The sequence below is a fragment of the Allobranchiibius sp. CTAmp26 genome (genome assembly GCF_017565405.1).
In the GTDB taxonomy this organism is placed as follows: domain Bacteria; phylum Actinomycetota; class Actinomycetes; order Actinomycetales; family Dermatophilaceae; genus Allobranchiibius.
Window position 1 is genome coordinate 114,893 of sequence record NZ_JAGEKR010000012.1, and the last position, 57,671, is coordinate 172,563.

Genomic DNA, 57,671 nt, shown 5'->3' on the forward strand with positions numbered 1-57,671 from the left:
GGTCTCGTGGGGTCGCAGACGGCGTCGGTTCGCTCGGGCCCGCCACGCGGCGTAGCAACGGCGGGCGGTCGCCCGGCCCGGCCGCGGGCGCCCCTGCCACGGCAGCAGGTGGAATCTGCGGTAGTCGCGATTGTGGCTGGACAGGAGCAGCAGGCCACCGTGGCGCAGCACCCGGCGCATCTCCCGCAGCGCGATCGCGCGGTCCTCGTGACCGATGTAGTCCAGGCCGTTGAAGGAGAAGACGACCGTGTCGAAGGAGCCGTCGTCGAAGCGGCTGAGGTCCCGCACGTCGGCCTCCTCGATCCGGTGGTCGGGGAAGCGGGCAGCCGTCGCGGCGGCCAGCCCGGGGGAGTAGTCGAGCCCGACGTACTCCCGTGCCGGCGGCGCGAGATGACCCGTTGTCCGTCCACCGCCCACGCCGATGTCCAGCACCGCGCGCCCCGCGAGGTCGGCCTCGTACGCGCCGAAGAGCACCTTCTCGGCCGGGTGCAGGTGCCCCAGGCGCGGGTAGTGGCGCACGGCGTCGGCACCGGCGTATGACGCCTGGTTCGCGCGGTCCTGGACGTCCGGGTGGGCGTGCGGCATGGATGGGACCTCTCGTACGGGGGATGAGCGCGACGGAAGTCTAGGTTCATCCTCGGCCGCGGCGGTGTCGGCCGCCCGGCCCATTTCGCCTACGGTGTGCACCGTGTCGACGACGTCCTCCGATACCCCCGGGCAGCCGGATCTGCTCCTCTTCGTCTGCGACGGCAACCTGGCACGATCGCCGGCCGCGGAGCTGATCTCGCGGCACCGGTCCGCCGTCGACGGGCCGTGGCGGTTCGCCAGTTGCGGCATCCGAGCGGTGCGCAGCGACCGGGTGCTGCGCGAGGTGGAGCGACGACTGGCCGTCATGGAGGTGCCGGCGGGGGGCTTCCACTCCCGCCAGGCCACCCCGGCCATCCTCGGTGAGGCCCGCCTGATCCTCACGGCCGGCCGACTGCAGAACGACTGGATCGTGGACGAGACGCCGTTCCTCTATCGCCGGACCTACACGATCCGGCAGGCCGCGCGGCTGTTACGGGACTTGCCGCAGGGCGGCGAGCCCCTCGAGCACCTCGCGCGGACGAAGGACCGGCTCACCGACGACGACGAGGTCGAGGACCCGATCCGCAAGGGCGTGGCAGCGGCGGGGGAGGTCGTGGACCAGATCGACGAGGCCCTGCGCGTCATCCTGCCCGCGCTGGGGGCGATGACCCGCCGCGCGGGCTGAGCCTGCCGACCGGCAGCCGGACACCCGAGGCGGGCTGTCAGCCCGGCCCGGCACAATGGCTGGGTGAAAGCACTGCTGCTGGAGAACATCCACCCCCTCGCCGTCTCGCTGCTGCAGGAATCGGGCATCGAGGTGCAGTCCCACGCGGGCGCGATGGACGAGGAGGAGTTGATCGCCGCTCTCGACGGGGTCGATCTGCTGGGCATCCGGTCCAAGACCGAGGTCACCGAGCGGGTGCTGCAGTCCGCTACCCAGCTGCAGGCGATCGGCGCCTTCTGCATCGGCACCAACCAGGTCGCCCTGAAGGCCGCCGCCGAGCGAGGCGTGGTGGTCTTCAACGCGCCGTTCTCCAACACCCGCAGCGTGGTCGAGCTGGTCATCGGCGAGATCATCGCGATGGCGCGCCGCCTCACCGAGAAGGACGGTGACCTGCACGCGGGCACCTGGAACAAGGACGCCACGGGCAGTCACGAGATCCGCGGCCGCAGCATCGGGATCGTCGGCTACGGCAACATCGGCAGCCAGCTGTCGGTGGTGGCCGAGATGCTGGGTCTGCGGGTGTTCTTCTACGACACCGAGGACAAGTTGGCGCTCGGCAACGCGCACCGCTGCGAGAGCCTGGAGGAGCTGCTCCAGGTCGCCGAGGTGGTGACCCTGCACGTCGACGGACGGTCCGGCAACGCGGGCTTCTTCGGTGCCGAGCAGTTCGGTCGGATGCGACCGCGCGCGCTCTTCCTCAATCTCTCGCGTGGGTTCGTCGTCGACTACGACGCGCTCCGTGACGGCCTGCTGTCAGGGCACATCGCCGGCGCTGCGGTCGACGTCTTCCCGACCGAGCCCAAGGTCAAGGGCGAGCGGTTCGTCTCGCCGCTGCAGGGCATTCCCAACGTCATCCTCACTCCGCACGTCGGTGGCTCCACGCAGGAGGCGCAGGAGGACATCGGGCGTTTCGTAGCGACCAAGCTGCGCGACTTCGTGCAGCGCGGCACCACGACCCTCAACGTGAATCTCCCGACCTTGACCCTGGAGGCCCGCCCGGGCGGTCACCGCGTCACGCACCTGCACGTGAACATGCCGGGGGTCCTCGCCAAGGTCAACAGCATCCTGGCCGCGCACGGGGTCAACATCGAGGGCCAGATGCTGAGCACGCTCGGCGACAACGGCTACGTGGTCACCGACGTCAACGACATCCCGCACGCCGTCGTCGAGGAGTTGGCGGGCCTGCCGGAGACCATCCGGCTGCGCGTCATCTGAGCCTCGCCGCCGCAGCGGCGACGCTGACACAGTTCCGGTCAAGGGACACAGGTCGGCCTGTGTCCCTCGGACCTACCTGCGTCACGGTCTTCAGCGAGCTCAGCGAGCTCAGCGAGTTCAGTGAACGACCGGGCATCCCGTGGGCGCGGCGTCCTCGGGGTCCAAGGCTGCGGCTGCACCGCGCTTGTCCGCGCCGGCGCGCGGCGTACGCCGGGTGACGCCCAACCGGAAACCCCGCGGCATCAGGGTCAGCCGCTCGGCGATCTCCAGGTCGTACGACGGGTCCGGCGCGAGGTCGTAGCGGTGCACCAGCCGTGCCAGCGCCAGCACCGATTCGTGCAGCGCGAACTGCCGCCCGATGCACGCTCGGTCGCCCACGCCGAACGGCAGGTAGGAGTGGGCGGGACGTTCGCGCACCTTCGCCGGCAGGAAGTGATCCGGGTCGTAGGAATCGGCGTCCGCACCCCAGACGTTCGGGTCGCGGTGCACGGCTGTGAGCATGACCAGCACCCAGTCGTCCTGCTGCATCGTCCACCGGCCCCCGACGGTCTCGGTGCCGTGCCGCGGCCCGCGCGCGAAGCCCGGCGCGGTCGGCCACAGCCGCAGCGCCTCGTCCAGGCAGCGGCGGATGTAGCGGAACTTCGGCACCTGCTCGAAGGTGGGCACGGCATCGGGATCGGCGCTGAGGATCGTGTCGGCCTCCTCCTGCGCTCGCCGCATCACCTCGCGGTCGCGGCTCATGTAGTAGAGCGCGAACGACAAGGCGCCCGACGTGGTCTCGTGGCCCGCGACCAGGAAGGTGTTGATCTGGTAGCGCACGTTGGTCAGGTTGAGCGCCTCACCGGTATCCGGGTGGCGCGAGTTGAGCATCAGCCCCAGCAGGTCGCCGGTGCTGCGGTCGCCGCTCGCCCGGCGGGCGGTGATGATGTCGTCGAGCACGCTGTCGACGTACGCGCGCCGCTCGTCGTACACCTTGCGGCCGCGCCGCATCAGCAACCGGCCCCCGGGCACCGCCGTGAGGAACGCGCGCCGTTGACCTCCGGCCAGCGCGGTGATCATGGCGGTGACGAACGGGTGCTGCTCGGTGCTGGTGAACGACCCGAAGTCGGTGCTGAACGACGTCCGGCCGATGGTCTCCAGCGTCATCTTCGTCAGGGCCGGCGACACATCGACGGGCGTCGTCTCCTCGTCCCAGGCCGAGATCAGTTCCGAGCACACGGCATTCATCGTGTCGTGGTAGCCGCGCATCGAGGCGCGGGTGAACGCCGGCAGCAGCAGATCATGGGCCAGCGCCCAGTTCGGCTCCTCGGTGTACGCGGTGAACAGCCCGTCGCCCGCTACTTCGCGCAGCGCCTTGACGCCAGGTGCCAGGGTCTTCTGGAAGCGGCGCTCGTCGCTCAGTTCGGCGGCCAGCGCGGCGTCGGTGGTGAGCACGAACTTCATCCCGAAGGTGCGCAGCTCGAAGAGGGGCCCCATGCCCTTCGACAGGTGCAGCATCTTCTGCACGGGTCCGCCACCCGGAGCGCGCATCACGGTGGCGACATCGCCGAGGACGCGGTGGCGGCCGGGAGGATGCGGTAGCTCGGTATGGGCGAAATTCGCGGTCATCCTGGTCTCTTCCGGACGCTCGGGTGAATGCCGCCACTGTAAGGCACATCACACGACAGGTGTAGTGCTCGGGGCCCTCACCTGGCCCCGTCCGACGCCACCGTGCCCGGTTAAAGTGGGCGGCAGGCTCAGCCCGCATCCGTCCACGCACCGATCCCTGGGAGTCCAGCCTCACGTGGCACAACCAGACAGCGCGCACGACCAGCCGTCGCCGGAGCACCAGCGCGACCTCGAACGGTGGCGCACGACGTACGACCTGCTCGTGGCCGCCGCCGAGCGGGACGTCACAGCGCAGGCTCGCTGGGCCGCCGAGGACCGGCACCGCGGCGACCGGTGCGCCGAACTGCGGCAGATACTCCAGGAGTTGACGCTCGGACGCGACGTGCGTGCCTTCGCTGCGGCCGTCGCCGCATGGAGTGTCCGTCCGGGGCCCTTCGCGCCGTTCGTGCCCTCCGGGCCGGCATGGCTGCAGCAGGTGGTGGACGGCTGCGCGGGGCGGGAGCGCGACCTGGCCGACCTGCTCGTGGCGGTGTGCCGTACCCCGCACAGCGACGACGAGGCCGCGGCACGGATTCGGGCGCTGGAGGACCTCGCCCGTGCGGACGGTCACGCCACCGCACCCGTCCTCTCCACGCTCTCGCTCTTCTGGACGACCGACCACGATGCTCACTGGCCGGTGGCCTGGCCGCCCGCGGTGGGGTCGTTCCTCACCCTCGGCTGGATGGGCCGGCACATGACCCATGCCGAACGCTATGTCGCGTTCGCGCAGCTGTGCCGCGGCTTCGCGCCGGGCGACCCGCGAGAGGCCGAGCGGCTGATGGGCTATCTGGAGGTCGCCGGCCCGTTCGTCGGCCTGGGCAGCGGCCTGCCGCGGGCCTGCGAGGAGGCCGCCGGCCTGATGGCCGGACACCAGCCGGTGCACGGCTACCCGCAGCCCGACTCCGAGGCCCGTGCGGCAGGTCTCGCGGGCCAGTTGCGAGGTGCTGCAACGTTGCTCACCCGTTCCTTGCATCGACCCCTGGAGCAGGCCACCGGTCTGCGACTGCGCGAGACCAACCTGCAGACCCGGGTCGGCGCCACTCGCGATGCTCCCTTCCGGGCCGACCTGCACGCCACCTGGTCACTGCCCGGTGACGCGGGGGCACCGGCCCTGCGACTGTGGCTGACTCGCTCGGGGGTCGCGGTGGGGCTGCACGCGGGCTGGGGCGGGGCCGGGCACGTCGGTGTCGGCGCCGAGGACCGCCAGGCCCGGATCGCCGCTGCGGTGCAGCGCCATCTGCCATCGGGGGTCCACTTCCTCGCCGTCGATCCGACGGGCATGGCCGACCGAGTGACTCCCGCGGGCCGGGTCTACCCCGGCGGCGAGATCTTCGTGGGCCGCTGGTGGCCCCACCCGGATGCTCTCGACCGGGCGGACGTGGCGACGGAGATCGAGACGACCGCCCGCGCGGTCATCCCTCTCGTGGAGGTACTGGCCGGTCACGATCCCGCGCCGACGGGCCCGGCCGATCTGGAGCTGCTGGCCCGCCTCGAGGAGTTCCGCGCGCGCCGGCCCTACCCCACCGACCGGGACGGCTGGCACCAGGAGCAGCGCCGGTCGCTCGCCGCCCATCTGGATCCCGACGGCCTCGACGCCTTCGATCTCGCGTCCTTCCGGCGGCTGGTGACCGGTCGCGCGTACGGCTCGGTCGGGAGTCACTCCGTTCTGCAGGCAGCTCTCGCTGCTCTGGACGCACCCGGACTGGACCGGCTCGCGGGTGCGCTCAAGACCCTGCTCTGGGGCAGCGGCAGCGATGCCGAGCGGATCGACAGCGTGCTCGCCGACCCGCCGGTGCCGGGTCTCGGTGAGACGGTCGTGATGAAGCTGATGGCGGTGGCGCACCCGCGGCGCTACCTGCCCGTCTACCCGCTCGGAGGAGCCGACGGCAAGGTGGCGCTGGGCCGCGCGCTCGGCGTGGAGTTGCCCGATATCCCTGGTACGACGCGTGCTCGGCTGCACCTGACCGCGTCCGACCGGTTGCGCGCCCGGCTCGAACCCCTGCTCCCCGGCGACCCGTGGGGTCAGGTGCAGTTCGCCCGATGGCTGTTGCACCACGGCGAGGCCGCGGCCGATCCGGAGCGCGACCTCATCGCCGAGGCGGCCGCCGACCTGCTGGTCGACGAGGACTTCCTGCGGGAGGTGCACGGACTGCTGGAGGACAAGAAGCAGGTGGTCTTCTACGGGCCGCCGGGCACCGGCAAGACGTTCCTGGCCCAGCGTCTCGCCGCTGCCCTGCAACCGGATTCGGCCAAGCGGGCGGTCGTGCAATTCCACCCTTCGACGTCCTACGAGGACTTCTTCGAAGGCTTCCGGCCGCGCCTGGATGCGCAGGGCCAGATGGTCTACGAGCTGCGCAAGGGGCCGCTCGCGCTGCTCGCCGAGGCGGCCGAGGCCGATCCGACGAGTCCGCACGTGATGGTCATCGACGAGATCAACCGCGCCAACCTGCCGCGGGTGTTCGGTGAGCTGCTCTACCTGCTGGAGTACCGCTCGAGCAGCGTCCTCACGTCCTACCGTCCCGACGAGGGTTTCGAGCTGCCGCCCAACCTGCTCTTCATCGGCACGATGAACACCGCGGACCGTTCCATCGCGCTCGTCGACGCGGCCCTGCGCCGGCGCTTCCACTTCGTGCCGTTCATGCCGCACGAGGGTCCGATGGAGGGGCTGCTGCTGCGCTGGCTCACCGCGCACGGCGGACCGGTCTGGGTCGCCGAGCTGGTCGACCGGGTGAACGAGGAGCTGCGGCACGCGCTGCGCGGACCGCACCTGCAGATCGGTCACAGCCACTTCATGGTGGATCGGTTGGATGACGCTGCGCTGCAACGGATCTGGAACTACAGCATCTTCCCGTTCATCGAGGACCAGTTCTACGGCCGGGAGGATCTGCTGCGCACGTTCACGTGGGCGGCGGTGCTCGAGCGACACGGTCCGCACGGCACGGGCGCCACCGTCGGTCCCTTCCCGCTGTCGCCCTCCTGAGGACGTACGCCGTGCGCACCGTCACGCTCACCGAGCACTCCACGAGCGATCCGTTGCCGTTGGATCGGCACGCCCGGGCGTGGCTGCTCGAGTTGGCGGCGGGGCGCCTGGAGGTGCTGGCAACCACCGACCCGACGCAGGTGCGGCTGCGCTCCACCTCCTGGGTGGGCGCTGTGCGGGTGCCGGGCCTCACCGTGCGGATCGCCCCGCGGGCCGGGATGGCGAACCTGTTCACGATGTTCTCCGCGGGTATCCCGGGCGGCGCCCTCGGACGGGACGAGGTCGGCTGGGAGGGCGGTGCCGACCTCGTCGACGGCGTGGCGGCCTTCCTGGTGCGGGCGGTCGACGACTGCACCCGACGGGGGCTGCTGCACGGTTACTTGCACCGTGAGGAGCCGCTGACCGTCATCCGCGGCCGGCTGTTGGTCGAGCAGCTGGCCGTCCGCCCGTGGGCCGCGGCCCGACCGCCCTGCGGCTACGACGATTTCACGGTCGACGTCCCGGAGAACAGGATGCTGCGCTGCGCACTGGAGCAGGTGCTGCGCTGGCCCGCCCTGCCGCCGGCGCTGCGCCGCGGGGCCACCGCGCTCGCGGCCCGTTTCGAGGGGGTGTCCGCGAGCGTGCCCGACGACCACCGAGGGGGAGTGGCGATCACCCGTCTCAACGAGCACTACGCCGCGGCGCTCGGCCTCGCCGGGCAGATCCTGGACGGCGTCACGATCTCGCACCGTGAGGGGGAGCACCGGGCGCACGCGTTCCTGATCGACCTGCAGGACCTGTTCCGGCGATGGATCGGCGCCGAGCTCGAGGCCCGGCTCTGGCCGACGCTGCACGTGAGCGAGCAGCCGGCGTACGCGCTGGACGACGGTGACCGGCTGCCGGTCCGCCCTGAGTTGCTGGTGCTGCGCGGCACGACGCCGACGCTGGTGCTGCAGGCTCGCCACCGGTTGACCGGCGCGCCCCGGTCGCTGTCGGAGCAGATCTCCCCGCTCCTGCTGCAGGCGGCGTCGCTGCAGGTGCCGACCGCACTGCTGCTGTACGGCGCCGCCGATCACCCGCCGGACCCGGAGCTGCGCATCCGGGGCACCGGCACCCGGCTGCTGTGCCTGCCCCTGTCGCTCGACACGCCGCCGGACGCTCTCGGTGCCCGACTCGACGAACTCGCCGTCCTGGTGCGTGTGCTGGCGCTCGGTCCGGCACCGCGAGGGAACCCGTCGCGGGGTCGCGCCGTCCTACCCGCGAGCCGGTAACGATCCGGTGCCATTCCGGTGGTGGCTCTCAGCGATTGTTCAGACAGCGGCCGGGTGCTCGGCGACAATGTCGGCACCTCAGACGGGAGACCGAAGATGAAGCACGCGCGCACGACGTCGGCAGTCGCCATCGGCTCGGCAGCCCTCATCCTGCTGCTCGGCGCCTGCGGCTCGAGTGCACCGTCGGTCACCCCACCGACCGGGAACGTCGCCTCGTCGTCCTCGGCGCCGGTCACGCCGACCGCACCTTCCACCCCGACGACGGTCCCGCCCAGCACCGACAGCAGCACGAGCGCCACGAACGCAAGCGGCACCTGCACGACCTCGTCGACGGGAATCGGTCCGACTCCCGGCGCCAGCACGCCGGTGCGGTCCTACGGCGTCACCGCCCCCATCACGACCACGGCCACCCAGGTCGAGGTCGGCATCAAGGTCGAGGCGCCGCGCAAGGTGTCCGCGGGCAGCATCCCCCCGACCGCCGGCACTCAGCTGGTCGCCGTTCAGATCACCGCGACGCTGGAGAAGGGCACCAGCGACTACGTCGGCAGCACGACGTTCAACATGCTCGACACCAGCGGCAACCAGTGCCGCAAGTCCTATCTCAACGGGTTGTCGTCGACCGAGGTGTGGATCGGCGCGTCGCTCAGCGCCACGAAGAAGTCCGCGACCGGCAGCCTCGTCTACGAGGTGCCGGTGTCCCAGGACCTGAGCAAGCTGGTCGTGGCCTACAACGGGCAGTTCAGCACGACGGCGACCGTGCAATGGCGAGGCTGACGCGTCCCCCCGGTCGGGTACCCCGGTTCGTCGTCGTGGCGCTCTGGGTGGGGCTGATCGGCGGACTGGGCGGGTGCGGCACGGGAACCGCGGCGCCGACCGTCGTCACCCCGAGCCGTGACGTCGTCACCAGCGCACCACCGGTGACCGCATTGCCCAGCACGTCGCAGACCGGGGGCGGCAGCTGCGGCTCGTCCCTGGAGTTCGGCCCGACGCCCGTGCCGAGCACCAGGTCGCACCGGTTCGGTGCGACGGCCCAGACCACCGATGCCGATGACGACTCCGTGCGGCTGGCGGTCGTGGTGCAGGCACCGAAGGTCGTGTCCCAGGTGACCGAGGACGCCCCCGACGACGGCAAGCAGTACGTCGCGATCGCGATCTCGGTCACCCTCACCGGCGGGAGCTCGGACTACGTCGGCTCGATCGACTCGTTCAGCGTGCTCGACCCTCAGGGCAACCGGTGCGACTACCGCGAGGACACCGGTGCCATCCCGGCCGCTCAGGAGTGGCAGGGCATCGAGCTGACCACGACGAAGAAATCCGCCAAGGGCTCGATGGTGTTCGAGGTGCCGATCACCCAGGACCTGACGAAGCTGACGGTGGCGTTCGTGAGCGGGCTGGGCGACACCGCGACCGACCGCTGGACCGCCTGACGCGTTGCCTTCTGGCCGACACCCCGGCCGCATAAGATCCCGATCAAGACCCCAAGGAGACTCACATGCGGACATCCGCAGTCCACCATCGAGCAGCAGCCCTCAGTGCCGCGCTCGGTGCGGCGCTGGCGCTCGGCGCGTGCGGGAGCCAGTCCGCGCCCGGTCTGGTCACCCCCAGTGTCGCCGCGACGAGCGCCTCGGCCACGTCCTCCGCCTCGTCCTCATCCTCCGGTTCCTCCAGCTCGTCGAGCACCTCGAGCAGCTCCGGCAGCGCACCCCAGAGCTCGGCGGGCGCGGTCTGCAAGACCGATTCCACCATCGGCCCGACGTACTCCGCGACCGTGGCCACCAAGCCGTTCGGCACCACGGCGCAGGTCACCGACGAGCTGTCCCGCACGGTGCAGGTCAGCCCGGCCAAGCCGCGTCAGTTCGCGGCCGTGGACCCCAGCCTGCTGGACCCGGGGATGCAGTACGTCGCGGTCGACGTGCGTACCCACCTGGTGTCGGGGTACTCCCTCTACATGAGCTACATCGATTTCAACCTCTTCGACGCCGCTCAGCACACCTGCTACCGCACGAGCAGCAGCAGCGCGCTGCCCGAGGCACAGCAGTTGGAGGGGACCACGCTCAACGCGACGACCAAGGACGCCCATGGAGCCGTGGTGTTCGAAGTCCCGGTCGGCACGGACCTCAGCACCCTGACCCTGGGGTTCGCGGGCGGCCTCAGCGAGACCCCGCAGGCCCAGTGGAAGGGCTGACCTGATCTCCTCCGTCCCTCCTCTCGGTCCGTTGCTCGGCGCGGGCGACGCGGCTCGCCGCGCCGGATTGCGCCGGATGCGCACGGTGGCCCTCGGGCTGCTGCTGCTCGCTGCCGTCGTCTTCGTGGTCACGCACGGTCACGGGGGAGTCTGGGGATATGTGAACGCCGCGGCGGAGGCGGCGATGGTGGGTGCCGTCGCAGACTGGTTCGCCGTCACCGCACTGTTCCGGCACCCCATGGGGCTGCCGATCCCGCACACGGCGATCATCCCCGAGCGCAAGGACGCGATCGGGGCGAGCCTCGAGGACTTCGTGGCCGAGAACTTCCTGACGCCCGACACCGTCAAGGAGCGGCTCGCCGCCGCGCAGGTCCCGCTGCGGGTGGGTCGCTGGCTCGCGGTGCGCGACAACAGTGTCCGCGTCGTACGCACGGCCGCACCGTCGCTGGCGCGTGGCCTGGAGTCGATCGACGACCGCGAGGTCCTGGAGCTGCTGGACCGGCTGGTGCTGCCGCGGCTGGCCAGGGAACCGATCGCACCGGTGGCCGGGCACCTGCTCGAGGGCATCCTGCGCGACCGGTCGCACACCTCGCTGGTCGACCTCGGCGTGCGCGAGCTGCACGACTGGGTGGCCGCCAATCCTGAGACGATCCTGGAGATCCTCGGCTCGCGGGCGCCGTGGTGGTCTCCGAAGTGGCTGGACGACACCGTCACCACCCGGATCCACCTGGAGATCGTGCGTTTCCTCGCCGACGTCCGCGACGACCCCGAGCACCAGACACGACAGGCGCTGGACCACCTGCTGAGTCAGCTCGCCCACGACCTGCAGCACGACGAGGCGACGATGGCGCAGGCCGAGTCGCTGAAAGAGCATCTGCTGAAGCACCCGTCGGTGCCGGGCACGGTGCTGGCGCTGTGGGCCTCGGTGCGCACGGCGGTCGTCGACGGCCTGCGCGACGAGGAGAGCGACCTGCACGCCCGGTTGTCGCGGGCGCTCACGGACGCGGGGGAGCGGATCGTTACCGACGAGGAGTTGCGCGACTCCCTCGAACGACGACTCGAGGGCATCGTCGGGCACGTCGTCACGACGTACGGGCGCGAGCTCACCTCGGTCATCACCACCACCATCGAGCGGTGGGACGGCAAGGAGGCGGCGTCCCGGATCGAGCTGCACGTCGGGCGCGACCTGCAGTTCATCCGCATCAACGGCACCATCGTCGGTGGCCTGGTGGGTCTGCTCATCTACACGATCGCCCAGTTGCTCTGACCCGCGCGATTGTCAGCGGATCTCTGGTGTCGGTGCCACGAAAGCGCTGACAACCGCGCGAGACGTCGGCCCTTGTCAGCGGATCTCTGGTGTCGGTGCCACGAAAGCGCTGACAACCGCGCGAGACGGGCGTCCGCATATCGAGATTCACCTGCCGTCGACCTTGGGGTGTCATAACCTCACGTTCTAGGTCATGAGTGCCAGCGTCAGGCCCCGGCGTGCTGGCCGGCAACCCTCCTCCGCGGTGGGGTGCCCCGGGTGAAGACCTGGCCGGTGGATGCCGATCGTCCCCCGGCAAGCGCGGATCGTGGGCCTCCCGCCATCCGCTGCAGCGCCGACGCAGTGCGAGCTCGCCGGCGCCGCACCCCGCGTTACGAAAGGCGACACGATGACCGACAGCCCCGGCTGGTCCTTCGAGACCCGTCAGATCCACGCCGGCCAGGAGCCCGACGCGTCCACCACGGCGCGCGCCCTGCCGATCTACCAGACCACGTCGTACGTCTTCCCCGACACCGACCGGGCCGCCAAGCTCTTCGGCCTGCAGGAGTTCGGCAACATCTACACCCGGCTGATGAACCCGACCACCGACGTGGTCGAGCAGCGTCTTGCCAACCTTGAGGGCGGCGTCGGCGCACTGCTGGTCGCCTCCGGCCAGGCCGCCGAGACGCTGGCCATCCTCAACATCGCCGAGGCCGGCGACCACATCGTGGCCAGCCCGTCGCTCTACGGCGGCACCTTCAACCTGCTGAAGTTCACGCTGCCCAAGTACGGCATCGACGTGACCTTCGTGGAGGACACCAAGGACCCGGAGAGCTGGCGCGCGGCCGCGCAGCCGAACACCAAGCTCTTCTATGGCGAGACCATCTCCAACCCGAAGATCGAGATCCTCGACATCGAGGCCGTCGCGAACGTCGCGCACGAACTCGGCGTACCGCTCGTGGTCGACAACACGGTCGCCACGCCGTTCCTGCTGCGCCCGATCGAGTACGGCGCGGACATCGTCGTGCACTCGGCGACGAAGTACCTGGGCGGGCACGGTACGGCGATCGCCGGCGCGATCATCGACAGCGGCAACTTCGACTTCGGCAAGGACCCGGAGAAGTTCCCGAACTTCAACACCCCCGAGGAGAGCTACCACGGGCTGGTCTACGCCCGCGACCTCGGCGTGGGCAGCCCGCTGGGCGCCAACCTGGCCTTCATCCTCAAGGCACGGGTGCAGGGTCTGCGCGATTTCGGCTCCTCGATCTCGCCGTTCAACGCGTTCCTGATCGCGCAGGGCATCGAGACACTGAGCCTGCGCATCGAGCGGCACGTGCAGAACACCCGCGCGGTGGCCGAGTGGCTGCAGCAGCAGGACCAGGTCGAGTCGGTGCGCTGGGCGTCGTTGCCGGGTGACGAGTACTACGAGCTGGCCCAGAAGTACACGCCGCTCGGCTCGGGTGCCGTGCTGGCGTTCGAGATCACCGGTGGCGCCGAGGCGGGCAAGACGTTCGTGGAGGCACTCACGCTGCACAGCCACGTCGCCAACATCGGTGACGTGCGCTCGCTGGTGATCCACCCCGCGTCGACCACCCACTCCCAGGGCAGTGACGAGGACCGGCTGCTGGCCGGTGTCACCCCGGGTCTGGTGCGCCTCGCGGTCGGGCTGGAGCACATCGACGACATCCTGGCCGACCTCGAGCAGGGGTTCGCCGCCGCAAAGTAGGTATCCGTCGTACGACGAGCCGCCGCCGCCCCGCATCCCGGGACGGCGGCGGTTTCGCGTCCTACCTCGCCGGGGAGGCTGAGACTCTCCGGATCGAACCGGGCCGGGCAGATGGGGGTCCACGCCTAGGGTGGCCGGATGAGGAAGCCCCGCCGGGTCGTCGTCGCGCTGTCGACGCTGGTCTGCGGTTTCACTCTCGCCGGCTGCGCACTGCCCGCGGACGAGGTGCCTCCGAGCTACTCCGCGCGGTCGTGGACCGGCGGCGCGGGCACGTTGAGGACGGTCACCGCCTGCGGCGACGTGGTCCCCGGCGCGACCTACGACGTGACGCAGCTGAACGGATGGATGCAGTCGCTGCAGGGGTTCCCGCTCTGGCGGGCCGCGGACGTGGGGGCCAGCACCCCGCTGCGCGACGGGCGGGTGCTGTGGGCCTTCGGCGACACCCTGCGCGACCCGAGCGCGGCCAGCAGCTTCGCCGCGAACTCGATGCTGGTGACCTCCGGGCTGTGCACCTCCCAGGTGGTACCGGTCGGCCGAGGCCCCGTGATCGCCGACACCCCGCCCACCGTGTGCTGGCCGACATCGGTGACGGCCGTGCCGACCGGCAGTGGCGACGCGGCGTACGTCGCATGCTCGCGCATCCGGCGCGGCGCGTCCCTGCTGGACTTCACCGTCACCGGCACGGCGATCGCGCGGTTCGACGTCCCCCTCGGCGGCACGCCGGTGCCCGGCCCGGTGGTCGCCGTACCCCGGTCCAGCGACATCACCTGGGGATCGGCCCTCGTGCGCGATTGGGACTGGGTCTACGTCTACGGCACCCGCGGCGGTGGGGCACGTGGCGCCGGGCGCACCCTCTACGCCGCGCGGGTGGCCGCCGACCAGGTGCAAGACCCCTCGCGATGGACCTTCTGGAACGGCACCGCGTGGGTGCCGGACGACGCGGCAGCTCAGCCTGTGCTCCGCGGTGACACGGTCAGTCAGGCATTGAGCGTCAGCCACCTCGGCACGTCGTGGGTCGCAGTCTCCATGCGCGGCGGGGACCTCCGGCAGCAGGTGGGGGTGTGGACCGCGCCGCAGCCGCAGGGCCCCTGGACGCTCTCGCGCACCGTGGCCGCACCGGCCCCGGGGTCGGGCACCATCACCTACCAGCCGCTCGCCCACCCCGAGCTGCCCCTACGAGACGGCAACCTGCTCGTCTCGCTGTCCCGCACCGCCACCACCCTCACGGGTATGGCGCGTACGCCGCAGGCGTCGCGACCGGTGTTCATCGAGGTGCCTCGGCCCTAGCACCGCGGAATGCTGTGACGCACAGCGTGGTTGGCATTCTCATGCCCCGCGTGTTCCTGGCCCTGAGGCCGCCGGAGGAGGAGGTCGACCGGCTCGATGAGTTCCTCGACGTACGACGCGACGCCGGAGCGTTCAGCTGGATGGACGCCGAGCAGTTCCATCTGACGCTCGCGTTCCTGCCCGACGTGCCCGAGTACCGGCTGGACGACCTGGTGGAGGCGACAGCGGCAGCTGCCGCGCGCCGGGAGCAGTTCGATCTGTGCCTCGGCGGGGGCGGTGCCTTCCCCGATCCGGCGCGGGCCAAGGTGCTGTGGGTGGGGCTGCGCACCGACGAGCACGCCGACCAGGAGCTGGCGGCGCTTGCGGCAGGCGTCCGAGGGGCGGCCGCCCACAGCGGCGCGCAGGTCGACGGACAGCGCTTCCGGCCGCACGTGACGGTGGCCCGCTGCGGCCGTCCGACCCCTCTCGACCGCTGGGTGCGGCTGCTCGACGGCTTCAGCGGCGCCTTCTGGACCGCGGTCGAGGTCGAGGTCGTCGCCTCTCACCTCGGGGAGGGGCCGCGAGGGCGGGCGCGGCACGAGGTGCTGGCCCGCCTCCCCATCGGCGACCCCGGGCCGTCCCTCTCCCACTGAGATCCGGACTCGCGATGGTGCGGAGTGCGCCACACCCTCTCGAATCCGGATCTCACCGACGTGAGGCCGGCGCCGCCCGTACGCGAGAATGGACCTGATCCCCGATGACCCAGCCCTCCCGCCGCACCCGCCCGCCCCGCCGCCGCCCGCGTACGACGTCCGCGGGCCGTTCGCCGCGCCTGGACGAGGCCGCGCAGCAACGCCGCCGATCGCTGCTGCCGGCAATCGAGTACCCCCCGCAGCTGCCGGTGGTCGCCGAGCGCGAACGCATCCGGGCCGCGATCGAGGCGCACCAGGTCGTGATCGTCGCCGGCGAGACCGGCTCGGGCAAGACCACGCAGCTGCCGAAGATCCTGCTGGAGATGGGTCGCGGCATCGCGGGGATGATCGGACACACCCAGCCGCGCCGGATCGCGGCGCGCTCGGTCGCCGACCGCATCGCCGACGAGCTGCACGTGCCGCTCGGGGGAGTGGTGGGCTACCAGGTGCGCTTCGCCGACCACTCCGGCCCGGACAGCCTCGTGAAGGTGATGACCGACGGCATCCTGCTGTCGGAGCTGCGCCGCGACCGTGACCTGCGGCGCTACGACACGCTCATCATCGACGAGGCCCACGAGCGCTCGCTCAACATCGACTTCATCCTCGGCTACCTCAAGCAGCTGCTGCCGAGGCGACCGGATCTGAAGGTCATCGTCACCTCCGCGACCATCGACCCGGGCCGGTTCGCCGAGCACTTCGCCCAGCATGGCGTACCCGCGCCCGTGATCGAGGTCTCCGGGCGCACCTTCCCGGTGGAGGTCCGCTATCGCCCGCTGATCGAGGAGATCACCGGCCCGACCGGCCCGCAGCTGGTCGACGTGGACCAGGTGACCGGCATCGTGCGCGCCGTCGAGGAGTTGTGGAGCGAGCCGGTCTCCGACGGGGGACCGCAGGACATCCTGGTGTTCTGCTCCGGTGAGCGCGAGATCCGCGACGCGGCCGAGGCGCTCGACGCCCTGGACCTCCCAGGCACCGCGACCCTCCCGCTCTACGCGCGGCTGTCCGCCGCGGAGCAGCACCGGGTCTTCGGCTCGCACGGCGGCCGCCGGATCGTCATCGCCACCAATGTCGCCGAAACCTCCCTGACCGTGCCGGGCATCCGGTACGTCGTCGACAGCGGCACCGCGCGCATCTCCCGGTACAGCCAGCGCACCAAGGTGCAGCGTCTGCCCATCGAGCCCGTGTCGCAGGCCAGCGCCCGTCAGCGGTCGGGCCGGTGCGGTCGGGTGGCCGACGGTGTCTGCATCCGGCTCTACTCCGAAGAGGACTTCCTGGCCCGCCCGGAGTTCACCGACCCCGAGATCCTGCGCACCAACCTTGCCTCGGTCATCCTGCAGATGGCATCCCTCGACCTGGGCGACGTGGCCCGATTCCCCTTCGTGGAGCCGCCGGATTCCCGCCAGATCAGCGACGGGGTGCGCCTGCTCGAGGAGTTGCAGGCCGTCGAGGAGCGCGGTGCCCGCGGCACCCCGCGGCTGACGGCCGCGGGCCGCGCGATCAGCGCGCTGCCCACCGACCCCCGATTGGCCCGGATGCTGCTCGCAGGGGCCGAGAACGGCGCGCTGGCCGAGGTGCTGGTCATCGTGGCCGCGCTGTCGATCCAGGACCCCCGTGAGCGCCCCGCCGAGAAGCGGCCGCAGGCGGATCAGTCGCATGCCCGCTTCCGCCACGAGACCAGTGATTTCCTGTCGCTGCTCAACCTGTGGCGCTACCTCAAGGAACAGCAGAAGGCGTTGTCCAGCAGCGCCTTCCGCCGGATGTGCCAACGCGAGTACCTGCACTATCTGCGGGTGCGCGAATGGCAGGACCTGCACACCCAACTGCGGGAGGCCTGCAAGCAGCAGGGTCTGCGCCGCGCCGACAACCCGGCCGGTGAGGACGCCGTGCACCAGGCCATGCTCACCGGCCTGCTGTCGCACGTGGGTCTGCGTGACAAGGAGCGGCGCGACTTCCTGGGTGCGAGGGGCGTGCGGTTCGCCGTCCAGCCCGGTTCGTCGCTCTTCCGTAAGCCACCGGACTGGGTGATGTCCGCCGAGCTGGTGGAGACCAGCCGGCTGTGGGCGCGGACGAACGCGGCCGTGGACCCCGCGTGGATCGAGCGCGCGGGCGCGCACCTGGTCAAGCGCAGCTATGCCGAACCACACTGGGAACGCCGCCGCGGCAGTGTCGTCGCCGCCGAACGGGTCACCCTCTACGGGCTGCCGCTGGCCGCCGGCCGCAAGGTCGACTACGGGTCGATCGACCCCGTGCTGTCACGCGATCTGTTCATCCGCTCGGCCCTGGTCGAGGGCGACTGGGAGAGCCGGCACGCCTTCACCGAGCGGAACCGTCAGACGCTGGCGCGGTTGCGCGACCTCGAGGCGCGTACCCGGCGCCGTGACGTCGTCGTCGACGACGAGACCGTCTACGCGTTCTACGACGCCAGGGTCCCCGAATCCATCGTCTCCGCAGCGCATTTCGACGCGTGGTGGAAGAAGGAGCAGCGCACCTCTGCAAACCTGCTGACGATGACCGAGGACGACCTGCGCGGCGATGACGCCGCCGACATCGATCTCGACGAGTACCCACGGACCTGGTCCAGCGGGGAACTCGACCTGCGCCTCAGCTACCGCTTCGAGCCGGGCTCGGGTGATGACGGTGTGACAGTGCACGTACCGGTGGAACAGTTGAACCAGGTCGACCAGGACGGGTTCGACTGGCTCGTGCCCGGCGTACGCGGTGAGTTGGTCACCGCCCTCATCCGCTCGCTGCCGAAGGCGACCCGTCGCAACTTCGTCCCCGCACCGGATGTGGCGGCGCGTGCCCTGCCGCTGATGGATCCGGCGCGCGGATCCATCACCACAGAGCTCGCCGGGGCGCTCCAGCAGCTCACCGGGGTGCGGGTGCCGGCGGACCAATGGGACTGGGAGCGGGTCCCGAATCATCTGAAAGCGACGTTCCGCGTGGAGGATTCGCGCCGCCGCGCGCTCTCGCACGGAGAGGACCTCTCGGCTCTGCGCGAGCAGCTGTCCGGTCGGGTGCGGTCGGTGCTCTCGCGGGCCGGCAGCGAGATCGAACGGACGGGACTCACCACCTGGGACGTCGGTGATCTGCCCGCCGAGCTCACCGAGCGCATGGGCAAGAGAACGGTGCAGGGCTATCCGGGGCTCGTCGACGAGGGCGAGAGCGTCGCCCTACGGGTGCTGCCGAGTGCCGCCGAACGCGACGCGGAGCACCCGGCCGGTGTACGCCGCCTGCTGCTCCTGCAACTGGACGTGCCCTGGTCCCGATTGCTGGGAATGCTCGACAACGCCCAGCGGCTCGCGCTCGGCTGGGGTCCGCACGCCGACCAGCAGGCCGTGCTGGCCGACGTCCTGGCGGCGGCCGTGGATGCGGTGATGGCAGCCGACTCCTCACCGGGTCCGGTGCGCACTCGCGAGCAGTTCGACACGGTCCTGCAGCAGGTGCGTCAGCAGGCGTCGGCGCAGGTGTTGACCATCGTCGAGAGCCTCGTGCCGGTGCTGCACCACTCCCGCGAGGTGCAGCTGCAGCTGGACTCGATGACCCGTCCCTCGGTCGCCGAACTCGTCGCCGACGTGCGCGGTCAGCATGCGGGGCTGGTCTATCCCGGGTTCGTGGCGGCCACCGGGGCCGCGCGGCTGCGTGACCTCGACCGATACCTGCGCGGCATGCTCGAACGTCTCGAGCGCGCGCCGGACGACATCGCCCGCGATGCCCAGCGGATGCACGAGGTGCACTCGGTCGAACAGGAGGTCGGCGACCTGATCGAGGGGCTGCCGGCCGCGCGCCGCCGCGAGGACGCCGTACGCCGGCTGCGCTGGCAGGTGCAGGAGCTGCGTATCAGCCTCTTCGCCCAGCGGCTCGGCACCGCGGGTCCCGTGTCGGTGCCGCGGCTGCGCAAGGCCATGGACCGGATCGAGGCGGCACCCACGACGTGAGATACGGGCCGGCGTTTCTGGCCGGCGTGGTTGCCGGACCCGGGACGGTCAGCTCGGGATGTCGGACGGCTTGGACACGACGACGCCGAACAGGTCGGCGACGGCGGCCAGGCTGGCGGCCTGCAGGGCAGCGGCCGATACCGCGGTGCCGCCGTCCGTGCCGGGGAGCTCACGGGTGGCCGTCGCCCCGGCGACCACCGAGGGCGAGTATCCGAGGCTGAACGCACCGCGCGCCGTCGAGTTCACGCACATGTGCGTCATGAACCCGGCGAGGACCAGGTCACGGCCCGGTGCGGCCTGCAGCCGCTGGTGCAGGTCGGTGCCGGCGAACGCGTTCGGGAAGTTCTTGACGATCACCGGCTCGCCGTCGCGAGGGGCCACGCGCGAGACGATCTGGCCGATGTCGTCCTTGAGGTCGTAGGGCGAGCCCGCGCCGGCGTCGTGCATGATGTGCAGGATCGGGATCCCGGCGTCCCGCGCGTTCGACAGCAGCTCCTCGGCCTGATCGAGGGCCGCCTCGACGCCGTCCAACTCCATGACGCCGCGGGTGTAGGTGTTCTGGAGGTCGATCATGATCAACGTCGAGTCGGCCAGTGGGGCCGGCACCTCCGGCATGCCGGTCAACTGACGTAGCGTCGCGTGCTCGGTCATCGCGGTCCCATCCTGTGCTGTCGATGCTCGGAGCTCCCCACGCTAACCGCGAGAAGGTTGCGGCAACGCTGCATGGGGGCAGACGAGGCCCAGGGCGAGACCGGACGGCGGGCCGGCTTCCCGCGAGCAGCGCGCCGCGAGGCGCGGTGGATCGCAAGAGACCTGAGATGCTGGCCGAACCCGATCTCCCTGCGGCTGAGAGGCGCACCGTGAGCACCCTGTTCGAGAAGATCATCGACGGAGAAATCCCCGGCCAGATCGTGTGGCAGGACGACGTGTGCGTGGCCTTCCTGTCGGTCGACCCCCTGACCGACGGGCACGCCCTGGTCGTGCCCCGCGCCCCGGTGGACCAATGGCTCGACGCGGACGACGACCTGATCGCCACCCTCATGTCGGTCGGGAAGGTGATCGGCCGCGCGCAGGTGCAGGAATGGGGAGCGCGCCGGGCCGGTGTCCTCATCGAGGGCTTCCAGGTGCCGCACCTGCACGTGCACGTCTGGCCGGCCAACGGTCATGGTGACTTCGACGTGAACGCCGTGACGCACGGGGAGGACCCGCAGGTGCTCGCCAGGAACGCGGATCGGCTGCGAGCCCGGTTGCGCACCCTCGGGTACGGCGAGAAGGTCCCCGCCTGAGAAGCCCCAGCTCTTCGAACACATCGGGGGGTGGGGAACCCATCGGAGGGTAGGCATATACCCCTCCCCTTCGATGATTTTGCTACCCCTCGACGGAGGGAGCCGGTGTATCCGACGGGGGAGTGCCGCTGCGGGAATCGTGCGCGGGGGTCGGGCGTTGGAACGGTCAGAGGAAGGCGCGAGCAGCGCATCATTCGCGAGCAGGAGAGCCAGGGAGAGCACCGTGCAGGATCCACAGGAGCTGTATCGCTTCGAGAACGACACCCATCCCAGCGAGCTGGGCGCCCACACGATGGTGGTGGCGCTCGGTGGTCTCATCGACGCGGGGAACACCCAGAAGCAGTTGGTGTCACACCTGCTCGGCACGCTCGAACACACCGTCGTGGCGTCGTTCGACCTGGATCAACTGCTGGACTACCGCGGACGTCGCCCGGTCATGACCTTCGACCGCGACCACTTCAGCGACTACGACGATCCGGCGTTGACCCTCTTCCGCATGTCCGACGAGGAGGGCACCCCGTTCCTGCTGCTGGCGGGTCCCGAGCCTGACTACCAGTGGGAGCGCGTCATCGAGGCCGTGCGGATGCTCGTACGCCGCCTCGGCGTGCAGCTCGTGGTGAGCGCGCACGGCATCCCGATGGCCGTCCCGCACACCCGCCCCGTCGGCATGACCCGCTACGCGAGCGACCAGCGCCTGATGCCGGAGAACAACCCGGTGTTCGGAATGGTGCAGATCCCCTCGAGCGTCGAGTCCCTGCTGCACCTGCGGTTGGCCGAGTCCGGCATCGACACCGCCGGATTCGCGATCCACGTGCCGCACTACCTGACCCAGACCGACTTCGGCGACGCGGCCGTGACCGCGCTGCAGGCGGTGTGCGGCCTGACCGGGCTCAGCATCCCGATGCAGGAGCTCACCGCCGTCGCGGGCCTGCACCGTGCGGAGATCGGTCGTCAGGTCGCCGAGAACCCCGACGTCGTCGAGGTGGTGCAGGGTCTGGAGCAGCAGTACGACGCGTTCCAGGAGGGTCTGCAGCGGCAGAACCTGCTCGCCAACGAGATGGCGGAGTTGCCGAGCGCCGACGAGATCGGCGCGGAGCTGGAGAAGTTCCTGCGCGACGAGTCGGACGACAACACGAACTGACCTCACTGATTTCGGACATGCAGGGCGGGGCAGACATGCCCCGCCCTGCATGTCCATTTTCGGAGGGTCAGGGCTTCGCGTCGGCCCAGCTACGGACGATGCCGGTGTCGGACACGAAACGCGCCGCTGATCCGCCGGTCCAGCGTCGCGCGGCGTCCTGCAGGGCCGCGTCGACCGCCGCCGCCGTGGCGGGAGCGTGCTCCTCGGGCACATGCACCAGCAGCTCGTCGTGTAGGCACAGCACGATGTGGGCGTCGTACGCCGCGATGGCGTGTCGGGCAGTGAGCGCCCACGCCTTGAAGAACTCGGCGGCGGCCCCCTGCACCACCGCGTTGCGCGCGAACCGCCCCCTCGCTCGCGACTGCGCCTGCTCGGTGCTGGGCGGCACGGTGATAAGTCGTCCGCCGTACGTCGTGACCGACCCTCCGGTCTCGCCGGTGGCCTGCGCCGCACGCAGGTAGGCCATCGCGGTCGGGTAGGTGCGGTCGAGCCCCTCCAACGCCGCGGCCGCCTGGCCCGCCGCGCCGCCGTACATCGCCGACAGCACCGCGACCTTGGCGATGGGCCGCTCGACCCGCAACTGGTCGGCGACGGTGCGGTAGAGATCCTCCTGAGCGGTCGCCGCGATCAGCGCCGGGTCACCGGACACGACGGCCAGCACCCGCGGCTCGATCTGGCCGAGATCGGCCCGCACGAAGAGGTGCCCGGGTGCGGCGACGACCGCGGGGCGCAGCGCAGCGGGCAGGTTGTGCAGCCCGGCCTCCGCCGTCATCCGTCCGGCGCCGCCGTCGAAGGAGTGCCACCGCCCCCGCAGCCGATCGTCGGGGCCGACATGGTCGCGCAACCATGCCCAGCCGTAGGTCGTGGCGATCCGCTCGTCGGCTCGCCACCGCAGGAGGGCGTCGACGACGGGATGGGTGGTGCGATGCCGCTCCAGCTCCCACTTGCGGGTGTTGTCCACCCGGATCCCCAGCCCGTGCAACATGTTCAACACCTGTTCGGGATTGCGCAGGTCCACGGCACGGCCAGGGGGGATCAGTTGCAGGACGGAGCGGTCGCGGGTCGCGCGCGCGGCGCTCTCCTCCTGGAGCGTGTGCGGACGGGGTCCAGCGGCGGTCTCGATGAGCTGCTCGAGGGTGGGGCGGTGCACGGGCAGGCCGGTGCGTTCCAATTCCAATGCGAGCATCGACGCGCCGGACTCGCTGTACGCCGTGGCCAGCGCCCGGGGACGCTCCCGCAGCTGCGCGCTCTGCCGCTGCGCCACCTCGGCGGCGAGCATTGCCCACTGCGTCGCCGTGTCACCGTCCGCGGCGAGGAAACCGGGTCGCAGGTACCCGCGCTCGTCCAACGGCTGCGGCGCTTCGGCGCCGGCGGGCGGGTCGTCCGGGCTGTCGAACAGATCACCCTGATGACGGGCCGGTACGGCGTCGACCTCGAGGCCGACCGCGCGGGCCCAGACGTGCTCGGGATCGGCGCGGGCGCCGCCCTGCAGCAGCAGGTGGGTCTGCAGCAGGTCCAGTCCGCGCTCGGGCCGGACGCCGTGCGCGAGCAGTGCACGGGGTACCTCGTCGGACCACCACGCCCACCGCACCGGACGAGTTCGATCCGCCTCTCGCGCCCTGATCAGATCGCCCGCACGACCCGGCTCGAGCAGCTGCGACCCCTGATCGGCCGCGATGGCATCGGGAGATGCGCCGCTCGCGGCGATGGCGACGTCACCGGTACGCGGGTCGACGGCAACGCCCAGCAACGGACCCCGCATCCACGAGGGATACGGGGCCCGTGCGGATGCAACCGGCTCGTTCAGCCCTCGCCGCCCTGATCGTTCGTGCCCTGCTGGCCCTGCTCGCCATGACCACCACGGCGATCGCGCGGGTCCTGCTGGGTCTGCTGTTCATCGGTCGGCAGGCCCGAGATGGCGGTGGTCGGCGCGTCCGAGTAGTCGGTCGGAGTCGAACCCTGACCCTGCTGCTGCTCGTATCCGCCTTGCTGGTTCGGCCGCTGGCCGTACCCACCGGGCTGGTTGTACCCACGCTGCTGGTCCGGCTGCTGGCCGTACCCACCGGGCTGGTTGTACCCGCCCTGCTGGTCCGGCTGCTGGCCGTACCCACCGGGCTGGTTGTACCCGCCCTGCTGGTCCGGCTGCTGGCCGTACCCACCGGGCTGGTTGTACCCGCCCTGCTGGTCCGGCTGCTGGCCCTGCTGGCCGTACACACCGGGCTGGCCCGGCTGCTGACCCTGCTGGCCGTAGCCACCCTGCTGGCCCGGCTGGGCGTACCCGCCCTGCTGGCCCGGCTGGGCGTACCCGCCGTGCTGGCCCGGCTGGCCGTACCCACCTTGTTGGGCTGGTTGCTGGCCGTCCGCGCCCTGCGGGCCCGGCTGGCCGTACCCGCCCTGCTGAGCCGGTTGCTGACCGTACGCGCCCTGCTGGCCCGGCTGGCCGTAGCCACCCTGCTGGCTGGGCTGCTGACCGTACCCACCCTGCTGACCCGGCTGTGCATACCCGCCCTGCTGGCTCGGCTGCTGACCGTACCCACCCTGCTGAGCCGGTTGCTGACCGTACCCACCCTGGCGCGCGGGCTGTGCGTACCCGCCCTGCGGACCCGGCTGGCCGGACGACGAACCGTATGCACCGGGAGCGCCGTAGCCCTGCCCGTAAGAGCTGCCCTGCTGGTATCCGGCGTACTGGCCCTGGGGGCCGCCCTGGGCGACCTTCCTGCGGCCCATCAGAGCGAGCAGGACGACGCCGAGCAGGCCGCCGATCAGCAGGATCAGACCGAGGACGATGCCGGGCACCTTGAAACCGCCGCCGACCTTGTCCGCGCGGGTGCCGGCGAACAGGTTGTTGCCGCCCACACAGTTGACGGTGTAGTCGCCTTTGGTCATGGCATCGGTGCTGCGCGCGACCTCCCAGTAGGTGCCACCGCTGCTCGTCACCGAGAAGTCCGAGCTGGGCCGGCCCAATGTGGAGGTCTTGCCGTTGGACACCGCCGTGCAGACCGTCGACACGCGGGTCGCCTTATCCTTGCTGTAGAGCGAGAACCCGGCGTCGGAGGACGTGACGCGTGCACCGTTGGAGAACGAGGTCACCTTCGCGCCGCCACCGGAGGCGAATCCGATGATCAACAGCACCAGGCCGATCACCGCGACGACAGCAGGGAGCGCGATCAATGCCTTCTTGTTCATAGGTGTTCTCGAACCTCAGCGTCGTGGTCGGGTGCGGAAGTCCCCGACGTGCGTTCACGGACCTGTCTCTTGATGCGGGAAAGCATGGCCAGCATCCCACGCATCCGCAACGGGGACACCGCTTCCGCGAGCCCGAACCTCCACGCGGCATCGTCCGGCACCTCGAGCACCGCACGTGCGGGCTGGCCGTCCAACCCGGTGTGCAGGATGCCCGCGAACCCGCGCGTCGTCGGCGCCTCGGGAGGCGCCTGGAAGAACAGGTGGACCCGCTCCTCGTCGTCCACCTCGACCGCGAGGAAGAGCGGCGACTGACATTCGTGCACCTGCTCCAGCCGCCCGGGCTCGTCGGCGTACCGCTGCGGCAGCGCCGGAAGCTCGTCGCTGAGCTCCAGCAGCAGCTGCAGACGGTCCTTGGGTTCGAGCGCCTCGAAGTCGTCGGCGAGCTCCGCCATCGGAGCGGGGAGGTCTTCGTTCACGGCGTGCCGGTCTCGATCGGCACCCGCACCGAGTTGCCCCACTCGGTCCACGATCCGTCGTAGTTGCGCACCGACCCGAAGCCGAGCAGGTGGGTGAGGACGAACCAGGTGTGCGCCGACCGCTCCCCGATGCGGCAGTAGACGACCACGTCGTCGCTCGGCGCGAGGCCCTGCTCGCCCTGGTAGATCGCCTCCAGCTCCGCGCGCCCGCGGAACCGCCCGTCCTCGGCTGCCGCGCGGGCCCACGGCACCGACCGGGCGCCCGGGATGTGGCCGCCGCGCATCGCGCCCTCCTGCGGGTAGTCCGGCATGCTCAGCAGCTCGCCGCTGTACTCGCCGGGGGAGCGCACGTCGACGAGCGGCCCGGGCAGGTGTGCCAGGACGTCGTCGCGGTACGCGCGGATCGGGGGATCCTCGCGGCGTACGACCGGGTACTGGGCCGGGGTCACGGCGGGCACGTCGCGGGTCATCGGGCGGTCCTCACCGGCCCACGCGGCGCGTCCGCCGTCGAGCAGCCGCACGTCCTCGTGGCCGAAGAGCGTCATGACCCACAGCGCGTACGCCGCCCACCAGTTGCTCTTGTCGCCGTAGATCACCACGGTCGTGTCACGGCCGACGCCGCGCTCGCCCATGACCTGCGCGAAGTGCTCGCCGTCGACGAAGTCGCGGGCCACCGGGTCGTTGAGATCCAGGTGCCAGTCGAGCTTGCGCGCACCGGGGATGTGCCCGGCCTCGTAGAGCAGGACGTCCTCGTCGGACTCCAGCACGACCAGATCCTCCCCACGGTCGAGCGCGTCGGCCAACCACTGCGTGGAGACGAGCCGCTCGGGGTGTGCGAAGTGCTGGAACGCCGGATTGTCATCAGTAGGTGCAGCCATGGCGCCACGCTACGCCGGGCGGCTCACCGACCGGCGCGGGTCGTGCCACCACGCGCTCCGCTCGTCACCTGGCACGATGGGCGCGTGGCCCTCCTTCATCGCAATTCCAAGAAATCGACCGAACTCGACCTGAACAAGGGGGCGTTCGCCGGGACTTCGATGAGTCTCGCGAACCGGCTGATGGACGTCGGTATCGACGGGAAGGGACGCTTCGACTCGGCGGCCGACGTGGCGCAGCGGGCACTGCAGGAGAGCGGGGGCGACGTCGACGCGGCCATCGACAAGGTCATCGCCGATCACCGGAGACTGGCTGCTGCCGGCGGATTCGTCACCGGGCTCGGCGGATTCGTGACGATGACGGTGTCGTTGCCCGCCAATATCGCCGGCTTCTACGCGCTCGCGACCCGGATGACGGCGGCGATCGCGCATCTGCGCGGCTACGACCTGCGTAACCGCGATCTGCGGTCGGCCATCCTGCTGGCCCTGGTCGGCGGCGAGGCCGACGCGCTGTTGAAGAAGGCCGGCGTGGTGAGCACCGGTCGGCTCGCCAACCTGGCGACCCGGGGTCTGCCGCCCGCCGCCCGGATGGTCATCGACAAGGCCGTGGGTTTCCGGCTCATCGCACAGGTCAGCGAGAAGCTCCTGCCCCGGCTCGGGAAGTCGATCCCCCTCGCCGGCGGTGTCGTCGGCGCCGGGTTGGACGTCTACCTGCTGAATAAGGTCGCCAAGACGGCCCGCACCCAGTTCCCCGCACCCGAGCCGGGCGCGCCGGGAACTCTGAGCGCGCGCGCATGAGCCCCCGGCCGAGCCGCCGGATGAGTGCCTCCGCCGTCCGGTCGCTGCGCGACTCGATCGCCTCCGTGGCGGACCCGTCCGGGCCGAGCGTCGCCGCGCGCCTGACCGCCCTGCCCCGGATGGTGCGCGCGGTCGCGGCGAAGGAGTACGGCGGGTCCTCGGCGGCCCGGGTCGCCGCGATGGTCGCGGCCGCGGCGTACATCGCCTCGCCCGTCGACCTGATCCCGGAGAAGCTGGCGCCGATCGTGGGACTCGCGGACGACGCAGTGGTGCTCGCCTGGCTCGCGAACGCCCTGGTGCACGACACCGACGACTTCCTGGCCTGGGAGGCCGTCCGCAAGCACACAGTGCGCGGCCGACGCGTGCGCTGACACCCCGCGTCGTCCACATCCCCCCGGTCTGCGCCATACCCCCGGGGCGTCGTCCACACCCTGCGCCGAACTCGTCGCCGCGCGCCCCGCGGCGACGCACGCTCGACGCATGCGCAGCACTCTCCATGGCCTGGGCGATCTCATCGCCTACCTGCCCTACGAGCTCGGCTTCCGGCCCACTGACTCCCTGGTCGTCGTCGGCCTCGACGACGACCGGATCCGGGTCGTCGCCCGCCTCGATCTTGGTGACGCGGACGATCTCGCGCAGGGGATCCACCGGATCGGAAGTGTCTTCGCGCAGGCGGGGGTGCGCGAAGCGCTGTGCTGCGTCTTCGTGGACACCGACCCTGCACCGACGGTCGTGCCGACGCGACTGCTCGACCTCGCCGGTGACCTGCTCCGCGCCCACGACGTCGACGCGGCACACCTGCTGGTGACCCGGAGCGGCAGCTGGTGGGCCCACCGGTGCGGGTGCGGGCACTGCCCACGACGCCCGGCTGCGGTGCCGGATCGCGATCGGGTGGACGCGGTGGTCGAGTCGGTGCTCGACGGGATCGCGCCGCACGCCTCCCGCGCCGAGCTGCGCGCATCGCTGCGCGAATGCCGTACGGAGCTCGCTCAGGTCATCGGCGACGCGCCCGTCACGGATCGGCCGATGCCATCGGCAGCCGTCACTGCGGCGATGTGGGAGATCCTGCACGGGACGCGGCCGATCCACGAGATGCCGGTCCCGGTGCTCGCGTCGTTGAGCCGGGCGATGGCCAACCGGTCGACGCGGGACGAGGTCTTCGGCTGGCTGGCCCCCGGCCTGCCGGGTGTGGGGGTGTCGGGGTCGGACTCGCCTCCCGGCATGCCGGGCGCGTTCGACGCCCGCGCCGTGCGGGCGCGCCTCGTGCAGTGGTTGCACTGCCTGCCCGACCGGTTGCGACCCCCGGTGCTCACCCTCATCGCGGGGTCGGCGTGGAGCAGCGGTTCCGGCGCCCTCGCGGCCGTCGCGGTGGAACAGGCCCTTCAGATCGACCCGGGCTACCGCCTCGCGCGGTTGCTCGGGCACGCTGTGGAGCTCGGCGCCCGCCCTCGCCGGTGTGCCTGAGCGGGTGCGCACGCGCTGCCGGGTGCCACACGTGTGGGGAGTCGGCGCCCCGGTCACTCTGCTGCGACCGACCTCGTCGGTGCGCACGAGTCGGATATCGGCGGGTGGGCCGCTGCTACGGTGGTCGGCGTCAAGAGTCCCAGCGTGAAGCCCCGGCTGACTGGGCGGCAACCCTCCTACCGCGGTGGGGTGCCCCGGGTGAGGACAAGGCCGGTGTCGAGTGGGCACCGGCAAGCGCGGGGTCAGCCATCCCTCCAGGCACCGGCCCCCTGACCGGAAGTCTCCGATGACTGTGACGCAGCAACGCCACCGCCCGAACCCGGAACACGGGCCCGCCGAGCACCCGGCCTCCCCATGGGTGCGTCCGCCCGTCGGCACCAACCCGGGCTCACGCGCGCTCCTGCTCCCCGAGGTCACGCTGGAGAGCGGCGTAGCTCTTCCCGAGGTCACCGTGACGTTCCAGACGTGGGGGACCCTCAATGCGAACGCCGACAACGCCGTTCTGGTCGAGCACGCACTCACCGGCGACTCCCACGTCGTGGGACCCGCCGGGCCCGGACAACCCACCGCCGGCTGGTGGCCCGGGCTGATCGGGTCGGGTGCCCCGCTGGACACCCGGGAGCTCTTCGTGGTCGCCAGCAACGTGCTCGGCGGATGCCGCGGTACGACGGGCCCGGGTTCCTCCGATCCTTCGGGGCACCCCTGGGGGTCGCGGTTCCCGGTCACCACGGTGCGTGACCAGGTCGCCGTGGAAGCCCGGTTGGCCGACGCGCTCGGCATCGACCGCTGGCGACTGGTGCTCGGCGGCTCGATGGGCGGAATGCGAGCGCTGGAATGGGTGGCGGGCCACCCGGAGCGGGTCGACGGTGCGCTGATCATCGCGAGCACGGCCCGGGCCACCGCCGATCAGATCGCCTGGGGCCAGGCACAGGCGCTCGCGATCACCTCCGACCCGCACTACCTCGGCGGTGACTACTACGGGCGCGGACCCGGACCCCGAGAGGGGCTGGGCCTCGCACGCCGGATCGCGCACACGACCTACCGCAGCGCCGCCGAGCTCGATACCAGGTTCGGCCGCAGCCCGCAGGGCGCCGAGGAGCCCCTGACTGGCGGCCGGTTCGCGGTCGAGAGCTACCTGGACCACCAGGCGGCCAAGCTGACCGCGCGGTTCGACGCCGGTTCCTATCTGCAGTTGTCCCGGGCGATGGCGACCCATGACGTGACCCGCGGACGCGGGTCGCTCGCGCAGGTGCTCGGGGCCTACGACGGGATGCTGCGCACCGTCGCCGTCGACTCCGACCGGCTCTTCCCGGTCGAGCTGTCAGAGGAGATCGTGCAGGCCCACGGGCGGGGGACTGTCCACGTCATGTCCTCCTCACACGGGCACGACGGCTTCCTCATCGAGACCGATGCGATCGCAGCAGCAGTGGCCGATGCGGTCGATGCCGTCCGCGAGGTGCAGCCGCGCGAGGTCGGGTAGCGTCGGCCGGGGGCGGGCAGCCCGCCGTCACCGGCCGATGGAGGCAACGATGAGCGTCGTGGTCAGTTACCTGCCGAGCCCGGAGGGGGAGGCGGCGATCAGCCGCGCCGCCGACGAGGCGCGCGACGGCGGTGGCCCGCTCATCGTCGTCCCGTCGCGTGGGCACAGGGACGAGCTCAACGCGGCATTGGAGCGGGTCAGGGCGGCGGGGGTGCAGGCGGAGGTGGCGGAGCCCGATGGCGACGACATCACCGACTTCCTGCTGGACCTGGTGCGCACCCGGTCGGCCCGACTGCTCGTGATCGGACTCCGCCGGCGCAGTGCGGTCGGTAAACTGATCCTGGGTTCGCATGCGCAGCGCATCCTGCTGGACGCCGACTGTCCTGTACTCGCGGTCAAGCCCTGAGCGGCGTACCGATCGGCCGGTGGACGAGGCACGGTCGGAGTCGTTTTATAATGGTAGCTAGAGGCTGTCGCCCACCTGGGCGGACAAGCTTCACGATCCCCAAACTTCGATGCCGCCCTGAGCGGTGTCTGTCGCGCGCTCTCATTGCGCCGATGCTGTTGTTCCGAAAGGTAGTTGGTGACCTCCCGTGGCCAAAGACAACCCTCCGTCCGCTCTGCCGCAGCACATCTCCCATCCCGCCCTGGAGACCTTGGTACGCACTGCGCGGACCCGTGGGGGCGTGAGCGGTGCGGAGCTCACGTCCGCCCTGCGTGACGCCGGACACGGCGCTCGTCGTACCCCGGTCGTCCTACGCGCTCTCGCCGACGCCGGCGTCGTGGTGACCCCCTCCGTCGAGCGCACCCCGGTGCTCGCGGCGACCACCACGAAGAAGGCCGCGGCCACCAAGAAGGTCGCCGCCAAGAAGGCGCCCGCCGCCGAGTCCGCTCAGGACGACGGAGTCACGGTGACGAAGGTGGCCCCCAAGACCACGAAGGCCGCCGCCACGAAGGCGGCCGCGGCGAAGACCGCGACCGCCAAGCGTGCGCGTGCGGCGAAGGCCGCCGACGCCGTGGCCGCGTCGACCGAGGCCGAGCCGGAGGAGACCACCGACGAGAGCAAGGCCAAGCAGGACGGTCAGGCCGCGAAGGAGGCCTCCGAGGCCGCTGGGGGCTTCGTCCTCAGCCAGAACGACGACGACGACGCCCCAGCCCAGCAGGTCGTCACCGCCGGTGCGACCGCCGACCCGGTCAAGGATTACCTGAAGCAGATCGGCAAGGTCGCACTGCTCAACGCCGAGCAGGAGGTCGACCTCGCCAAGCGCATCGAGGCCGGTCTGTTCGCCGAGGAGAAGCTGAACTCCGGCGACAAGATCGACATGAAGCTCAAGCGCGAGCTGTGGTGGATCTCCCAGGACGGCAAGAACGCCAAGAACCACCTGCTCGAGGCCAACCTGCGCCTAGTGGTGTCGCTGGCCAAGCGCTACACAGGTCGCGGCATGCTCTTCCTGGACCTGATCCAGGAAGGCAACCTCGGTCTGATCCGTGCGGTCGAGAAGTTCGACTACACGAAGGGGTACAAGTTCTCCACGTACGCCACCTGGTGGATCCGCCAGGCCATCACCCGCGCGATGGCCGACCAGGCCCGCACCATCCGTATCCCGGTGCACATGGTCGAGGTCATCAACAAGCTGGCCCGGGTGCAGCGTCAGATGCTGCAGGACCTGGGGCGTGAACCCACTCCGGAGGAGCTCGCCAAAGAGCTCGACATGACCCCGGAGAAGGTCGTCGAGGTGCAGAAGTACGGCCGCGAGCCGATCTCCCTGCACACCCCGCTCGGCGAGGACGGCGACTCCGAGTTCGGTGACCTCATCGAGGACTCCGAGGCCGTCGTCCCGGCGGACGCCGTGTCGTTCACCTTGCTGCAGGAGCAGCTGCACTCGGTGCTCGACACCCTGTCCGAGCGTGAGGCGGGCGTCGTCTCGATGCGCTTCGGCCTGACCGACGGTCAGCCCAAGACACTCGACGAGATCGGCAAGGTCTACGGCGTGACGCGCGAGCGCATCCGTCAGATCGAGTCCAAGACGATGAGCAAGCTGCGTCACCCGTCGCGCTCGCAGGTGCTGCGCGACTACCTGGACTGACCTACCTGCTCGACGATTCGCAGAAAGCCGCGCGCTCCTCGGAGCGCGCGGCTTTCGCGTTCCCTGGGCGCTCTCAGCCCTGCGAGTACGTCAGTCCCGGTCGCGGCGGACGAAGAGCGAGCGCACCGCACGCCGGCCGGAGCGGGGGAACAAGGTCGCGGCCACCCGGGTACGGAAGGATCTGCCCCTGCGGATCCGCATCAGCAGATCCTCGGCAGGCGCCGACAGGTCGTCGCTCGGACCCGGTCGTCCGCTGTAGCGGACCCGCTCCAGCACATCGACCGCGCGGTGCAGCGATTCCCGGCCCTCGCGGCCCACCACGAGGTGCAGGCGATAGTGCTCCTCCTGGGATCGTGGCGAGACCTGCGGTGCGGGGTCGATGCCGAGATCCTCCATGCGCGAGACCAGGTCGTCCCATTGCGCCTGCACCCGGGCTGCATCGTCGCCCGCACCGTGGCCGGCGTGCAGTCGGCGCCGGGACCACCGGGCGAGCAGCGGCACGATCGCCAACGCGGCGGCGATGAGCAGCAGGGCCACGAGCACCCACAGCAGCCAGATCAGCTGCGGATGTCCGGCGGTGGAGGTCGTGCCGACGCTGGTGCGGGGCGCGCTGCTCGCGGAGTCGCTGGGTCGCGAGGATCGCGCGCTCGGGACGGAACGTCGCGGTGCCGAGCTCTCCGGGCTGCCGACGGTCGGGCTCGCGTACGGCGGTGCGAGACCCGTGCGCACTCCGGGAGTGGGCTCGAAACGGGTCCACCCCATGCCGGCGAAGTACAACTCGGGCCAGGCGTGCGCGTCGGACTGGTGCACCTGATAGCTACCGGATGTCCCGACCGTGCCCGGGAGGAATCCAACGCCGAGGCGCGCGGGGACGCCGATGGAGCGCGCTGCCATCACCATGGCGGTGGCGAACTGCATGCAGTAGCCCTGACGGGTCACCAGGAAGTTGCTGATCGGATCCAGCGGCCGCCCCGAGGGGTCCTTGCGGGTCGCATCGAGGGTCAGCGAATAGGTGAATCCGCCGCTGTCGCGGAAGTAGTCCTGGATCGCGGTGACCTTCTGGAAGCGTGTCCCGCTGGGTGCTGCCTTCTTGACCAGTGCGTTGATGAGACTGGCCGAGGACGAATCCACCTTCAGGTCGGCGGTGAAGTTCGCCGGGTCCACGGTCTCGGAGGTGGGCCGCGCCGTCGCGGGCTGACTCAGATAGCGGACGCTGTAGTCCTCCTGCAACCGGGAGGTCGAGGGCTGTGTCGTGAGGGGGTCGTAACTCCACGACGTGCCGCCGAAGTCGGCGCTGCTCACCTGGGTGGGCGCGACCACGAAGGGCGGGGGCATCGAGTTCTGTGTGACGGTGATCGTGTACGGCGTCGCGTTCGTCGGTGCGGTGTTGGTGCCCCACCGCTGCAGGGGGCTGTCGTTGTCGCCGTGCAGCAGGTACGAAGGCCGGTCCGGGACCCAGTGGTCGCCCGCGTAGTTGTCCGCGATCAGGGCGCGCAGCGGTGGCGGGTTCAGGTCGGCGGTCCGGAAGGTCAGCACGGGGGACTGGTCGCGGTCGGTGAGGTTTCTCTGCAGGTCCAGATCGGAGGAGAAGCCGACGGTGGCACCGCTGCCGGCGCCTCGGGCCAGCCCCTTGGCCACGAACTTCTGCGAGGCGGCGGGGAGCGAGCCGGCGATCACCAGCGCCGCGATCAGGGCGCCGACCCCGGCGGTCCTCGTCAACGGGCCGAAGTCGTGCCCGCCCAGCAGAGCGGTCGGATTGCTGGGGCGCCCGGGGATCCGCGCGCGCAGTCCCGACCAGTCACGCGCGGACCGCTCGGAGGCCGCGTAGAGCATGGCCAGCCACGCGAGCCCCAGCGCGAACGAGTACTTCGGGTGGAGCGATCCGCCCGAGTTCGCGGCCGAGATCACGAACTCCACGAGCAACGGCACCCCGGCCAGGGCCGGCGATCGCCCGGTGACCGCCAGGAAGTCCACGGTGATCGCGATGATCGCGATGATCAGCTCGATGAAGAAGATGACACCGACCGAGGTCGGCGCCGGCGCGGCGTACGCGGTGACGGTGTGGTGGGCGTCGGCCCCGAGCGCCCGCAGCGCCGAGGGCAGGGAGGTGTCCAGATGATCGTGCAGGTGGGTGACGACCACGGTGAGGGTCACCCCGATGAGCTGACAGGACAGCGTGAGCATCGGGGGCAGGTCGAGGGCCCGCCCGGCCATCCCGAGCAGGGCCCCCAACAGGACCAGCCCGAACGTGCCGTCGATCCAGGCGCCCCCGACGAAGAGGGTGGTGATGGGCCAGGCCGCGACCATCGTCGCGAGGGCGGCCAGCAGGGTCTGTGCGGGACGGGCGCGGGTCATCGCATCCCCTCCCCGACAGGGGCGGTGCCCGCGACCGAGCGCCACGCCGTGGGGATCGTGGTGCGGGGACCCACCACCACGGTGCGCCAGCCGGATCCCTGGAACTCCCGTGCCACGGCCACCGCGTCGGCCCCCTCGGAGTCTGAATCGCGTTGATACGCATCGGTGTCGACGATGATGGCGATGCCGACCGCCCCGCGCCCGCAGGATGCTGCGACCTGTCGCAGACCCGCGGCCGGACGGTCGGTGAGGACGGCGACCATCGTGGTCCCTCCCGCGACGGTGCGCGCTGCCTGCGCGAGCACCTGGGCGTGCATCCCGTCGTCGCACTCGTCGGCCTCGGCGAGATCCCGCAGGATCTCCGCCGACGAGGACGCGGTCTCGTACCGCTCCTGGTCCAGCATCTCCGGTCCGAGCAGATGGGTCTGGTAGTTCAGGTCGTGCAGGAGCAGCCCGATCGACGCCGTCGCGCTGATGGTCCACTCGAAGGAGCTGTACGCCCCGTCGATCCGGTGGGCGCTCGCGCGCGCGTCGTACATGAGCAGTGCGTGCTTGTATGCCGGCCGGTCCTCGTGGCGCACCATTAGCTCGCCGCGGTGCGCGGTCGCCGCCCAGTGGATCCGGCGCAGTTCGTCGCCTTCGACGTAGGCGCGGATGCTGACGTCCTGCTCACCGTGCAGCGCGATGGAGTGACCTGAATCCCCTTCACCGCCACTGGCGTACGGCAGTCGGTGCCGCACCAGGGGGAAGGTCTGGGGCAGCACCAGCACCTTGTCGTCGGCCGGGATGACCGCGTCGGCCGAGCACATGCCGAACGGGTCGGGGTGCTCGATCGTCGTGGGCCCGAGGGTGTGCATCCCGCGGGCACGGCCGCGGACGGTGTACTCGACCACCGCGGTGCCCCGGGCCGGGATGCTCGGCAGCGTGTAGCGGGGCCGGTCGCCGAGGCTCGGGTCGATGCGGTCCTGTGCGGCGCCGAATCGGCTGGCCCGCCCCGACCGGTTGGTGAAGACGGCCCGTACGGGTGCCGGCTCGTCCGGCCGCAGGACGACGGGTGCGATGGTGCGGGTCAGCTGCAACTGCACCTCTCGCCTGGAGGCCAGCAGGACCGACAGCAGCGGCAGCAGCAGGAGGAAGAGTCCGACACGGATGATGTCGCCGTAACCGAGCGCCACCCCGGCGACCGTGAGCGCGACCCCGGCTGCCACGAGGGCATGCCCGCGCGCGGTGAGACGGGCGCGGGCGTACCGCCGCCCGGTGGCCGATGCGCGGGCCATGGTCAGCGGGCGTGGGCGGGGACGGGCACCCGTTCGAGCAACTGCGCCAGGGTGTCGGAGGCGGACCGGCCGCTCGCATCGCCGCCCATGATGACGCGGTGGGACAGGACCGGGATCCAGAGCCGTTGCACGTCCTCGGGCAGCACGTGGTCACGACCGTCGAGTGCGGCCTGCGCGCGGGCGGCGCGCAGCAGCTGCAATGCACTGCGCGGTGAGGCGCCGAGGCGGACGCCCGGCGCGGTTCGGGTCGCCGTCACCAGGTCGACGATGTACTGGCGCAGCGCGCCGCTGGCGTAGACCCCGGCGACCGCCTCGATGGCGCGCAGCACCAGGGCGGCGTCGGCCACCGGCCGCAGCGCGTCGAGCGGACGGTGCGCGGAGTGCAGATCGAGCATCCGCATCTCGGCCGCCGCCGTGGGGTATCCCATCGAGATGCGTGCCATGAACCGGTCCCGTTGCGCCTCGGGCAACGGGTAGGTGCCCTCCATCTCGATCGGGTTCTGGGTGGCCATCACCATGAACGGCCGCTGCAGGAGATAGGTCTGACCGTCGACGGTCACCTGGTTCTCCTCCATGCACTCCAACAGCGCGGACTGGGTCTTGGGGGAGGCACGGTTGATCTCGTCGCCCACCACGATCCCCGCGAAGACCGCGCCGCGGCGGAACTCGAACTGGTGGGAGTCCTGGTTGAAGATGCTCACGCCGGTCACGTCGCTCGGCAGCAGGTCGGGAGTGAACTGCAACCGCCGCATGGTGCAGTCGATCGACCGTGCCAGAGCCTTGGCCAGCATCGTCTTGCCGACGCCCGGGACGTCCTCGATCAGCAGATGTCCCTCGGCCAGGAGCACCACGACCGCGGTCGCGATGGCGTCGCTCTTGCCCTCGATCACACCGGCCACCGAGGCCTGGATGTCACCAGCCACCCGGCGTACGTCGTCCAGGCTGATCGCCGATCGCTGCGTCGCCGGCTGCGGGAGCGAATCGATCGGTGCGGAATGGTTCATGGATGAATCCTGCCTGATGGGCCCGTGCGATGTACCCCGGTGCCCGACCTCGGCTTGCGGCGGTCCGGCAGCCGCGGGGCGGCGCCACCGACGCTCCACTGCGCCCCACCCACTCTGACCAGCGCATTTTGGAGGAAATCACTATTTGGGAGGTGCTTCTAGCTTCGTTTGTGGGGGGATGTGGAGTAAAGTGGAGTACAGCGGAGAGTCGGGCCGGCCGAACCTCGTGCGAGCGATGATCGGGAGGTGTGGCGCGATGTTCCTCGGCACCCACCACCCCCGCCTCGACGAGAAGGGCCGGCTCATCCTTCCGGCCAAGTTCCGTGACCAGCTCGCGAGCGGACTGGTCATCACCCGCGGCCAGGACCGCTGCCTCTACGTCTTCGCGATGGCGGATTTCGAGCGGCTCGCCGAGCAGATGAACAACACGCCGGTCACGAACCGGGGAGTGCGCAACTTCCAGCGCGTCCTGCTGTCGGCCGCGTCCGATGAGATCCCGGACAAGCAGGGCCGGGTCACCGTGCCTGCGGTACTTCGCGAGTACGCCGGCCTCACCAAGGACTGCACGGTGATCGGCACCGGCAACCGCCTCGAGCTCTGGGACACCGCCGCGTGGACTCAGTTCCTGGAAGCCACCGAGGACGACTTCGCCTCCCAGGGCGAGGAGGTGATCCCCGGAGGGTTCTTCTGAGATCCGGCCTCCATCCGTTCGCCGGATGCACCGGTGCCACTTCCCCGGCATCGGAGCATCAGCCGCCCGTCGGCAACAGCGACGGCTGGGGACCAGGCATCAGAAAGCGACCCGCAGCCACGGTTCGACGCACCTCAGCACCACATTCCGTACCCGCCCGCCACACCGTTCCTGCCGTCACTGCCACACCAGAGGGGAGATCCGCCGCGATGAGCCACACCGACCAGAACGCCGCCGAGCGGCACACCCCGGTGATGCGCGAGCGCATCTTGGAACTGCTCGCTCCGGCCCTGGAGACACCCGGGGCCGTCTTCGTGGACGCCACCCTCGGAATGGGGGGACACACCGAGGCTGTCCTCGAACGTTTTTCCGGTGCCACGGCATACGGTGTGGACCGTGATACCGAGGCCCTGGCCCTCGCGGGGGAGCGGCTGCAGCGCTTCGGCGACCGATTCCGCCCTGTGCACGCCGTGTACGACGACGCCTTCACCGAGTTGGTCCGTCTCGGAGTACGCGAATCGCAGGCCGTGCTCTTCGATCTCGGGGTCTCCTCCCTGCAGCTCGATGAGACCCAGCGCGGTTTCTCCTATAGCCAGGACGCTCCGCTCGACATGCGGATGGATCAGGGCGACGGCCCGACCGCCGCGGACGTCCTCAACACCTACGACGCGTCGGCGCTCGAGCGGATCCTGCGCGAGTACGGCGAAGAACGCTTCGCCCGTCGGATCGCCCGCGCGGTCGTCCGCGAACGGGAGAAGGCGCCCTTCGACCGGTCCGGTCGGCTGGTCGAACTGCTGCGCGACGCCATCCCCGCAGCACAGCAGCGCACCGGCGGTCACCCGGGCAAGCGCACCTTCCAGGCGCTGCGCATCGAGGTCAACCGCGAGCTGGACTCCTGGGCGGGTGCGTTGCCCCAGGCGATCGAGCACCTGGCCGTCGGCGGCCGGATCGCGGTCCTCGCCTACCACTCCCTCGAGGACCGGATCGCCAAACAGGTCTTTGCGGAGGGCACCACGAGTTCCGCACCCGTGGGCCTGCCGGTCGAACTTCCCGAGCACGAGCCGTACCTGCGTCGCCTCACCCGGGGAGCCGAACGGCCCTCGGAGCAGGAGACCTCCGAGAACCCGCGCGCGGCCTCCGCCCGGTTGCGCGCCGTAGAACGTCGTCGATCCACGAAGGGGACCTCCCAATGAGCATGAGCCAGCAGGCCGCCGTTCCGCTGCGCGCCCCGCGAGCCCGGGTGCCGCACCCGACCCCCGGGTCGAAGACGCGGTCCGTGCCCGCGAGCGGCGCCACGTCGGTGCGGTTGCGGGTCGTCGCACCCGCCGATACTCGTGAAGGGCACAGCGCGGCGTTCATCGTCGCCTGCGTGGTCGTGCTCGCCATGGGCCTGGCCGCCCTGCTGGTGCTCAACACCCAGCGTGCCCAGCAGTCGTTCACCATCGACTCCCTCCAGGCGCGCTCCGCGACCTACACCGACACCCAGCAGAGCCTGCGTTCCCAGTTGCAGCTCTCCGAAGCACCCGCGACCCTGGCCTCCCGCGCGCATGCCATGGGACTGGGTCCCGCCTCCCGGGTCCGCTACGTGGGAGCCGATGGGAAGACGATCGGCGTGGCGAACGGGGCGTCCGGTAGCACCCCCTTTACCGTGGGTGCGCTGACCACCGGCGGCGCGGCGAAGGTCGCTGGCACTGCCGCCGCGGGTGCCTCGCTGGGCGCCGGCGTCGGCGCCCCCGCGCCGAAGAAGGCAGCAGTGAAGAAGGCAGCACCGAAGACCAGCAAGACCAGCAAGACCGCCACGACGAAGAGCAGCCCGGGCAAGAGCAGCACGACGGGTGCGAAGAGCAAGAACACCACGAAGAGCAAGAGCAAGAGCAAGACCGGTACGCACGCGACGACCACGAGGTGACCCGTTGAGCCAGACCCGTCCTCCGGGCTCCCAGGGATCACAGGGCCCGCGGGGGTCCCGCGGCGCCGGATCCGGGCGTCCGCGCACCGCCGGCACCACCCCGCGCGACCGCTCCGGCGGCCGCCCGGCGGACTCGTCGGCGGCCGGGCGGGATCCGAGACGGTCGCCCGAGAGGCCGTCCGCGAAGCGTGCCGGGTCCGGCGCGGCTCGGTCGGACAGGGCGACCGCCACCGGGTCGCGTCGGCCCGCCCCCGTTTCCTCCGCGCGTCCCTCCTCGACGGTGCGCCCGGCACGCGCCACGGGAAACGGACGAGGCCCGTCCGGTGGACGTGGCCACGGCGGACCGCCCCGTCGTCGTCCCGTCACGCTGCGGCTGGGTCATCCAGGTCGCCGCGCCCGGATGCTGATGGTCGCGATGCTGTTCATCTTCAGTCTCTTCACCGCCCAGATCGTCCGCCTGCAGGGTGTCGACGCTGCGGCCGTGTCGAGCGACGCCCTCAAGAGCCGGTTGCACCACCAGAACCTGCCCGCCTTGCGCGGCGAGATCGTGGACGACAAGGGCACCGCGCTCGCCACCAGCGTGCAGCGCTACAACGTCGTCGCCGACGCCACCCAGACCGCGCAGTACAGCACTGCGGTGCATGGGCGTACCACGGTGCTGGGCAACTCCGGAGTGGCGGCCGGGCTGGCCTCGGTGCTCGGCGGCAGCGCCAAGCAGTACTACGCGACGCTGCAGGCCGCGACCGCGCGCAAGTCCAAGTTCGTCTACGTGGTGAAGAACATCACCCCCGAGCAGTGGCAACGTGTCTCGGCCTTGCTGCTCGGCGGGATCTACAACGAGTCCACCCAGCAGCGGCAGTACCCGCAAGGCGCGAGCGCGTCGTCGATCGTCGGCTGGGTCGGCGCCGGCAGCAGTGCCGGCGACGGTGGCGTCGAGTTGATGAAGCAGACGTTGCTGAACGGCCGACCCGGCGTCCGCACCTACGAGGAGTCACCTGGCGGGACGGTCATCGCCACCGGGAGCACCTCCGACACGCCGGCGGTCAACGGCTCGGACGTGAAGCTCACGCTCGACTCCGACATCCAGTACTACGCGAGCAATGCCCTGGCGGCCCAGGTCGAGAAGACCAAGGCCGATGCGGGCGACCTCGTCGTGATGGACCGGCAGGGCAACGTGCTCGCCGCGTCGTCGTACCCGAGCTTCGACCCCACCAACCCGGGGGCGGCGTCACCGGGCAACCTGCAGCCGCGGGGGTTCGCCGAGACCTACGAACCAGGATCGACCAGCAAGATCATCACCATGGCGGCCGCGCTGTCCGCCGGTGTCGCCACGCCCACCTCCCAGGTGATCGTGCCGTCGGAGCTGCGCCGTGGGGGAGCCCTCTTCCACGACTCGGAGCCGCACGGGACCGAGAACCTCACGCTGGCCGGCGTCCTCGCGAAGTCCTCCAACATGGGCACGATGCTCACCGGGTCGAAGGTGTCCTCGGACTACCTCTACGGCTTCATGCGCAAGTTCGGTCTCGGCGCGCCCACCGGCGTGGGCTTCCCGGGCGAGACCGGGGGCATCGTCGCCCAGCCGTCGCAGTGGAGCGGATCGCAGAAGTACACCGTGATGTTCGGGCAGGGCCTTTCCACCACGTTGATGCAGCAGGCGTCGGTCTACCAGACGGTGGCCAACGACGGCGTGCGATTGCCGGTCAACCTGATCGCGGGCGTGTCCAACTCCTCCGGGGGCTGGACGAAGCCCGCCGACACCCGCAAACCGGTACGGGTCATCTCGACCGCCATCGCGAGCCAGTTGCGCACCATGCTGAGCGGCGTGGTGGGGCAGGACGGTACGGCGGTGAAGGCGAAGGTCGCGGGCTACAACGTGGCGGGCAAGACCGGCACCGCCGAGCTGTACGACTCCAAGCTCGGCCGGTACAACGGCTACACCGCCTCGTTCATCGGAATGGCGCCGGCAGAGAACCCGCAGTACATCGTCGCGGTCGCCCTGCAGAACCCCAAGACCACCATCTACGGCGGCGAGGCCGCCGCGCCGGTCTTCTCCCAGGTCGCCGGTTACGTGCTGCGCTCCCGCGGCGTCGCGCCGAGCCGCAAGCCGGTCTCGCTCTACCCGTTGCAGTTCGCCGCCGTCAGCACCGAGCACCGTCCGAAATGATCCCCCTGGCACTGAGTGAGATCGCCCGGATCGTGGGCGGATCTCTGGTGGGCGACGACGTGCTCGTCGACGGCCCGGTCGTGACCGACTCCCGCGAGGCGCAGGCCGGCAGCCTGTACGTCGCGCGGGTCGGTGAACACGCCGACGGTCACGAGTTCGCGGGCGGCGCCGCCCGCGCGGGTGCTGTGGCGACGCTCGGCAGCCGACCGGTCGAAGCGACCCCCACCGTGGTGGTCCCGGACGTGCAGGACGCGTTCGCGACCCTCGCCCGGGCCGTGGTCGACCAGGTGCCGGGCCTGAACATCGTCGGCATCACCGGCAGCTCGGGAAAGACGTCCACCAAGGATCTGCTCGGTCAGGTGCTCGCGCAGGACGGAGAGACCGTCGCGCCGCAGGGGTCCTACAACTCCGAGGTGGGGGTCCCGCTGACCCTGTGCCGGGTGACCGCCACGACTCGGCACCTGGTGGTGGAGATGGGGGCGTCGGGGGTCGGCCACATCACCTATCTGACCCGGATGGCGCCGCCCCGGATCGGCATCGTGTTGAACGTCGGGCACGCCCACGTCGGCGAGTTCGGATCCGTGGACGCCATCGCGCGTACTAAGTCCGAACTGGTCGCCGCCCTGCCGGCGGACGGTGTGGCGGTGCTGAACCTGGACGACCCACGGGTCGCCGCGATGGCGGCGAAGACCTCAGCCCGGGTGATCGGAGTGGGTCGCTCCGAGGCGGCGGACTACCGCGCCGTCGACGTGCACACCGATGCCACCGGTCGCGCGAGCTTCACCCTGGTGACCCGCGAAGGAAAGACCCCGGTGAGCCTGGCGGTGCACGGCGAACATCACGTCGGCAACGCGCTGGCGGTGCTGGCGGCCGCCGTGGAGTCCGGTGTGGAGCTGTCTCGGGCGGTGCAGACACTGGCGGGAGCTGCGGCACAGGCCCGTTGGCGGATGGAGGTGCACCAGCTCGAGCGGGGCATCACCCTGGTCAACGACGCCTACAACGCCAACCCGGAGTCGATGTCGGCGGCGCTGGCGGCGCTGGCCCAGATCGGCCGGGGCCGCCGTACCGTGGCCGTGCTCGGCGCGATGCGCGAACTTGGGGACGAGAGTGTTTCGGCCCATCGCGCGGTGGGTACCGATGCCGTGTCGCGGGGGATCGATGTCGTCGTGGCAGTGGGTCCCGACGCGGGTCCCGTCGCCGATGCTGTGCTGGACGGTGGCACCGAGGCGCGCCGCGTCGAGGACGCGGACGCGGCGTACGACCTGCTCGTGTCCATGCTCAACCCGGGGGACGTCGTGTTGTTCAAGTCGAGCCGCGACTCCGGCCTGCGTTACCTTGGCGACCGGATCACCGAACGGTTCGAAGCGGAGGGTATTACGTGAAGGTCGTCCTGATCGGGGCGTTGATAGCGCTGGCGGTGGGGCTGTTCGGGACCAGGATCTTCATCAAGTTCCTGGTGCGGCGCGGGTACGGGCAGTTCATCCGTGACGACGGTCCCACGAGCCACCACACCAAGCGCGGCACGCCGACCATGGGCGGCGCGATCATCATCGCCGGCAGCGTGAGCGGCTACTTCCTCGCTCACCTGCTCAGTTGGTCGCCGCCGACGGTGTCGGGGTGTCTGGTCATCTTCCTGCTCGTCGGCCTCGGCCTGGTCGGCTTCGCCGACGACTGGATGAAGATCTCCCACCAGCGCTCCCTCGGGCTGCGCTCGGTGCAGAAACTGGTGCTGCAGGTCCTGGTCTCCACGGTGTTCGCGATCCTCGCCACCCGGTTCGGCGACAAGGGCGGTCGTACACCGGGCAGCTTCCACATCTCGTTCGTGCGCGACACCTGGGTCAACCTCGCGTTCGGGGGCACCGCGCTGGCCGTGATCCTCTTCGTGCTGTGGGCGAACCTGATCGTGGCCGGCACCTCGAACGGCGTGAACCTCACCGACGGCCTGGACGGCCTGGCCACCGGCGTCAGCTGCATGGTGTTCGGCGCGTACGTCCTCATCAGCGTGTGGCAGTACAACCAGAACTGCGAATACCACTTCAGCACCAAGTGCTACCAGGTGCGCGACCCCCTCGACCTCGCGGTCGTGGCGGCCTGCGTGATGGCCTCCTGCTTCGGATTCCTCTGGTGGAACGCCACCCCGGCCAAGATCTTCATGGGCGACACCGGATCGCTCGGGCTGGGCGGCGCCCTCGCCGGGCTCGCGATCTGTTCGCGCACCGAGCTGCTCGTCGTCATCCTGGCCGGGCTCTTCGTCCTCGAGACGGTGTCGGTGATCCTGCAGGTCGGGTCGTTCAAGCTGCGCCGCAAACGGGTCTTCCGGATGGCGCCGCTGCATCACCACTTCGAGATGCTGGGCTGGGAGCAGGTCACGGTGGTGATCCGGTTCTGGATCATCGCGGGCCTGTGCGTCGCCGTCGCGCTGGGGCTGTTCTACGCCGAGTGGGTCGTCACCTGATGGGTGCCAGCCACCTCGGGCACATCCGGACGGTCGCCGGCTGATGGCGGTCGGCAAGGATCGGTTGGCCGCGCTCGACCACGCCGACGCCGACTGGGCAGGGCTGCACGTAGTCGTGTTCGGCCTCGGAGTGAGTGGGTACGCCGCCGCCGACGCACTGCTGCAACGCGGTGCGCTCGTGACGGTGTTGTCCGGCCCTCCCACCGACCTGCAGCGCGAGCAGGCGACGGTGCTGGAGATCCTGGGCGCCGTCGTACGGTTCGGCGCCGAGCACCAGCAGCACCCGGATCCCGCCACGGATCTCGTGGTCACCTCACCGGGCATCCCGCCCACCCATCCGTTCATGCGGGCGGCCGCGGCCGCCGGTGTGCCGGTGTGGGGCGAGGTCGAGCTCGCGTGGCGGATGCGCCCGCGTGAGGGCGCCGCGCCGTGGCTCACGATCACCGGCACCAACGGCAAGACCACCACCGTCACGATGCTCGAACGGATCCTGCAGGCGGGCGGCCTGCGGGCGATCGCCGCGGGCAACGTGGGTACGCCGCTGGTCGAGGCGGTCCTGCACCCGCAGCCGTACGACGTCCTGGCGGTCGAGTTGTCGACCTTCCAGCTGCACTGGTCGGCGAGCCTGTCGCCGTACGCGTCCTGCTGCCTCAACGTCGCACCGGACCACCTGGACTGGCACGGCTCGTACGAGGAGTACCGCCGGATGAAGGGTCGCGTCTACGAACGCACCCAGCACGCCTGCGTCTACAACGAGGACGACCCCACGACCCGCGAGCTCGTCGAGGACGCCGACGTCGTCGAGGGCGCGCGCGCCATCGGGTTCACGCTCGGACTGCCGGGTCCGTCGATGCTCGGCGTGGTCGACGGGGTACTCGCCGACCGGGCGTTCGTGCCCGACCGGCGGTACGCCGCGCAGCTGTGCACGGTGGCCGAGCTCGCCGCGGGCGAGGAGGCACCGTCGCCGCACTACATCGCCGACGCCCTCGCCGCCGCGGCGCTCGCGCGGGCGTACGACGTGCCCCCGGCGGCCGTGCGCGCCGGCCTGATGGGCTACACGCCGCAGCCGCACCGGGGCCAGGTCGTCGCGACCGGTGCCGGGGTGCGCTGGATCGACGACTCCAAGGCCACCAACCCCGGTGCGGCCGCCGCGGCCCTGCGGGCCGTGGAGCACGTCGTGTGGGTCGCGGGCGGCCAGCTGAAGGGAGCGGACGTCGACAATCTGGTGCGCGACGCCGCACACCGGCTCCGTGCCGCGGTGCTGATCGGGGTCGATCGGGAGCTCATCGCGCAGGCACTGCGGCGACACGCGCCGGATGTCCCCGTCGTGCAGATCGACAGCACTCAGACTGACGCCATGGATCTCGCAGTGACCGAGGCTGCCCGCCTCGCCCGGCCGGGCGACGTCGTGCTCCTCGCTCCCGCGGCCGCCTCCAAGGACATGTTCTCCGGCTACCCCGAGCGGGGTGACCTCTTCGCGCAGGCCGCCCGGCGGGTGAGCGGAGTCGGTCGATGACCGCCGGCGGAGCGTCGACCGGATTCGACCCGGCGCGCGGCTACCTGGAGCAGGTGAAGGAGCGGGTCACCTCACCGGTAGGCCCGTACTACCTGATCCTGGGGTCCGGCACGCTGCTGCTGATCTTCGGGCTCACCATGGTGCTCTCGGCCTCCAGCGTCACGTCGTACGCGTCGGCGTCGCACTCGTCGTACACGATCTTCTTGAACCAGGCCTCGTTCGCCGTCGTCGGTGTGATCGGGGCGTTCATCGCGAGCCGGATGAGCGTGCGGTTCTGGAAGGCCATCGCCTTTCCGGTGTTCTTCGTCGCGGTGTTCCTGCAGTTGCTGGTGTTCACGCCCTTGGGCCTGACCGTCAACGGCAACACCAACTGGATCGGTGCCGGCGGCTTGACGATGCAGCCGTCAGAGGTCGGCAAGATCGCCGTCGTCCTGCTCGTCGCGACCGTGCTGGCGCGCAAGCGCCGGGTGCTCGACAGTTACCGACACCTGCTGCTGCCGCTCGGACCGATGCTTCTGCTGGTGCTGGGCGCCGTGTTGGGCGGAGGCGATCTCGGCACCTCCCTCGTCCTGCTGGCCATCATGGGCGCGATGTTCTTCGTGGCCGGCGTGCAGCTGCGCATTTTCGGCGTCGCCGCCGGCTTCGCGGCCCTCGGCGCGCTGGCGTTCGCGCTCACCAGCGGCAACCGCACCGGCCGCATCGATGCCTGGCTCGGCACCTGCATCAACGCCCAGACCCCTGGGTGCTGGCAGAAGGTGCACGGCATGTACGCCATGGCCGACGGCGGCTGGTGGGGCGTCGGCCTCGGTGCCAGCCGCGAGAAGTGGTTCTGGCTGCCCGAGGCACACAACGACTTCATCTTCGCCATCATCGGCGAGGAGCTCGGCATCCCCGGCACGATGGCGGTCGTCGGCCTGTACGTCGTCCTGGCCTACGCCTGCTACCGCTTGATCGTCACGAGCAATGACATGTTCGTGCGGGTGGCGACGGCCGGGATCATGCTGTGGATCGTCTTCCAGGCCATGGTCAACATCGGCTCGGTGACCGGCCTGCTGCCCATCATCGGCGTGCCGTTGCCGCTGGTGTCGGCCGGTGGATCCGCCCTGGTGACAACACTCTTCGCGCTGGGGATGCTGCTGTCCTTCGCGCGCGCCGAGCCGGAGTGCCGGGCCGCGCTGCAGGCGCGCCCGAGCCTGCTGCGCAAGGCCTCGGCCGTCCTCGCGACCTCCCGCGTCGGCCGATGAGCGGCGGGCAGAGCCCGCAGTCCGCGCCGTTGCGCAGCGTGCTGCTGGCCGGCGGTGGCACCGCGGGGCACATCTCACCGTTGCTGGCGACGGCGCAGGAGCTCGCCGCCCGGCACCCGGAGGCGCGGATCACGGTGCTCGGCAGCGAAGGGGGTCTGGAGGAGCGGCTGGTGCCGGAGGCGGGCCTGGAGTTGCGGCTGATCCCCAAGGTCGCCTTCCCGCGCCGCCCGAACTCCGCTGCCGCGCGCTTCCCGCTCGCCCTGCGCGGCGCGATCGCTCAGGCCGGCGAGGTGGTGGACGACGTCGACCCGCAGGTCGTCGTCGGTTTCGGCGGGTTCGTCAGCCCGCCGGCGTTCTTCGCGGCCAAACGGCGCGGTATCCCGATGGTGGTCCACGAGCAGAACGCCCGCCCCGGCCTGGCCAATCGTGCGGGGGCCCGCCTCACGCCGTACGTCGCCACCACCTTCCGCACGACCGAGCTGCCGCACGCCCGGGTGATCGGGATGCCGTTGCGGTCGCAGATCTCCCGACTCGACCGGTCCGTCGGCCGCGAGGAGGCCCGCGCATTCTTCGGGCTGCGCCCCGACCTGCCCACCGTGCTGGTCACTGGTGGATCGCTCGGAGCGGCGCGACTCAACTCCACGTTCGCCCAACGGGCTCGGGAACTGAGCGCCTCCGGCATCCAGGTGCTGCACGTGACCGGCCGCGGCAAGGAGGTCGACCTGCCGTCGATGTCCGGAGGCGCGCCGTACGTCGTGTTGCCGTACGTCGACCGGATGGACCTTGCGTACACAGCAGCCGATCTCGCGGTGACCCGGTCCGGTGCCGGGATGGTGTGCGAACTGGCGACCGTCGGCCTGCCCGCCGTGTTCGTCCCGTTGCCGGTCGGCAACGGCGAGCAGAAGCTCAACGCCGCGGAGATGGTGGCTGCCGGCGGCGCCCAGCTGGTGCCCGATGAGTACTTCACCCCCGAGTGGGTCGACGCCCATCTCATCCCCTTGCTGCGCGACGACGCGCAGTTGCAGGAGATGGCCCGCGCCGCGCGCGACTCGGGCCATGGCGAGTCGGCCGGCGATCTCGTCACGATGATCGAGCACGCCGCCGCAGGGAGCTGACCGTGGCCGACGGCATCAACCGCCGCTTCGACTTCGCCGCTCAACTACCCCGGCTGCAGGACGTGCGCGCCGTTCACCTCATCGCCATCGGCGGATCCGGCATGTCCGGCATCGCCGCACTCTTCCTGGCGCGGGGCGTGACCGTCACGGGCTCGGACCGCGCCGAGAGTGCCGCGGTCGAGCGGCTGCGCGCCGCAGGCGTGCCCGTCGTGATCGGTCAGGACGCGGCCAACGTGGCCGGGCTCGACGCGGACACCCTGGTGGTCGTCTCGAGCGCCATCGCCGAGAACAACCCGGAGCTGGCCGCGGCACGCGAGCGTGGCCTGACGGTGCTGCACCGCTCCCAGGCCCTGGCCGTGCTCACCGCCGGGCGCCGGGCGATCGCGGTCGGCGGCGCCAACGGCAAGACCACCACGAGCGCCATGGCCGTCGTGGCGTTGCGGTCCGCCGGCGCCGACCCGTCGTTCGCGATCGGCTCCGACATCGCGGGGATCGGCGCCAACTCCGGTGTGGGTCAAGGGGATGCGTTCGTCGTGGAGGCCGACGAGAGCGACGGGTCGTTCGTTGTCTACCGGCCGGACGTCGCCGTCGTGACGAACGTGCGCGACGACCACCTCGACTTCTACGGCACCAGCGAGCGGCTGCACGCGGCGTACGACGACTTCGCCGAGTCGGTGCGGCCCGGCGGCCTGCTCGTCGCGTGCGCCGACGACGAGGGCAGCGCCGCGCTCGCCCGCCGCCACGCGGACCGGCTGCAGGTGCTCAGCTACGGCCGGTCGCCCGGCGCGGACCTGCGACTGACCGACGAACGCGCCGACGGGATGTCGTGGTCGGCGCAGCTGTCCTTCCCCTCCGGCGAGCGGCTCCAGATGCGCCTGGAGGTGCCCGGTGCGCACAATCTGCTCAACGCCGCCGGGGTGGCGCTGGCGTTGAGCGCCGGCTGCGGGATCGCGCCCGAGGACGTCGTCCGAGGGCTGGCCGGTTTCCGCGGCACGTCGCGCCGGTTCGAGGTGCGGGGGAGCGCGGCCGGCGTGCGGGTCGTCGACGACTACGCGCACAACCCCGACAAACTCGAGGCGGCGATCCGCACGGGCCTGGCGCTGCGTGACGGCGGCCGCCTGATCGTGCTCTTCCAGCCGCACCTCTACTCCCGCACCCAGGCGTTCGCCGAGCAGTTCGCCGCGGCGTTGCGTCTGGCCGACGCCGCGTACGTGATGGACGTGTACGCCGCCCGGGAGGACCCGGTGCCGGGGGTGACCGGGCGACTGCTGTCCGACCGGGTGTCCGGTGCCAGGTTCGTCGCCTCCGGCGCCGACGCGATCGACGCGGTGGTCGAGCAGGCCCGTCGCGGTGACCTGGTGCTGACCATCGGTGCGGGTGACGTGACCGCCTTGGCCTCCCCGATCCTGCGGCGGCTCGCGGAACGCTCAACCTCCAGTTGAGGTCCAGGCGACTGTCGGTGTGGTCCGGGGTCGCGTACGATCGCGATCGCGTCGGTGAGGATCCCCTTTTCGGGCCCTTTTCGCGCATACCGTGCCGATCGCGGCGCGTGTCGTCAGGGTTCGCACCACCGCTCCCGGCATGATCGGGGCCAGCACGGTGCTCACCGACGCCGATACGCACGCCCGGCACCACCAGACGAAGCACGCAGATCCGCATTCCGCTCGACTTGCAGCACCGCAGCAGCTCACCCGGCAATCCTCGAAAGGCTCCACCTCGTGCCAACTCCTCAGAACTACCTGGCTGTCATCAAGGTCGTCGGTATCGGTGGTGGCGGTGTCAACGCGATCAACCGGATGATCGAGGGCGGCCTCAAGGGCGTGGAGTTCATCGCCATCAACACCGACGCCCAGGCGTTGCTGATGTGCGACGCCGACGTCAAGCTCGAGGTCGGCCGCGAGCTGACCCGCGGCCTCGGCGCCGGCGCGGACCCCGAGGTCGGCAAGAAGGCCGCCGAGGATCACGCCGAGGACATCGAGGAGGTCCTCAAGGGCGCCGACATGGTGTTCGTGACCGCCGGCGAGGGTGGTGGCACCGGTACCGGTGGTGCCCCGGTCGTCGCCAAGATCGCCAAGAGCCTCGGCGCCCTGACCATCGGCGTCGTCACCCGTCCGTTCACCTTCGAGGGACGCCGTCGCGCGGGCCAGGCCGACCTCGGCATCAACGCGCTGCGCGAAGAGGTCGACACCCTCATCGTCATCCCGAACGACCGGCTGCTCTCGATCAGCGACCGCAACGTCTCCATGCTGGAGGCCTTCCACACCGCCGACCAGGTGCTGCTGTCCGGTGTCCAGGGCATCACCGACCTGATCACCACGCCGGGCCTGATCAACCTCGACTTCGCCGACGTGAAGTCGGTCATGCAGGGTGCCGGGTCGGCCCTGATGGGCATCGGCTCCGCACGCGGCGAGGACCGTGCGGTGCAGGCGGCCGAGTACGCGATCTCCTCCCCGTTGCTGGAGGCCAGCATCGACGGCGCCCAGGGTGTGCTGCTGTCCGTGCAGGGCGGCAGCGACCTCGGACTCTTCGAGATCAACGAGGCGGCCAAGCTCGTGCAGGAGGCGGCCCACCCGGAGGCGAACATCATCTTCGGTGCGGTCATCGACGACGCCCTGGGCGACGAGGTGCGGGTGACCGTGATCGCCGCCGGATTCGACGGCGGCACCCCCCAGCGGCGCGCGGACGACCGAGCCATCGGACAGATCCAGGGCGGTCCGACCGCTCGGCAGCAGCAGCCCGTAGCGGCTGCCGTCGGAGGCGCCTCTCCGAGCCCCACGCAGCGCGACGGTGCGCCGCAGCAGGCCGGTGCCGGTCAGGCTCAGCCGGTTCAGCAGGGTCAGCGCGACCCGCAGGGTCAGCAGGGATACGGCCAGCCGGCGCAGCGTCCGGTCGGCCAGGACCCCTCGGGCGGTCAACAGACGCGCGAGCAGGGCGGCGACGTCCGTCAGGGCGGCGGCCAGCAGGCCGGCCAGGGCGGCGGTGCGCCGCAGCAGCAGGGAGCCCCCGTACGCCCGCCGCGGCAGGCTCCGGTGGACCCGCCCGAGGACCTGGACGTCCCCGACTTCCTGAAGTGAGCGGCGCGCGGTCGGCGCCGTACGACGACGCGGGCCTGAGCGATGTTCTGGTGGCGTGACACGGTCGCCGGCAGCGCCGGCAGAACCGCCGACGTCGCGTTCACCGACCGCACCGGCGGTGCGAGCAGTGGCCTGCTGGGTTCGCTGAATCTCGGTGCCTCGGTCGGCGACGACCCGGACGCCGTCCGCAGCAACCGGGCCACCGTCGCGCAGGCGATGGGCCTCGCGCCGGAGCGGCTGGCGTTCATGCACCAGGTGCACGGCAACCACGCCGTCCACACGACGTCCGCCACGGCCGGCGCGCGGCCGCGGCAATGCGATGGGCAAGTCACGGATGTGCCGGGTCTCGGGCTGGCCGTGCTGGTCGCCGACTGCACCCCCGTGCTCCTGGTCGATGTGGACGCAGGGGTGGTCGCGGCCGTGCACGCCGGACGGCCCGGGATGACCGCCGGTGTCGTGGATGCCACCCTCGACAAGATGGCCGGGCTCGGATCCGCCGCCCCTCAGGCGTTCGTCGGGCCCTCGGTGTGCGGACGGTGCTACGAGGTGCCCGAGCAGATGCGCGCGGACGCCGCCCGCAAGAGCCCCGAGAGTCGGGCCGTCAGCTGGACCGGCACACCCGCCATCGACGTGGCGTCCGGCGTGGTCTCCCAGTTGCGCTCGCGCGAGGTGCCGGTGACCTGGGTGCCCGGGTGCACCCGGGAGTCCGACCGGCTGTTCTCCTACCGCCGCGATCACGGCGAGGGCCGGTTCGCGGGCATCGTCGTGCTGCGGGACGGTGCCGGCCGTGTCGGCTGACCCGCGCGGCGATGAGCTCGCTCAGAATCTGGCGGGGGTGCAGGACCACATCGACCGGGCGTGCGCGGAGGCCGGGCGCGGCCGCGACGAGCTCACGCTGATCGTGGTGACGAAGTTCTTCCCCGTCGACGATGTCCGCCGCCTGCACGACCTCGGTGTGCGCGACATCGGGGAGAGCCGCGACCAGGAGGCGGCGGCGAAGGTGGCGGACCTCGATCCGGCCGTGCGCGCCGATCTGCGCGTGCACTTCATCGGGCAGCTGCAGTCCAACAAGGCACCGCACGTGAGCGCGTACGCCGATGTCGTGCACTCGGTCGACCGCGCCAAGATCGTGGGAGCACTCGACCGCGGGGCTATGGCGCAGGAGCGCACGCTGCAGGCCCTCGTGCAGGTCGACCTGTCCGGCGACGATGCCGGACGTGGGGGAGCGGTGCCGGAGCAGGTGGCCGAGCTGGCCGACCTGATCGCGTCGTCGCAGGCCCTGCAGCTACGTGGGGTGATGGCTGTCGCGCCCCTCGACGGGGACGCGGGGGAGGCGTTCGCGCGATTGAGCGAGATCGCGGCCGGCGTACGCGCGAATCACCCCGATGCCACCTGGATCTCGGCCGGGATGTCGGGCGATCTCGAATCGGCCGTCGCCGCCGGTGCGACACACCTGCGTGTCGGCAGCGCAATCCTGGGTTCGCGACCTCCCCGGCGGTAGCGTTTTTCACACCACCAGGCCACCTGCCCGGCCGAATCCGGCCAGACGATACGAGGAGTACCACGAATGGCTGGAAAGCTGCGCGCGATGACGGAGTACCTCGGGCTCTCCGAGGCCGACCGTCGCTACGACGACGAGTACGACGACACCTACACCACGGACGAGTCGCACGAGTACGCCGACAGCGGCTACGACGAGACCGCCCACATCGAGCAGGAACGTGAGGCGGCACCCGTGACGCAGTTGCACAAGAACGCGCCGGCCGGTGCGCCGGGCGCCGGTGGCCCGATCAGCCGGATCACCACGATCCACCCGCGCACCTACAACGAGGCCAAGGAGATCGGGGAGAACTTCCGCGGTCGGGTGCCGGTCATCATGAACCTGTCCGACATGGACGACAACGACGCCAAGCGTCTGGTCGACTTCGCGGCCGGCCTGGTCTTCGGTCTGCACGGCACGATCGAGCGGGTCACCGCCAAGGTCTTCCTGCTCTCGCCGTCGGGTGTCGAGGTCGCCACCTCCGGCGCGGACGCCGCGCGCACGTCCCGCGGACTGTTCAACCAGAGCTGAGGAGCCCACCACTCACGACCCACGGCCGGTCGGCGCGCACTGCGCGCCACCGGCCGTCGTCGTACCCGGGCCCCGCTTCGGGTTGGTGGGCGCACGCAGGGAAGTGCCAGAGCAGTGCGCTTCGCCGACCATCGTCGTGCCCGGCGCCGCGATGGGTGACAATAGGTAGATGGCCACGTTGCTGGGCGTCATCTCGATCGTTCTCTACATCTTCCTGGTGCTGTTGCTCGCCCGGTTGGTGCTCGAGTGGATCCAGGTCTTCGCGCGTCAGTGGCAGCCCCGCGGCCCCGTGCTGGTGCTTGCCGAGACGACGTACACCGCCACCGACCCGGCGCTGAAGGCCGTCCGAAAAGTACTGAAACCGGTGCGGATCGGCTCGATCCAGCTCGACCTGGCGTTCCTCGTCCTGCTGCTGGCTGTCTCTTTGCTGCTCAATCTCATAGGCTCTCTCGCCTAAGCTGGACACACATCCGTTAACTGTCGGCGTGTGCCGTGCGTGCTGGTGCGCGCCCGAGCGCCGCGGCATCTAGGTTTACCGAGGTGAACACATGGCGTTGACGCCTGAGGACGTAGTCAAGAAAGAGTTCACCAAACCCAAGGGGTTTGGACGAAGCGGCTACGACGAGATCCAGGTGGACGACTTTCTCGATGAGATCGTCGTGGAGCTACGTCGACTGAACGCCGAGAACGAGGACCTCACCGGCAAGCTGGAGGACCTGCGCCGCTCCAAGGGCGTCGCGGGCAAGGAGAGCGGCTCCACCGCCGCCGGCGCCGCATCCGGCGTGCCCGCCCTCACCCCGGTGAAGGGCGACGGCGACAAGGCCGACGCGGACGCGACCGCGGCGATCCCCGTGACGAGCGGCAAGTCCGCGGCGACCGGGACGACCGACGCCGCAGCGCTGGCCAAGGCCCGCGAGGAACTCGCCACCGCCGAGCGCGAGCTCGCCGCTGCCAAGGGCGAGCGCGAGAAGGTGCAGGGTGAGGTCGCTGCGGCCAAGGAGCGGCTGGCCGCGTTGCAGAAGCAGATCGAGCAGGCCGAGGCCGACTCCACCCAGCGCACCGCGGCGGCCACCAAGCGCGCAGAGGACGCCGAGGCGCAGTCCGAGGCGCGCGTGCGCGAGGCCGGCACACCGCAGGGCGGGGCCTCCGTGGCCGGCGCCCAGGCCGTGGGAACGGCGGGCGCGGCGGGCAACGACAGCGCCGCAGGCGTCATCGCACTGGCGCAGCGGTTGCACGACGAGCACGTGCGCGAAGGTGAGACCACGCGCGATCGCCTCATCAAGGAGGCCCAGGAGCGGCACGACTCGATGGTCGGCGAGGGCACCTCGACGCGCGACAAGCTCGTGGAGCAGGGCCAGTCCAAGCACGATGACCTCGTCGGCACCGGCCAGAAGCGGCACGACGAGCTGATGCGCCAGGCCAACGAACGCTCGACCGGCCTGGTGAAGGAGGCCGAGGAGCGCAAGCAGCGGATCATCGGTCAGCTCACCACCGAGCGCGAGTCGATCGGCTCGGCCATCGAGCAGCTCAAGACCTTCGAGCACGAATACCGTTCGAAGCTGAAGGGATTCATCCAGGGTCAGCTCAAGGACCTCGACGGTGAGGGCGTCCAGGGCAAGGACGCCAAGCCCGACGACCAGCACTGAGACCCACCCCACGTCGACGACGGCCCCGCACCTGGTGCGGGGCCGTTGCACGTCGTGACGGGGCCCGCGAGACGGTCGATCGCGACGCGCCGCGCACCCGTCCGCCGCGCCGCGGTCAACAGCCCGTCGCTCATCCCCTATCCTGCGGCAGACACGAACGTGCCAGGGCCATTCCCGGCCTCGAGCGGCCGGAGGGGCGCACATGGGAAGCACAGATGCCGCAGATTCGGCACGGACGGTCGCTGCGGCGGCCGGCCGGGGCTCGAGGGTCACGTCGGTCCTGCGCAAGGCGGCCCGGGTGGTGGCCGGATCGAGTGACGAACCGACCACGGCGTCCGCCCACCGAGGGACGGTCAAGAAGTCGGTGAGCAAGAAATCGGTGTCCGCCAGGTCGGCAGCGGCGAAGACAGCGAAGAAGGCTGGCCCGGCCCCGAAGGCCGCGGCGAAGAAGGCTCCCGCTGCGGGGTTGAAGCCGACCGCGAAGAAGACGCCGACGAAGAAAGCGACCACCAAGAAGGCAGCCGGTCGGGCGCCGGTCGCGGTGGCCCCGAAGCCACCTGCCAATGCCCGGAAGACGACTCGTCCGGCGGTCGGGAAGGTCGCGTCGGCGGATGCCGCAGCACCGGATGCGCGGACAGCAAGCAGGGCCAGCACGGCGAAGAAGACATCGAAGACTGCCAAGAAGGCACCCCCGAAGACGAGCACAGCGAAGAAGGCTGCCGTGAAGAGCACACCCACCCCCTCGACGATGACCGATGCGGCGCAGCAGAGCGCCGTCCAGACCTCGACCCCGGCGCCCGAAGCCGCGGTGGCCTCGCCGCGCAAGCAGTTGAAGGTGCGCGAGGACGAATCTCCGTGGACCGCCGAGGAGCTCTCGGGCGTCAAGGCCGAGCTGGAGACCGACGTCGCGCGGCTGACGACCGAGTTGGCCGGCATGGAGCACGAGATCGCCGACCTGATCGGCGACAGTGGCGACGGTGCGGGCGATGACCAGGCCGACGTGGGCAGTAAGTCCTTCGAGCGCGAGCACGAGTTCTCCCTCGCCCAGAACTCCCGGGAGATGGTCGAGCAGTCCCAGCACGCCCTCGACCGGATCGCCGACGGGACCTACGGGATCTGCGAGAGCTGTGGCAAGCCGATCGGCAAACTTCGTCTGCAGGCGTTCCCTCGTGCGACCCTGTGCATGCAATGCAAACAGAAGCAGGAACGCCGCTGACCACGTCCGCCGGTCCGAGACGCACGCCGACCCGCACCCGACTCCTCGGGCTGCTCGGGTCCGTCGCCCTCCTCGGCTATCTCCTGGACCAGGGGACCAAAGCGTGGGCGAGCGGCTCCCTCGACCCGGCCAGGCCGCGTGAGCTGCTCGGCCCGGTCCTGAAGCTGCACCTCACGCGGAACGCCGGCGCCGCGTTCTCGATGGCCACCAACGCCACCTGGGTCTTGACGATCATCGCGATCATCGTGATCGTCGCGACCGTCTTCGCCGCGCGCCGGATCGGCAGCCGCGCATGGGCCGTGGCGCTCGGGCTCCTGCTAGCCGGTGCGTTCGGCAACCTGACCGATCGGTTCGTCCGCGCACCGCAGGGCGGGCAGGGTCACGTCGTCGACTTCCTGGAGCTGCCGCACTGGCCGATCTTCAACGTGGCCGACATGTGCGTGGTGAGCGCTGCCGCGCTGATCGCGCTGCTCGCGATCCGCGGGATCGGGATCGACGGGCGGCGGGCCGGCACGCCGGACGATGCTGCCGACTCCGCGGACGGCGGCCGCGACCATGACTGAGCTCAAGGCGCAGCCGGTCCCGGAGGGCCTGGAGGGTGAACGCGTCGACGCGGCCATCGCCCGACTGCTCGGACTGTCCCGCAGTCGTGCCGCGGCGCTGGCGGCGGACGGATCGGTCACCCTCGATCACAAGGTGGTCGGCAAGTCCGATCGGGTCAGCGCCGGCCAGTGGCTGGAGGTGGTCCTGCCCGCTCTGCGGGAGGGGCCCGCCGTCGTACCCCGCGAAGTGCCGGGGTTGGCGATCGTGCACGACGACAGCGAGCTGATCGTCGTCGACAAGCCCGCCGGGGTCGCAGCCCACCCGAGCGTCGGATGGGACGGACCCGACGTGGTCAGCGGACTCGCAGCCGCCGGCTACCGGATCTCGACCTCCGGCGCCGCCGAGCGGCAGGGCATCGTGCAACGGCTCGACGTCGGCACCAGCGGGTTGATGGTCGTGGCCAAGAGCGAGCGTGCGTACACGATCCTCAAGCAGGCGTTCCGCGACCGCACCGTCGACAAGACCTACCACGCGTTGGTGCAGGGTCTTCCCGATCCGATCGAGGGCACCATCGACGCCCCGATCGGGCGGCATCCGGGGCATGACTACAAGTTCGCGGTCCTGAGCGCCGGGCGGCCCAGCGTGACGCACTACGAGCTGCTCGAGGCGTTCCGATCGCTGTCGCTGCTCACCATCCACCTCGAGACCGGTCGCACCCACCAGATCCGCGTGCACTTCGCGGCGCTGCACCACCCGTGCGTCGGCGACCCGATGTACGGCGCCGACCCGACGATCGCCAAGCGACTCGGCCTGGTCCGCCAGTGGTTGCACGCGCGGGCGCTGGGATTCGTCCACCCGGGTTCGGGGGAGTACGTGACGTTCGAGAGCCCGTACCCGCAGGATCTGCAGCACGCGCTCGACCTGGTCCGCGCGGGCGGCTGACCCGCCGGGGCCAGGTGGCCCGCGTACGGCGTCGGGAAGTGACCGCACGACCGACGACCCGCGCAGCTACCGCGTGCCGCACCGGGCGTACCACGGGACCCTTGCGTCACACCGTGCGCGTCGGGGACCGGGGTGTCAGAGCACCGACCTAGACTCATCGCGATGTCATCTCAGCCTGCCTCGAACTTCGTGCACCTGCACGTGCACACCGAGTACTCCA

50 protein-coding genes and 2 riboswitches (2 of these 52 running past the window's edge) are annotated in these 57,671 nt (G+C 70.7%); of the genes, 40 read left to right on the forward strand and 10 right to left on the reverse strand.

Features of this window, described 5'->3' with window-relative positions; all coding sequences use genetic code 11:
* Nucleotides 1–585, reverse strand: the 5' portion of a protein-coding gene (locus J4030_RS08825; RefSeq protein WP_208048855.1) for a class I SAM-dependent methyltransferase. The gene continues 198 nt to the left of window position 1, outside the view; only the first 585 of its 783 coding nucleotides appear in the window; the start codon lies at nt 583–585; its stop codon lies beyond the left edge, outside the window.
* Between the two features lie 103 nt (nt 586–688).
* Here J4030_RS08825 and J4030_RS08830 point away from each other — a divergent pair, with 103 nt between their 5' ends.
* Both J4030_RS08830 and serA read left to right on the forward strand, forming a co-directional pair.
* A complete protein-coding gene (locus J4030_RS08830; protein ID WP_208048856.1) occupies nt 689–1,252 on the forward strand; it encodes a low molecular weight phosphatase family protein in 564 nt (187 codons plus the stop codon).
* Between the two features lie 63 nt (nt 1,253–1,315).
* On the forward strand, nt 1,316–2,506 hold the full coding sequence (gene serA, locus J4030_RS08835) for a phosphoglycerate dehydrogenase (protein ID WP_208048857.1): 1,191 nt from the start codon (nt 1,316–1,318) through the stop codon (nt 2,504–2,506).
* Nucleotides 2,507–2,623: 117 nt separating this feature from the next.
* Here the strand turns inward: serA and J4030_RS08840 are convergent, their stop codons facing one another.
* On the reverse strand, nt 2,624–4,114 hold the full coding sequence (locus tag J4030_RS08840; RefSeq protein ID WP_208048858.1) for a cytochrome P450: 1,491 nt from the start codon (nt 4,112–4,114) through the stop codon (nt 2,624–2,626).
* Between the two features lie 175 nt (nt 4,115–4,289).
* Between J4030_RS08840 and J4030_RS18495 the strand changes: the two genes are divergently transcribed.
* The 10 genes from J4030_RS18495 to hrpA all read left to right on the forward strand — a co-directional run bounded on the left by J4030_RS18495 (nt 4,290) and on the right by hrpA (nt 19,436).
* On the forward strand, nt 4,290–7,133 hold the full coding sequence (locus tag J4030_RS18495) for an AAA family ATPase (protein ID WP_208048859.1): 2,844 nt from the start codon (nt 4,290–4,292) through the stop codon (nt 7,131–7,133).
* Between the two features lie 11 nt (nt 7,134–7,144).
* Entirely contained in the window at nt 7,145–8,383 is a 1,239-nt protein-coding gene (locus J4030_RS08850) for an McrC family protein (protein ID WP_208048860.1), read from the forward strand.
* 96 nt (nt 8,384–8,479) lie between these two features.
* The gene (locus tag J4030_RS08855; protein WP_208048861.1) at nt 8,480–9,157 is read left to right on the forward strand and encodes a hypothetical protein; all 678 of its coding nucleotides are present in this window, start codon (nt 8,480–8,482) and stop codon (nt 9,155–9,157) included.
* Nucleotides 9,145–9,810: a hypothetical protein gene (locus J4030_RS08860; protein ID WP_208048862.1), complete on the forward strand. Its 666-nt coding sequence runs from the start codon at nt 9,145–9,147 to the stop codon at nt 9,808–9,810. The genes J4030_RS08855 and J4030_RS08860 overlap by 13 nt, the downstream gene beginning before the upstream one ends.
* Nucleotides 9,811–9,875: 65 nt before the next feature.
* Nucleotides 9,876–10,568, forward strand: coding sequence for a hypothetical protein (locus J4030_RS08865; RefSeq protein WP_208048863.1), 693 nt, complete (start codon nt 9,876–9,878; stop codon nt 10,566–10,568).
* Between the two features lie 31 nt (nt 10,569–10,599).
* A complete protein-coding gene (locus J4030_RS08870) occupies nt 10,600–11,835 on the forward strand; it encodes a DUF445 domain-containing protein (RefSeq protein ID WP_243763073.1) in 1,236 nt (411 codons plus the stop codon).
* Nucleotides 11,836–12,024: 189 nt separating this feature from the next.
* A riboswitch (SAM riboswitch) is annotated at nt 12,025–12,142 on the forward strand.
* Between the two features lie 81 nt (nt 12,143–12,223).
* Nucleotides 12,224–13,540: a bifunctional o-acetylhomoserine/o-acetylserine sulfhydrylase gene (locus tag J4030_RS08875; RefSeq protein ID WP_208048864.1), complete on the forward strand. Its 1,317-nt coding sequence runs from the start codon at nt 12,224–12,226 to the stop codon at nt 13,538–13,540.
* Nucleotides 13,541–13,678: 138 nt separating this feature from the next.
* Complete coding sequence (locus J4030_RS08880) at nt 13,679–14,827, forward strand: DUF4185 domain-containing protein (RefSeq protein ID WP_208048865.1); 1,149 nt, start codon at nt 13,679–13,681, stop codon at nt 14,825–14,827.
* A 41-nt stretch (nt 14,828–14,868) separates the two neighbouring features.
* Nucleotides 14,869–15,459 carry an RNA 2',3'-cyclic phosphodiesterase gene (gene thpR / locus J4030_RS08885; protein WP_208048866.1) on the forward strand — a complete coding sequence of 197 codons (591 nt, stop codon included), beginning with the start codon at nt 14,869–14,871 and terminating at the stop codon, nt 15,457–15,459.
* Between the two features lie 104 nt (nt 15,460–15,563).
* Nucleotides 15,564–19,436 (forward strand): ATP-dependent RNA helicase HrpA, encoded by a 3,873-nt coding sequence (gene hrpA, locus J4030_RS08890; protein ID WP_208048867.1) that lies wholly within the window; start codon nt 15,564–15,566, stop codon nt 19,434–19,436.
* A 48-nt stretch (nt 19,437–19,484) separates the two neighbouring features.
* On the opposite strand, the gene J4030_RS08895 is transcribed toward hrpA, so the two are convergent.
* Nucleotides 19,485–20,087: a cysteine hydrolase family protein gene (locus tag J4030_RS08895; protein WP_208048868.1), complete on the reverse strand. Its 603-nt coding sequence runs from the start codon at nt 20,085–20,087 to the stop codon at nt 19,485–19,487.
* Nucleotides 20,088–20,296: 209 nt separating this feature from the next.
* Between J4030_RS08895 and J4030_RS08900 the strand changes: the two genes are divergently transcribed.
* Nucleotides 20,297–20,722 carry an HIT family protein gene (locus J4030_RS08900; RefSeq protein ID WP_208048869.1) on the forward strand — a complete coding sequence of 142 codons (426 nt, stop codon included), beginning with the start codon at nt 20,297–20,299 and terminating at the stop codon, nt 20,720–20,722.
* Between the two features lie 223 nt (nt 20,723–20,945).
* Complete coding sequence (locus tag J4030_RS08905) at nt 20,946–21,863, forward strand: PAC2 family protein (protein ID WP_208048870.1); 918 nt, start codon at nt 20,946–20,948, stop codon at nt 21,861–21,863.
* Nucleotides 21,864–21,930: 67 nt separating this feature from the next.
* Here the strand turns inward: J4030_RS08905 and J4030_RS08910 are convergent, their stop codons facing one another.
* Genes J4030_RS08910 through J4030_RS08925 form a run of 4 tightly spaced genes read right to left on the reverse strand, consistent with a single transcriptional unit; the run spans nt 21,931 to nt 26,403 of the window.
* A complete protein-coding gene (locus J4030_RS08910; protein WP_208048871.1) occupies nt 21,931–23,625 on the reverse strand; it encodes a DNA polymerase in 1,695 nt (564 codons plus the stop codon).
* A gap of 41 nt (nt 23,626–23,666) precedes the next feature.
* Nucleotides 23,667–25,049, reverse strand: coding sequence for a hypothetical protein (locus tag J4030_RS08915; protein WP_208048872.1), 1,383 nt, complete (start codon nt 25,047–25,049; stop codon nt 23,667–23,669).
* On the reverse strand, nt 25,046–25,501 hold the full coding sequence (locus J4030_RS08920; RefSeq protein ID WP_208049032.1) for a SufE family protein: 456 nt from the start codon (nt 25,499–25,501) through the stop codon (nt 25,046–25,048). Before J4030_RS08920 ends, J4030_RS08915 begins: the two co-directional genes overlap by 4 nt.
* Nucleotides 25,502–25,521: 20 nt before the next feature.
* On the reverse strand, nt 25,522–26,403 hold the full coding sequence (locus J4030_RS08925) for a sulfurtransferase (RefSeq protein WP_208048873.1): 882 nt from the start codon (nt 26,401–26,403) through the stop codon (nt 25,522–25,524).
* A gap of 84 nt (nt 26,404–26,487) precedes the next feature.
* Here J4030_RS08925 and J4030_RS08930 point away from each other — a divergent pair, with 84 nt between their 5' ends.
* From J4030_RS08930 to J4030_RS08955, 6 genes are all read left to right on the forward strand, one after another.
* Nucleotides 26,488–27,198 (forward strand): EcsC family protein, encoded by a 711-nt coding sequence (locus J4030_RS08930; RefSeq protein ID WP_307864623.1) that lies wholly within the window; start codon nt 26,488–26,490, stop codon nt 27,196–27,198.
* Between the two features lie 20 nt (nt 27,199–27,218).
* Nucleotides 27,219–27,569: a YkvA family protein gene (locus J4030_RS08935; protein WP_243763075.1), complete on the forward strand. Its 351-nt coding sequence runs from the start codon at nt 27,219–27,221 to the stop codon at nt 27,567–27,569.
* Nucleotides 27,570–27,678: 109 nt separating this feature from the next.
* Complete coding sequence (locus J4030_RS08940) at nt 27,679–28,662, forward strand: DUF4192 domain-containing protein (protein WP_208048875.1); 984 nt, start codon at nt 27,679–27,681, stop codon at nt 28,660–28,662.
* A gap of 128 nt (nt 28,663–28,790) precedes the next feature.
* Nucleotides 28,791–28,905, forward strand: a riboswitch (SAM riboswitch).
* A 43-nt stretch (nt 28,906–28,948) separates the two neighbouring features.
* Nucleotides 28,949–30,142: a homoserine O-acetyltransferase gene (locus tag J4030_RS08945; RefSeq protein ID WP_208048876.1), complete on the forward strand. Its 1,194-nt coding sequence runs from the start codon at nt 28,949–28,951 to the stop codon at nt 30,140–30,142.
* Between the two features lie 49 nt (nt 30,143–30,191).
* Nucleotides 30,192–30,548 carry a universal stress protein gene (locus J4030_RS08950; RefSeq protein ID WP_208048877.1) on the forward strand — a complete coding sequence of 119 codons (357 nt, stop codon included), beginning with the start codon at nt 30,192–30,194 and terminating at the stop codon, nt 30,546–30,548.
* 187 nt (nt 30,549–30,735) lie between these two features.
* Nucleotides 30,736–32,229, forward strand: a complete 1,494-nt coding sequence (locus J4030_RS08955; protein WP_307864624.1) for an RNA polymerase sigma factor — start codon at nt 30,736–30,738, stop codon at nt 32,227–32,229.
* A gap of 90 nt (nt 32,230–32,319) precedes the next feature.
* Here J4030_RS08955 and J4030_RS08960 read toward each other — a convergent pair whose 3' ends face one another.
* The 3 genes from J4030_RS08960 to J4030_RS08970 are packed head-to-tail and all read right to left on the reverse strand — an operon-like array spanning nt 32,320 to nt 36,865.
* Complete coding sequence (locus J4030_RS08960; RefSeq protein ID WP_208048878.1) at nt 32,320–34,584, reverse strand: DUF3488 and transglutaminase-like domain-containing protein; 2,265 nt, start codon at nt 34,582–34,584, stop codon at nt 32,320–32,322.
* Nucleotides 34,581–35,861 carry a DUF58 domain-containing protein gene (locus J4030_RS08965; protein WP_208048879.1) on the reverse strand — a complete coding sequence of 427 codons (1,281 nt, stop codon included), beginning with the start codon at nt 35,859–35,861 and terminating at the stop codon, nt 34,581–34,583. Before J4030_RS08965 ends, J4030_RS08960 begins: the two co-directional genes overlap by 4 nt.
* A 2-nt stretch (nt 35,862–35,863) precedes the next feature.
* Complete coding sequence (locus J4030_RS08970; RefSeq protein ID WP_208048880.1) at nt 35,864–36,865, reverse strand: MoxR family ATPase; 1,002 nt, start codon at nt 36,863–36,865, stop codon at nt 35,864–35,866.
* A gap of 256 nt (nt 36,866–37,121) precedes the next feature.
* On the opposite strand from J4030_RS08970, the gene mraZ reads away from it, so the two are divergent.
* The 20 genes from mraZ to dnaE all read left to right on the forward strand — a co-directional run.
* Complete coding sequence (mraZ, locus tag J4030_RS08975) at nt 37,122–37,556, forward strand: division/cell wall cluster transcriptional repressor MraZ (RefSeq protein ID WP_208048881.1); 435 nt, start codon at nt 37,122–37,124, stop codon at nt 37,554–37,556.
* Between the two features lie 209 nt (nt 37,557–37,765).
* Nucleotides 37,766–38,749 (forward strand): 16S rRNA (cytosine(1402)-N(4))-methyltransferase RsmH, encoded by a 984-nt coding sequence (gene rsmH, locus J4030_RS08980; RefSeq protein ID WP_208048882.1) that lies wholly within the window; start codon nt 37,766–37,768, stop codon nt 38,747–38,749.
* Complete coding sequence (locus J4030_RS08985; RefSeq protein WP_208048883.1) at nt 38,746–39,465, forward strand: hypothetical protein; 720 nt, start codon at nt 38,746–38,748, stop codon at nt 39,463–39,465. The genes rsmH and J4030_RS08985 overlap by 4 nt, the downstream gene beginning before the upstream one ends.
* Nucleotides 39,466–39,865: 400 nt before the next feature.
* Nucleotides 39,866–41,629, forward strand: a complete 1,764-nt coding sequence (locus J4030_RS08990; protein WP_208048884.1) for a penicillin-binding protein 2 — start codon at nt 39,866–39,868, stop codon at nt 41,627–41,629.
* Nucleotides 41,626–43,011 (forward strand): UDP-N-acetylmuramoyl-tripeptide--D-alanyl-D-alanine ligase, encoded by a 1,386-nt coding sequence (gene murF, locus J4030_RS08995; RefSeq protein WP_208048885.1) that lies wholly within the window; start codon nt 41,626–41,628, stop codon nt 43,009–43,011. Before J4030_RS08990 ends, murF begins: the two co-directional genes overlap by 4 nt.
* Nucleotides 43,008–44,084 carry a phospho-N-acetylmuramoyl-pentapeptide-transferase gene (gene mraY, locus J4030_RS09000; protein ID WP_208048886.1) on the forward strand — a complete coding sequence of 359 codons (1,077 nt, stop codon included), beginning with the start codon at nt 43,008–43,010 and terminating at the stop codon, nt 44,082–44,084. Before murF ends, mraY begins: the two co-directional genes overlap by 4 nt.
* A 43-nt stretch (nt 44,085–44,127) precedes the next feature.
* Nucleotides 44,128–45,600, forward strand: a complete 1,473-nt coding sequence (gene murD, locus J4030_RS09005; RefSeq protein ID WP_208048887.1) for a UDP-N-acetylmuramoyl-L-alanine--D-glutamate ligase — start codon at nt 44,128–44,130, stop codon at nt 45,598–45,600.
* A complete protein-coding gene (gene ftsW, locus J4030_RS09010) occupies nt 45,597–46,844 on the forward strand; it encodes a putative lipid II flippase FtsW (protein WP_208048888.1) in 1,248 nt (415 codons plus the stop codon). Before murD ends, ftsW begins: the two co-directional genes overlap by 4 nt.
* The gene (gene murG / locus J4030_RS09015; RefSeq protein WP_208048889.1) at nt 46,841–47,959 is read left to right on the forward strand and encodes an undecaprenyldiphospho-muramoylpentapeptide beta-N-acetylglucosaminyltransferase; all 1,119 of its coding nucleotides are present in this window, start codon (nt 46,841–46,843) and stop codon (nt 47,957–47,959) included. The genes ftsW and murG overlap by 4 nt, the downstream gene beginning before the upstream one ends.
* A gap of 2 nt (nt 47,960–47,961) precedes the next feature.
* A complete protein-coding gene (murC, locus tag J4030_RS09020) occupies nt 47,962–49,401 on the forward strand; it encodes a UDP-N-acetylmuramate--L-alanine ligase (RefSeq protein ID WP_307864625.1) in 1,440 nt (479 codons plus the stop codon).
* Between the two features lie 276 nt (nt 49,402–49,677).
* Nucleotides 49,678–51,033 carry a cell division protein FtsZ gene (gene ftsZ, locus J4030_RS09025; RefSeq protein WP_208048890.1) on the forward strand — a complete coding sequence of 452 codons (1,356 nt, stop codon included), beginning with the start codon at nt 49,678–49,680 and terminating at the stop codon, nt 51,031–51,033.
* Between the two features lie 42 nt (nt 51,034–51,075).
* A complete protein-coding gene (locus J4030_RS09030; protein ID WP_208048891.1) occupies nt 51,076–51,831 on the forward strand; it encodes a polyphenol oxidase family protein in 756 nt (251 codons plus the stop codon).
* A complete protein-coding gene (locus J4030_RS09035; RefSeq protein WP_208048892.1) occupies nt 51,821–52,534 on the forward strand; it encodes a YggS family pyridoxal phosphate-dependent enzyme in 714 nt (237 codons plus the stop codon). Before J4030_RS09030 ends, J4030_RS09035 begins: the two co-directional genes overlap by 11 nt.
* A 66-nt stretch (nt 52,535–52,600) precedes the next feature.
* Nucleotides 52,601–53,104: a cell division protein SepF gene (locus J4030_RS09040; protein ID WP_208048893.1), complete on the forward strand. Its 504-nt coding sequence runs from the start codon at nt 52,601–52,603 to the stop codon at nt 53,102–53,104.
* Between the two features lie 169 nt (nt 53,105–53,273).
* Nucleotides 53,274–53,561, forward strand: a complete 288-nt coding sequence (locus J4030_RS09045; RefSeq protein WP_179481495.1) for a YggT family protein — start codon at nt 53,274–53,276, stop codon at nt 53,559–53,561.
* Between the two features lie 91 nt (nt 53,562–53,652).
* Nucleotides 53,653–54,750, forward strand: coding sequence for a DivIVA domain-containing protein (locus J4030_RS18260; protein WP_208048894.1), 1,098 nt, complete (start codon nt 53,653–53,655; stop codon nt 54,748–54,750).
* Between the two features lie 202 nt (nt 54,751–54,952).
* Nucleotides 54,953–55,966, forward strand: a complete 1,014-nt coding sequence (locus tag J4030_RS17945; RefSeq protein ID WP_243763076.1) for a TraR/DksA C4-type zinc finger protein — start codon at nt 54,953–54,955, stop codon at nt 55,964–55,966.
* Nucleotides 55,939–56,529: a signal peptidase II gene (gene lspA / locus J4030_RS09060; protein WP_208048895.1), complete on the forward strand. Its 591-nt coding sequence runs from the start codon at nt 55,939–55,941 to the stop codon at nt 56,527–56,529. Before J4030_RS17945 ends, lspA begins: the two co-directional genes overlap by 28 nt.
* On the forward strand, nt 56,522–57,451 hold the full coding sequence (locus J4030_RS09065) for an RluA family pseudouridine synthase (RefSeq protein WP_208048896.1): 930 nt from the start codon (nt 56,522–56,524) through the stop codon (nt 57,449–57,451). The genes lspA and J4030_RS09065 overlap by 8 nt, the downstream gene beginning before the upstream one ends.
* Before the next feature lie 162 nt (nt 57,452–57,613).
* Nucleotides 57,614–57,671 carry the start of a DNA polymerase III subunit alpha gene (dnaE, locus tag J4030_RS09070; protein ID WP_208048897.1) on the forward strand. 3,512 nt of this gene lie beyond the right edge of the window, so only the first 58 of its 3,570 coding nucleotides appear in the window; it begins with the start codon at nt 57,614–57,616; the stop codon falls past the right edge of the window.

Excerpts from the sequence above, each read along its gene's own strand:
- thpR (WP_208048866.1), top strand. The coding sequence starts at position 14,869 with ATGCCCCGCGTGTTCCTGGCCCTGAGGCCGCCGGAGGAGGAGGTCGAC.
- J4030_RS08925 (WP_208048873.1), bottom strand. The coding sequence starts at position 26,403 with ATGGCTGCACCTACTGATGACAATCCGGCGTTCCAGCACTTCGCACAC.
- J4030_RS08990 (WP_208048884.1), top strand. The coding sequence starts at position 39,866 with ATGCTGATGGTCGCGATGCTGTTCATCTTCAGTCTCTTCACCGCCCAG.
- J4030_RS08895 (WP_208048868.1), bottom strand. The coding sequence starts at position 20,087 with ATGACCGAGCACGCGACGCTACGTCAGTTGACCGGCATGCCGGAGGTG.
- J4030_RS09045 (WP_179481495.1), top strand. The coding sequence starts at position 53,274 with ATGGCCACGTTGCTGGGCGTCATCTCGATCGTTCTCTACATCTTCCTG.
- murG (WP_208048889.1), top strand. The coding sequence starts at position 46,841 with ATGAGCGGCGGGCAGAGCCCGCAGTCCGCGCCGTTGCGCAGCGTGCTG.
- J4030_RS08940 (WP_208048875.1), top strand. The coding sequence starts at position 27,679 with ATGCGCAGCACTCTCCATGGCCTGGGCGATCTCATCGCCTACCTGCCC.
- J4030_RS08855 (WP_208048861.1), top strand. The coding sequence starts at position 8,480 with ATGAAGCACGCGCGCACGACGTCGGCAGTCGCCATCGGCTCGGCAGCC.
- J4030_RS08965 (WP_208048879.1), bottom strand. The coding sequence starts at position 35,861 with ATGGCCCGCGCATCGGCCACCGGGCGGCGGTACGCCCGCGCCCGTCTC.
- J4030_RS08970 (WP_208048880.1), bottom strand. The coding sequence starts at position 36,865 with ATGAACCATTCCGCACCGATCGATTCGCTCCCGCAGCCGGCGACGCAG.
- J4030_RS18260 (WP_208048894.1), top strand. The coding sequence starts at position 53,653 with ATGGCGTTGACGCCTGAGGACGTAGTCAAGAAAGAGTTCACCAAACCC.
- J4030_RS08910 (WP_208048871.1), bottom strand. The coding sequence starts at position 23,625 with ATGCGGGGTCCGTTGCTGGGCGTTGCCGTCGACCCGCGTACCGGTGAC.
- murF (WP_208048885.1), top strand. The coding sequence starts at position 41,626 with ATGATCCCCCTGGCACTGAGTGAGATCGCCCGGATCGTGGGCGGATCT.
- murD (WP_208048887.1), top strand. The coding sequence starts at position 44,128 with ATGGCGGTCGGCAAGGATCGGTTGGCCGCGCTCGACCACGCCGACGCC.
- J4030_RS08960 (WP_208048878.1), bottom strand. The coding sequence starts at position 34,584 with ATGACCCGCGCCCGTCCCGCACAGACCCTGCTGGCCGCCCTCGCGACG.
- J4030_RS08865 (WP_208048863.1), top strand. The coding sequence starts at position 9,876 with ATGCGGACATCCGCAGTCCACCATCGAGCAGCAGCCCTCAGTGCCGCG.
- J4030_RS08840 (WP_208048858.1), bottom strand. The coding sequence starts at position 4,114 with ATGACCGCGAATTTCGCCCATACCGAGCTACCGCATCCTCCCGGCCGC.
- J4030_RS09065 (WP_208048896.1), top strand. The coding sequence starts at position 56,522 with ATGACTGAGCTCAAGGCGCAGCCGGTCCCGGAGGGCCTGGAGGGTGAA.
- J4030_RS08880 (WP_208048865.1), top strand. The coding sequence starts at position 13,679 with ATGAGGAAGCCCCGCCGGGTCGTCGTCGCGCTGTCGACGCTGGTCTGC.
- J4030_RS08920 (WP_208049032.1), bottom strand. The coding sequence starts at position 25,501 with ATGGCGGAGCTCGCCGACGACTTCGAGGCGCTCGAACCCAAGGACCGT.
- J4030_RS08915 (WP_208048872.1), bottom strand. The coding sequence starts at position 25,049 with ATGAACAAGAAGGCATTGATCGCGCTCCCTGCTGTCGTCGCGGTGATC.
- rsmH (WP_208048882.1), top strand. The coding sequence starts at position 37,766 with ATGAGCCACACCGACCAGAACGCCGCCGAGCGGCACACCCCGGTGATG.
- J4030_RS08985 (WP_208048883.1), top strand. The coding sequence starts at position 38,746 with ATGAGCATGAGCCAGCAGGCCGCCGTTCCGCTGCGCGCCCCGCGAGCC.
- lspA (WP_208048895.1), top strand. The coding sequence starts at position 55,939 with ATGCAAACAGAAGCAGGAACGCCGCTGACCACGTCCGCCGGTCCGAGA.
- hrpA (WP_208048867.1), top strand. The coding sequence starts at position 15,564 with ATGACCCAGCCCTCCCGCCGCACCCGCCCGCCCCGCCGCCGCCCGCGT.
- J4030_RS17945 (WP_243763076.1), top strand. The coding sequence starts at position 54,953 with ATGGGAAGCACAGATGCCGCAGATTCGGCACGGACGGTCGCTGCGGCG.
- ftsW (WP_208048888.1), top strand. The coding sequence starts at position 45,597 with ATGACCGCCGGCGGAGCGTCGACCGGATTCGACCCGGCGCGCGGCTAC.
- J4030_RS09040 (WP_208048893.1), top strand. The coding sequence starts at position 52,601 with ATGGCTGGAAAGCTGCGCGCGATGACGGAGTACCTCGGGCTCTCCGAG.
- J4030_RS09030 (WP_208048891.1), top strand. The coding sequence starts at position 51,076 with ATGTTCTGGTGGCGTGACACGGTCGCCGGCAGCGCCGGCAGAACCGCC.
- J4030_RS08945 (WP_208048876.1), top strand. The coding sequence starts at position 28,949 with ATGACTGTGACGCAGCAACGCCACCGCCCGAACCCGGAACACGGGCCC.
- J4030_RS08950 (WP_208048877.1), top strand. The coding sequence starts at position 30,192 with ATGAGCGTCGTGGTCAGTTACCTGCCGAGCCCGGAGGGGGAGGCGGCG.
- J4030_RS08860 (WP_208048862.1), top strand. The coding sequence starts at position 9,145 with ATGGCGAGGCTGACGCGTCCCCCCGGTCGGGTACCCCGGTTCGTCGTC.
- mraZ (WP_208048881.1), top strand. The coding sequence starts at position 37,122 with ATGTTCCTCGGCACCCACCACCCCCGCCTCGACGAGAAGGGCCGGCTC.
- J4030_RS08935 (WP_243763075.1), top strand. The coding sequence starts at position 27,219 with ATGAGTGCCTCCGCCGTCCGGTCGCTGCGCGACTCGATCGCCTCCGTG.
- J4030_RS08875 (WP_208048864.1), top strand. The coding sequence starts at position 12,224 with ATGACCGACAGCCCCGGCTGGTCCTTCGAGACCCGTCAGATCCACGCC.